The organism is Lutibacter sp. HS1-25 (genome assembly GCF_004121075.1).
GTDB lineage: Bacteria > Bacteroidota > Bacteroidia > Flavobacteriales > Flavobacteriaceae > Lutibacter.
The window spans coordinates 115343-171256 of the sequence record NZ_RHLN01000161.1 but is presented as its reverse complement, the minus strand read 5'-3'; the positions used below and the strand labels follow the sequence as shown (position 1 = coordinate 171256).

Below are 55914 nucleotides of genomic sequence, written 5' to 3'. Positions count from 1 at the left end.
TATTGAAGATTTAGCAGCTATAGGATTTAAAGATGCTGGTGCAACTTATTTGCCAAATGAAATTTTTGGTATAGAAAACATGTTAACTTTAAAAGGGTTTTTAATATTGTTAATAGCAGGTATTATGGTTGGTTTTGGTGCGCGTTGGGCAGGCGGTTGTACATCGGGTCACGCCATTGTTGGCTTAAGTAATTTAGAATTACCATCGTTAATAGCTGTTATCGGTTTTTTTATTGGAGGCTTGGTAATGACGTGGTTTATTTTACCTTTAATATTTTAAATGATGAAATTATTAAAGTTTTTTTTAGTAGGAATCCTCTTTGGAATAGTAATGAGTAAGGCTGAAATAATTTCGTGGTATAGAATCTATGAAATGTTTAAATTTCAAGCTTTTCATATGTACGGAATTATTGGTTCGGCAGTAATTTTAGGAATGATAATGATGACTTTTTTTAGAAGAAAAGTAATCAAAACTTTTGAAGGAAAAGATATTATTGTACCGCCTAAAAAACCAGGAATATACCGTAATTTATTTGGAGGTATCTTATTTGGCTTGGGTTGGGGCTTGGCAGGAGCTTGTCCTGGACCTATGTTTGTATTGTTAGGTCAGGGTGTGGTTGCTATACTGGTAGTTATTTTTGGAGCTACTTTTGGTGCTTTTTTATATGGTGTTTTTAAAGAAAAATTACCTCATTAAAAAAGAGATATTTTGAAATTGTAAATTATTTTAGACAGTGCATGCAGTTAACCGATAAATTTGGCAGAAAAATATCGTATTTACGATTGGCGGTTACAGATCGTTGTAATTTGCGTTGCCAATATTGTATGCCTGCTCACGGAATTGATATTGTTGATAGAAAAGAATTGCTATCGTATAAAGAAATGTACCGTATTACACGTGTACTTTCAGAGCTAGGTGTAAATAAAGTGCGCTTAACTGGTGGAGAGCCTTTTGTTCGCAGAGATTTTGTGAAGTTTTTAGAATCACTTTCATTTAATGATAAGTTAAAAGAAATTAATATTACCACCAATGGTGCTTTAATTTCCAATCATATTGAAAAGCTAGAAGAACTAAATATCAATGCGGTTAATTTAAGTATGGATACTTTGCAAAGAGAAAAATTTGCTCAAATTACACGAAGAGATGTTTTTGTAAATGTGTATGATACTTTTGAAAAACTGGTTGAAAGTAACTTAAAATTAAAGCTAAATATTGTAGTACAGTCTGGTTTTAATACCGATGAAATTATTGATTTTGTTGAACTTTCAAAAGATAAAAATATTGCCATTCGTTTTATTGAAGAAATGCCTTTTAACGGTAAAGGACAACGCAAAATTGATGAAGAGTGGAATTTCAATAAAATAATCAATCATATAAAAAATCAATATTCAGTAGTTGAGACACTTCAACAAAAAAAATCATCTACTTCAAAAAACTTTAAAATACCTGGTTATTTAGGTACTTTTGGTATCATCCCTGCGTTTACCCGTACTATTTGTGGCGATTGTAACAGAATTAGAATTACGGCAACTGGTATGTTTAAAAACTGTTTGTTTGATGGTGGAGTGTTTAATGTACGCGATTTTATAAGAAATGGAGCCAGCGACAACGATTTGAAAGCATTGTTTATTAAAACAGTGCATAAAAAACCCGAAAACGGATTTGTTGCTGAAGCTTCTAGAGACAATGATGTGTCTGAAAGTATGTCTACTATTGGAGGGCTAAGCTTATTTATTGATATGAAATTCGTAATTAAACATTAACAATTAATAGTGCATAATTTTAATGAAAAGTGAAAAAGTAAAAATGAATAATGTTGGTCTGGTCGCTGAGCGTAGCCGAAGCGATAATTAAAAACAGCTAAGCTTATTTATTGATATGAAATTCGTAATTAAACATTAACAATTAATAGTGCATAATTTTAATGAAAAGTGAAAAAGTAAAAATGAATAATGTTGGCTGTTATTTTAAACAACACTTTAAATTTTGGTGTTGAAGAAATAGATTTTATAAATGCTACTGGCAGAATTTTAAAGGAAACTATTGTTGCTGATCGCGATTTTCCACCGTTTGATCGTGTGAGTATGGATGGTATTGCAATTGCTGCTGCAGTTTTTAGCAATGGGCAACGAACTTTTAAAATTGAAGGTATTCAAGCCGCTGGAAGTGAGCAATTACAGCTTAAAAATTCAGAAAATTGTATTGAAGCTATGACGGGTGCAATACTGCCAAAAGGTTGTGATGTGGTGATTCCTTACGAGTTATTAACCATTGAAGATGGAAAAGCTCAGGTAAATTTAGATGAGATAAAGTATTTTCAAAATATTCATCCAAAAGGTTTTGATAAAAAAGTTGGCGATGTTTTAATTGCTGAAAACACAAAAATTTCTCCTGCCGAAATTGGTGTGTTGGCAACTGTTGGAAAATCTACCGTAAAAGTTGGTAAACAGCCAAAAGTAATGATTGTTTCTACGGGTAATGAATTGGTTGATGTTACTGAAACTCCTGCTGAACATCAAATTAGAAAAAGCAATGTTTATACCTTGGTATCGTTGTTAGATAAATTGCAAATTAAAGCCGATACTGCTCATATTTTAGATGATAAACAAGTTTTAAAATCAAAGATTGAAGCATTTTTAAACGATTATGATGTGCTGCTTTTTAGTGGAGCAGTTTCTAAAGGGAAATTTGATTTTATTCCAGAAGTTTTATCGGAATTGGGAGTTGAAAAATTATTTCATCAGGTAAAACAACGTCCGGGAAAACCATTTTGGTTTGGTGTTAAATCGCAGGTTACAGAGCCTAACCGAAATGATAATTCTGTAACTGCGTGTAATCAACAAAATAAAGTTGTATTTGCATTTCCAGGAAATCCGGTTTCAACTTTTGTAAATTGTTTGAAATATTTTCACCCTTGGTATTATAAATCAGCAGATTTAAATGTTGAAAATCAACAGGCTATTTTGGCTGAAGATTTTTATTTTAAGCCAAGTGTTACTTACTTTTTACAGGTAAAATTAACTCAAAAAGAAGGGGTTTTATTGGCTACACCAGTTTCAGGAAAAGGTTCGGGTGATTTGGCTAATTTAATAGCTGCGGATGCTTTTTTAGAATTGCCAGATGATAGAACCGATTTTAAAAAGGGGGAATGTTTTCCAATTCTTTTGTATCGATAAAATTAAAAGATTCATTTTGTAAGTGTACATTTGTTGCACTTAAAATTTAATATGAAAATTATTTTAAAATTTCTTATTTGCATTGTGTTTTTTAATACAATTGTTTTTAATGCGCAAACTACTGATATTCAAAAAGATACTTTAGAGTTGGCTTCAGCAGTAAAAATTAAAAAGCAACGAACTTTATTGCATAAAAGTATTGTACCTTTAAGTTTAATTGGAGTTGGTTTGGCGGCAAATAATAGTCAGTTTGAAAAAAACCTGAATAATGATTTGCGCGATGCTGTTGGCAATAACTTTCAAACTTCGGTAGATGATTATTTACTTTTTGTGCCAATTGTTCAAATGTATGCTGCTGATGCTTTTGGAATGAAAGCTAAAAATCATTGGTTCGATCAAACAAAATATTTATTTATTTCTAATGTAATTTCTACAGGAATTTCAGAATTGTTAAAAAGTACCATTACAAAAACCAGACCCGATACAAGTGATGGGAATTCTTTTCCTTCAGGACACACTACTATTGCTTTTACAAATGCAGCAGTTTTGCAAAACGAATTTCAGGAAACTTCACCAGTTTACGCATATAGCGGTTATGCCTTTGCCACAACTACAGGTGTTTTTAGAATGTTAAATAACAGACATTATGTGTCTGATGTGCTGGTAGGTGCAGGTATTGGTATTTTGGTTACGCAATTGGTGTATCATTTTGAACCGTTAAAAAAGTTCAATCCATTTAAAAAATCAAAAGACATTTCTTTTTTTCCACAGTATAAAGAAAACACCTATGGGTTTCATTTTAAATATGAATTGTAACTTAATTAGTCTTTAAAATTTAAAGATTGAATATTTAAACCAGAATTGTCTACAAATTCCCAATTTACCAAGGTTGTTATTTTGTAAATATTACCAAGTTCTTCAATCAGTTGAACTTTGGCTTTTTGCTTTAATTGCTCAATATTTGATGCCTCTTTTACCTTTTTTATAACAATATCATGAACTTTGTTTAGTTCTTCTTTGGTAAAAGTGTTAAACGTACTTTGTTCAAAATCGTAATACGAAATTTTAGGCGCAATAAAAATCTCAGGCTTTGGTATTTTGTGCAAAATCACTTTTTTATTTATGGTGTCTGTTTCAATTTCCAATTTGGTTAAATCGTATGAAATTTGAATTTGAGCATTTACAACTAAAATTACTTTTTTATCAAACGAAAATTGTTCAACTAAAAAGTATTTAGATTTTTCGTAATTGTACATTTGGGTATAAGAACTCTCTAAAACAATTAGTTTTCTTACATTTTTTACTTCATTTAAAATAATTTGAGTTTGCTCTTTTTCTTTGTATGAAATGTCTTTCTTTAAGTACAAATAAGTAGTAAAAACACCCGTTATGAAAATAAGGAAATAAATAATTGACTTTTTCATATTCATATAATTATTGCGTGAATTTAATCTTTTTAATTTAACTTTAGGCCTTCAAATTAACCATAAAAATAGTTTATAGTGAGCGAATTTTCTCATATTAATAAAAAAAATCAGCCAAAAATGGTAAATGTTGGTGATAAGCAAATTACCAAACGCAATGCAATAGCAAAAGCAACCATGTTTTTAGGCGAAGAGATTATCTCGCATTTTCAAAATAACGAATTAATTACCAAAAAAGGGCCTGTTTTTCAAACGGCTATTATTGCAGGAATTCAGGCAGTTAAAAAGACTTCAGATTTGATTCCTATGTGTCACCCTTTGCTAATTAATGGGGTAGATATTGATATTGATATTGTTGATAATGAGCATATTGAAATTTTTTGCACGGTTACTGTTGAAGGTAAAACTGGTGTAGAAATGGAAGCGTTAACTGGGGCAAATATTACAGCTTTAACGGTGTATGATATGTGTAAAGCTATTTCTCAAACAATGGTGATAAAAGAAGTGAAATTGATTGAAAAATCGGGAGGAAAAAGTGATATAAAAAATGGATAAACATCAAAAACACGCAAAACTAACACTAAGAGATAATGATAATTTCTCACCCAATGAAATTGCCATTGTTGGTACAAAATGCAATGTAATATCAAATTTAGTGCAACAGGTTTCAGACAAATTAAACGCTTATAAATTGGCTTATTTTGATGCTTCTCACAGCGATAATACAGCATCTTTAAACTTAGAAACGTTTACATTTCACCATAAAGGAAGTGCGCAAATTACTGTAAATTCTGCAGTAAATAAGTTCAATCAGCGTTTGCAGTTTTCGCAATACGATTTTGTTTTCATCAATGGAAATCATTACGAAGGAGCAAAACAAATTTTAATTTTAGACAACGAAAAGGAAGCTTCTGTTAAAAAAAGATTAGATCAGTTAAATAATATACAGTTTGTTGTAAAATTAACAGAAGACTCAAAATATTTTGATTTTTTAGTCGAAAAAAATCCTCAGATTAAAAACTTACTTTGTTATGAAATTAATGAAATAGATCAAATTTCAAAACACATAGAAAATTTAATCAAACAAAAAATGGCGCCAATTCAAGGGTTGGTGTTGGCTGGCGGAAAAAGTACCAGAATGGGAACCGACAAAGGAACATTGAATTTCTTTGGAAAAAATCAGCGCGATGTTGCCATAGATTTGTTAAAAAAACACCATTTAAAAACCTATTTATCGGTTCGCGAAGACCAAGATGTTTTAGTCGAAAATAAGATTACCGATAAATTTATTGGTTTGGGGCCGTTTGGAGCAATTTGTTCAGCTTTTCAAGAAAATCCAAATGTGGCTTGGTTGGTAATGGCAACCGATTTGCCTTTTGTTACTAGCGATGTTATAAATTTGTTGCTAAAACATAGAAATCCTTCAAAAGTTGCAACCACTATAAAAGGTAAAAACAAAGATTTTCCAGAGCCATTAATTACCATTTGGGAACCAAAAAGTTATCCATTGTTGTTGGCTTATATGGCGCAAGGTTACTCTTGTCCGCGCAAAGTATTGATCAATTCTAATGTTGAAATTGTTGAAATTAATGACGATTTAATTCGAAATATCAACACACCTGAAGAATTTAAAACTGCTCATAAAGAAATAAATGGCTAATATAATTCATATTGTAAATGGGGATGCCATTGTACCAATATTAGAAAAATCGGGTATTGGTGGTAAAATTGTTGTTTGGCGCGAAATGTTGTGCGAAGGTCCGTTGGATCAAGAAGTGGCAAGTGACGAATTTTGGAAAAAGAGATATCAGTTTTTTGAAGAAAATTTTGGAGTTTCAAAACTAGCGTACTTCGATAAAACCATTAAAGAATTATTAAAAGTTGAAGATCCACCTGTTGATGCTGAATTGGTTTTGTGGTTTGAGTTTGACTTGTTTTGTCAGATTAATTTAATGGCATTGTGCGCTTATTTATTACAAGATTACCGAAAAGATATTTTATACAGTTTGGTGTGTACGGGTAAAGTAAAAGGCAAGGATAAAATGCAAAGTTTAACCGATTTTTCTGCGGAAGATTTTCCGAAATTATACGAGAAAAAGTTGAAAATTACACGCGATAATTTTTTGTTTGCTGAAAAATGTTGGAAGGTTTTTGTTAAAAACAATCCAGATGAGTTGTGTAAGTTTAACTTCAACAAAAAATCAAAATTTCAATATTTTCAACTGGCCATAAATCAGCATTTAAAAAGATTTCCTGCTAAAAATGGATTGAATCAAATTCAGCAAAAAATACTTGAAATTGTAAATACAGACGCATTTACCAAATATGAAATTGTTCAAAAAATATTGATTTGGCAACAATCTGAAACTGTTTATGGTTTTGGTGATTTACAATATTTTTGGTACCTTGATAAGTTAAATTGCTATTGCAATATTATTGAAGAAAAATATTATTTAAATTCGTTAGGCAAAGAAATTATAGGTTAAAATGGAAATTACTAAATCTGAATATTTTAAGCGTCAAACTACCTTGGCAGAAATTGGAGAACAAGGGCAGGAAAAGTTGCAAAATGCGAAGGTTTTAATTATTGGTTGTGGCGGTTTGGGTAGCCCAATTGCTATTTATTTGGCAACCAGTGGTGTTGGTGCTTTGCATTTGGTTGACTTTGACAATGTGTCTGTTACAAATTTACACCGCCAAGTTTTTTTTAAAAAAGACGATGTTCAACGACTAAAAGTCAATGTGCTGGCCTCTGAAATTCAAAAAAGAACACCTTTTACAAAGGTTTCTGTTACAAGCGAGGCCATTGATAAAAACTCCATAATTTCATTGATTTCTCATTTTGATGTTGTGGTAGATGCAACCGACAATTTACAGGTAAAATATTTGATTAACGATGCTTGTGTAGTGGCTAAAAAACCGTTGGTTTACGGCTCGCTTTACAAGTTTGATGGTTATGTGGCAACTTTTAATATGTTGCAGAGTGATGGAACTTATACTTGTAATTTGCGCGATGCTTTTCCAACTATTGCAACTGAAATTCCAAATTGTGAAACAGCAGGAACAATGAATCCAATTGTTGGTTTGATAGCCATGTTACAAACCAATGAAGTGGTTAAATTAATTACCAATACGGGCAAATTAATTACCAATCAATTGTTAATTTACAATGTTTTGACCAACACGCAGTTTAAAATGAAGTTGAAAAAAAATGAATCAATAAATGTTGAAGAAATTTTTAGAAATTCAATTTATGAGGATAAAGTTTGCGAAACTCAAGATAAATCTATTTTAATTACCGCATCAGAATTAAGTAAAAAACTAGATGATCCTAGTTTTAAAATTGTGAGTGTTATCAATAATTTAGAAGCTAATATTCCATTTAATGTGCATAGTAAAATTCCGTATAAAGAATTTGACATTAATAAGTTTGAGCCAAATTTTGAAAAAAACTATGTAATTGTTTGTGCAAAAGGAATTTCAAGTTACGATGTAACCCTAAAAATTAAAACCAAATTTCCAAATCTACACGTTTATAGTTTGGCTGAAGGAATTGAAAACTATTAAATGAAACAACAACCGTCGGTATTTTACCATGAGCAATTAGACTTATTTGAAAAAGAAGCATCAAAATTAAAAAAACAATTGGCCATTTCAAGTTTGGCGCGTTTGTTCACTTTTTTACTTACAATTTTTGGCGTTTATCTGGTTTTTGGTCATGCAACACAAATGTTATTGGTTGTTGGTGTTGGTTTGGCACTTTTCATTTATTTTTTATTTAAACACAGCGATTTACAATACAAATTCGACTTAAATAAAGCCTTGGTAAATATCAATAAAATAGAGATAAAGGTTTTAGAAAGGGATTATTTTACGTTAGATGAAGGTCGTGAGTTTATAAACCCAAAACACCCATATAGTTACGATATTGATTTGTTTGGGCGTGGTTCTTTTTTTCAATATTGCAATAGAACCGCTACTGTTGAAGGTAAAAATGAATTGTTTAAAAAGTTGACTTCAAATTCAATTTCAGATATTCAAGAAAATCAAGATAGTATTGAAGATTTAAGTGAAAAAGCCATTTGGAGACAACATTTTTCGGCAATAGCCAGTTTGGTTAAAGTAGAACATTCGGCTAAAGAAATTGTAAGTTGGATACACAATTATAAGGTTGTTTTTCCTGTTTTTTTAAAGTATTTGGCTAGTATATTTTCTTTGCTTTCAGTAGCATTTATTGTGCTTGTTGCTATGCGTTTGATACCTGATGTTATTTTGTTGTTATGGTTTGTTATTGGTGTTGTAATTTCTGGCTTGTATTTAAAAAAAGTAAATGAATTGTACAAAAAATCAAGTGATGCCAAAGAAACGGTTAAACAATATCATAAATTGTTAAATGAAATTGAAATCACATCTTTTTCTTCTGAAATTTTAAAGAAGAAACAGCAGGAAATTAAAACAGAAGGCGAAAAGGCATCGCTCATTTTTAAGGAATATTCTAAAATGTTAGATGCTTTTGATCAACGCAATAATTTAATTGTTGGTGTTATTGGCAACGGATTTTTTTTAATGGATTTATCGCGTGTTTGTAAAATTGAAAAATGGATTGAAACCTATAAAAACAAAGTCGAAAATTGGTTTGAAGTTATTGCTTTTTTTGATGCGCAAAACGCATTGGCAAATTTTAAATTCAACCACCCAAACTATGTTTTTCCAAAAATTAATAGTGATATTTCTGTAATCAAAGCCAAAAATTTGGGACATACATTGTTGAAGGAAAAGCAACGAGTTGACAATGATTTTACCATAAATAATCATCAGTTTTATATTATTACAGGAGCAAATATGGCAGGTAAAAGCACCTTTTTACGTACCGTGTCATTGTCTATTGTAATGGCAAATATGGGTTTGCCTGTTTGTGCAGAAAGTTTTGAATACAATCCCATAAAACTAATTACAAGTATGCGAACTACAGATTCATTAGCGGATGATGAATCCTACTTTTTTTCGGAGTTAAAAAGGCTTAAATACATTGTTGATGAAATTAAAGCAGCTAAGTATTTTATAATTTTAGATGAAATTTTAAAAGGGACGAACAGTACCGATAAAGCCATAGGTTCACGAAAGTTTGTTCAAAAATTAGTCGCTTCAAATGCTACGGGCATTATTGCCACGCACGATTTAAGTTTGTGCGAAATTGAAAAAGAATTAAATGAAGTTGAAAATTACTATTTTGATGCTGAAATTGTAAATGACGAACTGCATTTTGATTACCAGTTAAAAGATGGTATTTGCAAAAATATGAATGCTTCTTTTTTGTTGAAAAAAATGGAAATTGTTTAAGTCTTAATATAAATCAATTCTCTCTTTTGGGTTAGGGGATCAAGGGTGTGCGTTTACCCAAACTTCGCCATCTTCAAAATGTTCTTTTTTCCAAATAGGAACGGTTTCTTTTAAGGTATCAATGGCATATTCACAAGCTTTAAAAGCGGCATTTCTATGTGCAGATGAAACTGCAATAATTACAGGAATGGCTCCAATTTTAAGTGGGCCAACAGCATGGTGAATGGCAATTTTATGAATGTCGAATTTAGCCAAAGCGGTATTTGCAATTTTTTGCATTTCTTTTACAGCCATAGGTTCGTAAGCCGTAAAATCTAACAATGTAACGGTTTTATTTTTTGTTGCATTTCGCACTGTTCCAACAAAAGTAACAATTCCTCCACAAGAATCGTCGGCCACAAAATCGTAACAATCTTGGTGGTTTAGAGCTACTGATGTTATTTTTACCGAAGTTTTTGTTTCCATATTTAATAAAACTTTCACAAAGTTAACAAATCAAACATGTACTTTTGTCAGTTCATTAATTAAATTGAATAAAAATGATAAAAGTATTTAGAATTGTGAGTTTTTTAGAAGGAGTTTCTTTTTTACTGTTACTTTTTATTGCAACTCCTATCAAATATTTTGTAGGCAATGAAATGTTTGTTAAAATGCTTGGAATGCCGCACGGTTTGTTGTTTTTACTGTATGTTGTTTTTGCATTTATGTTAAAAAGCGAACTAAACTGGAAACCCAAAACATTTATCATAGTTTTAGCTGCTTCAGTAATTCCTTTTGGAACTTTTTATGTTGATAAAAAATATTTAAGCAATGCAGGTTGAAATTTTAAAACCAGTTTTTTCTTTTAAAATAGTACAACATCATTAAAAATACAACAAACATAAAAATTAAAATAGCAAAGTAGCCCCATTCAAAGCCAAGTTCGGGCATATTTACAAAGTTCATTCCGTAAATTCCAGCAATAAAAGTAAGTGGAATAAAGATGGAGGAAACTACAGTCAGTGTTTTCATAACCTGATTCATTCTATGACCTTGAATAGAAAAGAATAAATTGATTAAACTTTCTAACCTGTTTTCAGTTTTTTCACAACTATCTAACAATGTTAAGCATAAATCTTTCAATTCAAAATAGTATTTTACGTGTTTTTGCTGAATTAATTGAAACTGTTCGCGTTCAATTTTTAGTAAAAAATCTTTTATGGGTAAAATCACTTTTTTAAGAGATTGTAACTGGGTTTTATAAAGCTCAATTTCGTTTAAAATGGCAGGAGAAGGATCTTGGTTGATGTCTAAAATATTAAATTTTTCGACTTTATCTTCAATGGTTTCAATGGTTTTAAAATAATTATCTAAAACAGCTTCTAATAACAAATACAATAAATAGTCTACACTGCGTTCATGTAAAATTCCTATTTTAGATCTTAAACGGTGCCTAACATGTTCAAAATAGTCGTTTTTTCTTTCCTGAAATGAAACCAGAAAATTTTCACCCAATACAAAACTTATTTGCTCAGTAGCAATGTCGTCTCCGTTTGAAGGCGACATAGATTTTATTGAAAAAAACCAATAATCTTCAAATTCTTGAAATTTAGGACGTTGGTTTACATCTAAAATATCTTGAATTGTTAATTGGTGAATTCCTATTTTTTCACAAAATGAGCTTACTTTTTCAACGTCGTGTATGCCGTGGATATTTAACCAATATTGCTTGGTTTTATCGGAAAAGTTATTGATTTCATTTTCTTTGATGTTAGAAAGTTCAAAATGACTTTCTTTATTGTAGGCAAATAATTGCGAACTTACTTCATTTGTATATTGAATACCTGTAAATACAAAGTTTGTAGGATTTTGCTTTTTTCTATTCAGTGATTTTTTGCGCATATACAATTTTTAAAGAGTTAATTTACAAAAAAAATGTTACCCACCGCTTACTGGTGGAATAATAGCTACAACATCATTATTGTTTAGGATAAAATCATTTTCAACATAATCTTCGTTAACAGCAATGGCAAAATCGTTTAAGTTTTTTAAGGCTGAAAACTGAGTAATAAGTGCTTTTTTAAGCTCTTTTACCGAAGCATTTTCAGTTAATTGAAATTGCAGTGTATTTTCTCCAACCAAATCGGTTGTAATTCCAAAAAATAATAATTGAATCTTCATTTTGAAAAGTGTGTAAGCAAAAATACAGTATTTGGTTTTAATACGTGTGTAAATTGGTTTACAGTTTTTAGTTTGTTGTAAATTTTTATGGTTTGATAAAATTGCGTTAGTGATTGCAGCGGCATCCTTTTTTACAATGCAACGCAGTGAAATTGTAAAAAAGATATAGCGAAAAGCACGACCGATAGGAACGCCCAAAAAATATGTATGAAAATTAAAAGTTTGAAGTTGGTTTTTTACTAAAACAGCTTTTTTATTTGATCAACCTTGCCTAAATGATAGCCAAATATAAGTTTGGATTTTGTGATGTCTAAAAATGCTTTATTGCCATAATCAAAGTCGGTTTTGTAAAATCGAGAAAAAAACGTAAAGTTGATGTAGTATTTTTTATGGTTGTAGCCCGCAGACACAAAAAAATCGGTTTTATAGATTATAGGGTTTGAAGGGTTATAGCTTTGATGAAGTGTAGTTACTTTTTTGTATTCTAAACCAATGCCTGGAGCAACAAATATAGACGCGAAAAAATTTGCTGGTAAAACAAAAAAGGAAGAAATTCCGACTTCGGCACCGCCGCCATAACTTTTAAATTTTGTGATTTGTGCCTGTTGATTAAAACCAGGTATTTGATGTGGTGCAATTAACGGAATATTGTCTGTATCTAATCTGTTAAAAGTAACAAACCCACCAGCGCCAAAGCCTACCGAAGTTTTTTCTTGGTTGGCAATGCCCGATTTCATTTCACGTACTGTAAACTCATTTTTACCCAAAAAGCGCAAATAACCAACGCCAATTGAAAATATAGAAACGTCGGGTCTAAATATTTCAACCTCATTTTTGCTGTCTTTTTCATTGTAGCCGTGAACATTTTCCCAAGTAAAATCTATAAAATTCTTTTTATAAATAGTTGCCCCTTCGGCAGCAAATTTATCTGTAGGATTTTCTTTATTTGTTTTAAGATTAAAAACAATGTCTAAAACTAAGCGTTGATTGGCAATTCCAAATCCAACACCAAAAGGGTTATTTGGCGTGTATTTTATAGACTCTTTGTTGTGTTTTAAGCTAAAACGTTGTTGTTTAAAATTGGAAACCAGCCTAAACGACCATGCTAAATCTTTGTTGGAAAGGTAGTGATCAATAAGTTTTGAAGTGTCTGATATGGTATCTAATTTTAAATTATTTGATGAAAACACAAAACTTCCCCAAAGTATAAATAGGATATGTAGACAGCTTTTTAGCATCATTTTTTATGAAAAAAATATAGGTAAAAGTATGAAAATTTAATTTCTACCCATTAAAAATTGTTATTAATTGGTTAAGTTTAATTAAGATTTAAATTTGATTTATTTGGGTGAAGTTTATAGTGTTATATTTGCTGTGGTTTTTGAATGGATTAATTAAAAATCGACAATTAAATGAGTCAGGAAATTGAACGCAAGTTTTTAGTAAAAGGAGATTTTAAAAATTTAGCCGTAAAAAGTTATCAAATTGCACAAGGATTTTTATCTACCGTACCTGAGCGAACGGTGCGTGTAAGAATTAAAGATCTGCAAGGATTTATAACTGTAAAAGGTATTGGAAATGCATCTGGAACTACTCGTTTTGAATGGGAAAAAGAGATTTCGGTTGCAGAGGCTGAAAGTTTATTGGCAATTTGCGAGCCAACAATTATAAAAAAAGTGAGGTATATTGTACCCGCTACCAATAATTTATTTTTTGAAGTTGATGTGTTTTTAGGTGCAAATTTAGGACTTGAAGTTGCTGAAATTGAGTTACCTACAGAAGATGCTATGTTTGAAAAACCCGACTGGTTAGGGGCTGAAGTTACTGGCCAATCACAATATTACAATGCTTCCTTGGCTAAAAATCCGTTTAGCAATTGGTAATTTTTAAGTATCTTCGAAATCTATTTATAAGTCTATGTTAGAATTAGCAGGAATAATTATATTGGGAATGGTTGCGCAATGGGTGGCCTGGAGGTTTAAGTTACCAGCAATTTTACCACTTATTTTAGCGGGTTTGTTGGTTGGACCTATATCAACATTAATTTCTCACGATGGTGCAAAATGGTTAGAGCCTGTATGGAACGGTACACAAGGTTTATTTCCGGGTGATTTGTTGTACAATTTTGTTTCGCTTGCCATTGGTATTATTCTTTTTGAAGGTAGTCTTACCTTAAAAAACAATGAAATTGCAAATGTTGGCCCATCTATTGTAAAATTAATAACAGTTGGTGCTGCCATTACTTTTTTTGGTGCTGGAGTTTCAGCGCATTATATATTTGGTTTAACTTGGGAGATTTCGTTTTTATTTTCGGCACTTATTATTGTTACAGGACCTACGGTAATTGCACCGATTTTAAGAAATATTCCACTTAAAAAAAATGTATCGGCAGTATTAAAATGGGAAAGTATTTTAATAGATCCAATTGGCGCCTTGGTTGCCGTATTGGTTTTTGAATTTGTAAGCATAGAAACAGGATACGATTTTACAAAAGAAACACTTGCCGAGTTTTTTAAAATTGTTTTTACCGGAATAATCATTGGTTTTATGGGTGCTTATTCTTTATATTTTTCAATAAAAAGAAACAATATTCCGCACTATTTGTTAAATGTTATAACGCTTGCAGCTGTATTGGGTGTATTTGTTTTATCCGATTTTTTAGCGCACGAATCAGGCTTATTATCGGTTGTAGTTATGGGTATGGTGTTAGGAAATAAAAGAGTAAAACAACTAAAAGAAATTCTATATTTTAAAGAGTCAATAAGCATTTTATTAATTTCTATTTTGTTTATTTTATTGGCGGCACATATTAATTTAAATGATATGATGTTGCTGTTTAAGTGGAAAACATTGGCATTGTTTTTAGTTATTATTTTAATTATAAGACCTTTGGCTGTATTTTTAAGTACATCAAATTCTGGATTAAGTTTTAACGAAAAATTATTTATAAGCTGGGTTGGACCACGCGGAATTGTAGCAGCAGGTATCGCTTCTTTATTTGGATTGAAGTTAGTAATGAAAGGTATTACTGATGCAGAATATATTACTCCTTTGGTTTTTATGGTGGTAATGGGTACCGTATTGTTAAATGCAACTACTGCCAGATTGTTTGCCAAAATAGCTGGAGTTTTCTTAAAAAGATCTGATGGGATTTTAATTGTTGGAGCTTCTCATTTTTCTCGTTTAATAGCAACTTATTTAAAAAACAACAACCGTAGGGTTGTATTGATTGATAGCAACTCAAAAAGTATAGAGAAATCTGAAGCAATGGGTTTTGAGGCTATTGATGGTAATATTTATTCAGAAGAGTTGATAGAGGATATTGAGCTAAACGATGTTGGTTTTTTACTGGCGCTTACTGCCAGTGCAACTATTAATAAATTTGCTATTGATAAATATGGACCAATTTTTGGTGAACGCGGTTCTTTTAGATTAATTTCAACCGAAGAATTATTAAACAAAACACCAGTTGATAACGAGCATTTATTTACCGATAGAGACGATTATATTAATTTGAGTGAAATAGTTAGAGATTTTCCTTATATAAATGAAGTAACTATCGATTCTGCCAAACATTATAAAGATACGCTTAAAAAAATCAACGAAGAATTGCATGCGGTTCCTATGTTTTTAAAAGATGAAGTTGGTTTTATTCATATAATTTCTTCATTGGGTAAAAATTTCAAAATTGAAAAAGGCAATGTCTTGATGTATATTGGAAAAAAAATTGTTTAAATTACCAATAAACAAATTTCAGTATCATGGATCTATTCAACGTTAATGCTGATCAAAATAAATTGCCTTTTGATGGTGAAGTTTTAAATTACGGTTTTGTTTTAAATCCGTCTCAGTGCAACTATTATTTCAATACTTTTTTTATTGCTGATTTTTGGGCATTTGACAAGCTTGTCATGTTTGGAAAACAAATAGAAACCAAACGAAAAGTGGCTTGGTTTGGCAATGATGCGTTTGATTACATTTACGCGGGTACTCAAAAAAAAGCGTTAAAATGGACTCCAGAATTACTTCAGCTAAAAGAAATTGTTGAACAAAAAACAGGTTTAAGTTTTAATTCTTGTTTGTTAAATTTATATCACAACGGAAATGAAGGAATGGGATGGCATCAAGACAATGAAAAAGAATTGGGTGTAAATCCCGCCATTGCATCATTAAGTTTAGGCGCTACCCGAAAATTCTCGTTCAAACACATTCAAACAAAACAAAAAGTAGATTTATTTTTAGAAGCAGGAACCTTGTTGTTAATGAAAGGTGCAACCCAAGAAAAGTGGATGCATAGTTTACCAAAAACAAAAAATGTACAAAAACCTCGCATTAATTTAACTTTTAGGTGCTTTTCTAACTAGTTTTTAATGCATTTATTAACCAACTTATAATATTTTCAAAACTTTTAAATAACAACAGTTTTTTTAATTGCCTACTATTAACAATTTAATTTATAGCTGTGGCAGTTCAAAAAAAGAAACGAAAATTAGATGTTGTTGTAATTTCTGATGTTCATTTAGGTACCTATGGTTGTCATGCCAAAGAATTACTTTCATATTTAAAAAGTATCAATCCTTCTATCGTTATTTTAAACGGTGATATTTTTGATATTTGGCAATTTAGCAAACGCTATTGGCCAAAATCGCATATGAAAATTATCAAATATATTATTGGATGGATTTCTGAAGGGAAAGAAGTTTATTATATCACAGGAAATCACGATGAACTATTGCGAAAGTTTGTCGATTTTAAAATGAACAACTTTACCATAAAAAATAAGTTGGTTTTAAATCTGGATGGAAAAAAAGCTTGGTTTTTTCATGGCGATGTATTTGATGTAACTATGAAACATTCTAAATGGCTTGCAAAATTGGGCGCAGTAGGTTACGATACCCTTATTTTAATTAATAAAGCAGTTAATACAATGATGCATTTTTTTGGAAAAGGCAAAATATCCTTGTCTAAAAAAATCAAAGACAGCGTTAAATCTGCGGTTAAATTTGCCAATAATTTTGAAGATACGGTTGCCAATATTGCCATAGAAAATAAGTACGATTTTGTAGTATGCGGACACATTCACCAACCAATTATTAAAGAAATGGAAACCAATAAAGGGACAGTTTTTTATTTAAATTCGGGCGATTGGGTTGAAAATTTAACAGCGTTAGAATATAAAAATAAACAATGGACTTTGTTTAAATATGTGGCTGAAGATTTTAAAGATGAAGAAAATGAAATTGTTGGTAAAGCCGATATTATGGATCAAACTACCAAAGAAATTTTTGGCGCGCTAGTGGCCGATTTTAATTTTAATTTAATTACAAATAAGTGAAAATACTTTACGCAATTCAAGGAACAGGAAATGGACATTTAAGTAGGGCTAAAGAAATTTTACCAGCATTGTTAAATAGAGCTGCACAAGTAGATATTTTAGTAAGTGGCACACAGGCTGAAGTGGTTTTGCCTTACCATATAAATTACAAATACAAAGGTCTTGGTTTTTATTTTGGAAAAAATGGAGGTGTTGATATTTTTAAAACCTTAAAAAACAACAACCTGTTTCGTGTTTTTAAAGAAATATACAATTGTCCGGTTTCAGAGTACGATTTGGTAATTAATGATTTTGAACCAATTACAGCTTGGGCTTGTTCTTTAAAAGGCGTAAAATGTATTTCGTTAAGTCATCAAGGTGCGTTGTATATGAAAAATGTGCCTAAACCAGCTCACTTTGATATTATTGGCCGTTTTTTTATTAAAAACTACGCCAGTAGTAAGTTAAAATATGGTTTTCATTTTAAAAAATACAACGAAAATATTTATACACCCATTATAAGAAGCGATATTCGTGCTATAAAAAGATCAGAAAAAGACCATTATACGGTTTATTTACCATCATATTCTGATGAAAAGTTGATAGACGTACTTTCAAAAATAAAAGACGTAAAATGGAAAGTTTTTTCAAAGCAAGCCAAAAAGTATTATCAAAAAAAGAATGTTTATATAAGACCTATTGATAGTAAAAAGTTTGAAAAAAGCTTGGCTTCGTGTAAAGGTATTTTATGTGGTGCAGGTTTTGAAACGCCTGCTGAAGCCATCTATTTAAAGAAAAAGTTAATGGTAATTCCAATGAAAAATCAATATGAACAACATTTTAATGCAAAGGCATTGGAAGAAATTGGGGTACCAGTGCTTAAATCGTTAAAGAAAAAACACATTTCTATTATCCAAAATTGGATTGCAAATGGTGAAAAAGTTTTGTTAGATTTTCCTGATGAAACGCAACAAATAATAGATCAGATCTTATACGATTTCATTGTTGAAGAAGTTTTTATACTGAATTAGGTTTTTTTTATAAATAAATTTTAACTTCGAATCTTTATTAAATACTTGATTGTTGGGCTAAATCAAGACCATAATTATAAAATTTAACAACAGATTTAAAATTAGAAGCAATGCAAAAAGAAGGTAAAAAATCAAAAGTAATTCGTTGGGGAATTATAGGTTGTGGTGATGTTACAGAAGTTAAAAGCGGACCGCCATATTATACAATTGATGGTTTTGAGCTAAGTGCCGTAATGCGAAGAGATGAAGCTAAAGCAAAAGATTTTGCAGACAGACATGATGTTAAAAAATATTACACCAATGCAGATGATTTGATAAATGACAATGAGGTAGATGCCATTTATATAGCAACACCACCTGATAGTCATAAATATTACGGATTAAAAGTCGCTTTGGCAGGTAAACCTAGTTGTATAGAAAAACCTTTAGCGCCAAATTACAAAGATAGTTTAGAGATTTTTAAAGCTTTTGAGACTGCAAAAACGCCTTTGTTTGTTGCGTATTATCGCAGGTCATTGCCAAGATTTGATCAAGTAAAAAAATGGATTGATGAAGGTCTTATTGGAGAAGTTCGTCATATCAACTGGCATTTAAGCAAACCAGCAAGTGAGCAAGATTTATCTAAAACTTATAATTGGAGAACTGATAAAAATGTTGCCGTAGGTGGTTATTTTGATGATTTAGCCAGTCACGGAATGGATTTGTTTATTTATTATTTAGGAAATATTACAGAAGTAAATGGTATAAGTTTAAATCAGCAAGGTTTGTACACAGCAAAAGATGCAATAACTGCTTGTTGGATTCATGAAAATGGTGTAACTGGTACGGGATGTTGGAATTTTGGCTGTAGTTTAAGTGAAGATAAAGTAACTATTTATGGTAGTTTAGGAACCATAGAATTTGCTGTTTTTAATGAAAAGCCTGTTGTTTTAAATTCGGTTTCAGTAAAAGAAAGTTTGACAATTGAGCATCCTAAAAATGTACAATATTTTCATATTGAAAAAATGAAAGACTTTCTTTTTGAAGGAAAATCACATCCTTCAACAGGAAAAACAGCATTGCACACGGGTTGGGTTCTCGATAAAATTTTAGGAATTAGTTAGCGTAATTCCAATAATGTGGATTGGTATCTTCAGAAACTTGATTCCAATAATCTTGGGTTACTTTGTGACCATCAAATGTTATTAATTTACGTTGAAATACCCATATGGTTGGATTAAAAACCATATCGGTTACTGCTACCGTGTATAATTGTGGATCTTCTTCGTTTTTACGTTTTTCTTCTTCAATAATAACTTCAAAATTGTTATGTTCCAATAATTTTTTTAAAAAGTCTTTGCGACTTTCAGTCGTGTTTTTTTCAACAAAAGTAACGCGAGTTTCACCAATACTTCCAAATGAATGTTTTCCGTCTAATCCCATAATTTCTTAATTTAAAACATTGCTTAATTCATAAATATAATCGTACAATGGGCTATACAATCCCAATACCAAAATGCCAATTACTGTTATTAACAAACCTAAACGCATATACAATTTGTTGTTAAAAGCAGGGATAGGATTGTTGTTGGTTCTAATAAACATAGCTCTTACAACCAATAAATAATAGTATAAAGATATGGTTACGTTGGCAACAGCTAAAAATACCAACAAGTAATATCCTTTGCTAGCGGCAGCTGTAAATAAGAAAAATTTACCAAAAAAACCTGCAACTGGCGGAATTCCAGCCAAAGAAAATAAAGCCAACATCATAACCAAACTTAACATTGGATTGGTGCGGTATAAACCATTATAATCGTCCATATTTTCTTTGCCAGTTTTTAATGAAATAGCCTGAACTACCCCAAAAGCGGCTAAATTTGAGAAAATGTAAATTAGAACAAAATAAACAATAGTTGCAACTCCTAATTGTGTTCCTGTAATTAAACCCAACAAAATAAAACCAGCTTGTGCAATTGATGAAAATGCTAAAAATCGTTTCATATTTTGTTGTCGTAGCGCAAACAAGTTACCAATAAACATAGTTGCCAATGCAATTACATAAACCATGTTTTCCCAAACGTGCATTAAAGGTTTAAAAATGGAGAACATTAAAATCATTAAAACAAAAACGGCAGCTCCTTTTGAAATAACAGATAAATAAGAAGCGATGCTAATTGGAGCACCTTCATAAACATCGGCAGTCCAAAAATGAAATGGAACCAATGAAATTTTAAAAGACAAGCCTGCAAAGAACAAAATAAACCCTAAAATAGTTAAGTTATTTGAAGTAATGTTATCAATAATATCTTGAAAAAATATGGAGCCAGATGTTGCGTATAATAACGAAATACCAAATAACGATACACCTGAAGCCAATGCCGCAGAAAGAATTAATTTGATGCCAGATTCGCTTGAAATGCGTTTGTTTACTTCATAGGCAGCCAATGCTGCAACAGGTAAAGTAGATAATTCTAAACCAATGTAAAACATTAAGAAATCTCCTGCCGAGATCATAAAATACATACCCAATAATGAAGAGAATAGTAAAATAAAGAATTCAGTTCCTCTGTTTTCACCAACTATTTTTTCTTGAATCCAGTCTGCCGATTGCAATAACAAAATAAATACACCAATATTTAAGATGTTTTTAAAGAAATGGATTAAATTATTGGTTTGAAATGATCCTCCAAAAATACTTGATTCTTCAGTAGGTAAAAAGCCTACAGCAGTATGAATTCCAAATAAAAATATAGCCAAATGTACCAAGCTATTTTTTTTGGATTTACTGATGAAAATTTCTCCAATTAGCAATAGCAATGTTATTACTAAAAGTAAAATTTCTTGTCTCATTAATAAAAAACTACTTAAATTCATTTTTATATATATTTAATAATTAACTGTAAAAGTTACAATTTTAAACTTTTAACTTGTTTATAAAACACCTTGTATAAAAGGTTGTAAACTTTCAAAAATCATATTACTTAACCAAAGTGGGGCAACTCCCATTGCTATAATTGGAATTAATAACAAAAATATGCCTGTTTTTTCGTACCAAGTTGCGTCTTCCAATTCTAAATATTCGTTGTTTTTAATTGGTCCCATAAGCATAATTCCAACCACACGTAAAATGTAAACAGCAGTAACAACAATTGCAGAAACTGAAATAATGGTTGCAACCCTGTAGAACAATCCTGGATTTTCAAAAGCACCAACAAAAATGTTCATTTCAGCAACAAATCCGCTGAATCCTGGTAAGCCTAATGAAGCCAAACCAGCAATTACATAAATTACAGATATAAAAGGAATCACCTTTAGTAAACCACCTAATTTGGTAATATCTCTTGTATGTGTTCTGCCATAAATCATTCCAATTAAGGCGAAGAATAAGGCAGTCATAAATCCGTGAGAAAGTGATTGCATAATGGCGCCATTCCAAGCAGTTTTATTCAACATTAACAAAGCAAATAATACCATTCCTAAATGACTTACAGATGAATATGCGTTTATGTATTTTAAATCGGTTTGTTTTAAAGCGCCAAAAGCGCCGTAAATTACACCAGTTGCGGCTAAAATAATAAAGAACCAATCCCAATGCATTGCGCCCAAAGGCAATAAAAACATAGCAACTCTAAATACCCCATAACCTCCTAATTTCATTAAAACGCCAGCGTGTAACATTGAAACAGCTGTTGGAGCAGAAGCGTGACCATCAGGTGACCAAGTATGAAATGGGAACAAAGCACCTAATACGGCAAAGCCAATAAATGTTAAAGGAAAAAATAATTTTTGTGCTTCAAAAGGAATATTTACCTGAGCAATTTCTAAAATATTGAAAGTTAAAGCGCCACCATCTGCATTTGAGTTGAAATAAATTCCCAAAACACCAACCAATAAAACTGCAGAAGCTCCCATTAACATTAAAGTCAATTTCATGGCTGAATATTCTTTTGGCCCAGATCCCCAAATACCTATTAACAAGTACATTGGAATTACAGCTATTTCGTAAAAAACGAACATTGTAAACAAATCTATTGAAATAAAGAATCCGTAAACCCCAGTTGAAAGTACCAATAATGAGATGAAAAATTCTTTAGGTAAGTCGCTTATTTTCCAAGAAATAAAAACGCCTGCCAAAACAACAATTGCTGTTAGCAATAAAAGTGCAACTGAAATTCCGTCTACACCAATAGCATAATGAATGTTGAAGTTTTTAAACCAAACAACATCTTTGGTAAAAACCATAATATTGGTATTAACAGCCCTTTCTTTAAAATAAGCAAAAACTAAATTAATTGCCATTCCTAGTTGAATAATACTACCAACCATAGAAACTATACGTGCCTGTTTTAAATCTTTGGTAAAAACCAAGGCCAATATAGTTAAGACAGGTACAACGACAAAAAGTGATAAAATATCCATAATAATTTAATATAAATTAAATTTAAATTCCAAAATTCAAATTCCAAAAAACAATCATTTTGATTTTTCAATAATTGCTGAAAAAATCTTTTTTAATTCTATTGATTCTTGAATTAATTTTTCAGCTTTATCGGTTTTTTGAAACTTATTTGTTTCATTTATTAATCGAAGCCAGTAAATACTTTCTTTGGCTTCTTTTCTACTCAATTTCACTCTGTATACAAAGTCTTTTTTACTTAATGACTCGTTTGCTTCAATATAGTTAGCGCCAATAGAACCTGAAGAGCGTACAACTTGTTTTGCATCTTCAAAGTTTGCGATTGTTTTATCTAATTCTTTTATAAATACCCTAACTTCTTTTGCAAATTGAAATGTTCTTTCTTCTAAATCATATATTGAATTTTTTTTCATTGAGATTTATTTGATATTTGTTTATTGGGTTTTGTTATTTCGGAAATTAATTAGTCCACAAATAAATAAATACCATTGCTAAAACCACTACACCAGCAATAAATCCAAAGGCATAATCTTGTACTTTACCAGATTGTATTCCTTTGATTTTATTGGCGATTATAACCGTTTTATTACCAATTCCTTCCATCGTTCCATCAACATATTTCTTATCAAATAAGGCAATTGGCCAGGCAATTCGTTTGAAAATTATTTTTTTGGTAACAAACATGTAAATTTCATCAAAGTAAAATTTGTTATTTGCCCATATATAAATAGGTCCAAATGCATTTGCAAATCTGTCAGCCAAATTGTTTTCTTTTTTGTAGAAAATGTAAGCCAAACCAATTCCTGTTAATCCAACAACTGTTGCTATAATAGCTAAAGGAATATTTAGATGTGCTTCAAAGCCGGCTTTATCTGGAGTAATGTATTCACTAAAATGAATAAACCCTGAAAAAATGCTTATAAAAGCCAAAACTAGCAATGGAAATGTCATAGAAATTGGTGATTCATGTGGTGTGTGTTTGTATTGTGTATCTTTTCCCCAGAAAATTCCAAAATACAATCTAAACATATAAAAGGCAGTTAAACCGGCAACAAATACACCAACGCCATAAATTAATTTATTGTGTTCAAAAGCAGCAACTAAAATCTCATCTTTACTCCAAAATCCTGATAAAGGAAAAACTCCAGAAATGGCCAAAGCTGCAATTAAAAAAGTAATGTTTGTTATTGGCATATACTTGCGCAAACCACCCATATCTTGTAAATAATTACTGTGAACTGCGTGAATTACAGAGCCTGCTCCTAAGAACAATAAGGCTTTAAACATAGCATGTGTAAACAAATGAAACATAGAAGCCATATAACCAACACCTTCGTGACCATTGTATCCAGAAACACCTAAAGCCAGCATCATATATCCCAATTGTGACATAGTTGAGAATGCTAAAACTCGTTTTATATCGGTTTGAGTAATTGCAATAATAGCGGCAAACAGTGATGAAAAAGCGCCAACATAAGCAACAATATTTAAGGCAAAACCATCTTCAACAAAATAATACATTGGAAAAAGGCGTGCTACCAAATAAACACCTGCAACAACCATAGTTGCAGCGTGAATTAATGCTGAAACTGGTGTTGGGCCTTCCATGGCATCGGGTAACCAAATATGTAAAGGAAACATAGCCGATTTTCCTGCACCTCCCATAAAAATTAAAATCAATGCCCAAGTAAGTACAGATAAGCCCATAAATGATGTTGATGCCCAACTTAAAATGGCATTTCCTTCAGGATTGTTTAATGTTTCAAAATCGTAGGTGCCAGTATAATAGCCAATTATTAAGATTCCGATTAAAAAACCTAAATCGGCAAAACGCGTAACTATAAATGCTTTTTTTGCAGCAGCTACTGCTGAATTTTTTGTGTAGTAATAGCCAATTAATAAATAAGACGAAACACCAACCAATTCCCAAAAAATATAAATCTGAAATAAATTTGTTGCCAATACCAGTCCAAACATTGAAAAAGAGAAAAGTCCTAAATAGGCAAAAAACTTGGTGTAACCAGGGTCTCCTTTCATATAGCCTCGACTGTAAATATGCACCATTAAAGAGATTGTTGAAACTACAAGTAACATCATTACTGAAATTGGATCAATAAAAATACCCATATCAATTGCAAGGGTATCAGTAAAATTCATCCAGGTAGTTTTTTCAACAAATGTTTGGTAAACGCCATCAACTTTTCCTGCTACAAAAAAGTATTGATAGGCAGTATAAAATGATAAAGCTGCAGAGGCCGATAAACCTGCAACACCAATATACCCAGAAACTGCTGGTTTGATTTTTCGATTAAAAATTCCAAGCAATAAAAATACTGCTAGCGGAATTAAGGGGATTAATAAAACATAGTTAATGTTCATAGTATTGGTTTTAATTTTTTACCACAAAGTTCACAAAGTTAAACACAGAGTTTACAGAGTGCCATTTATAATTCTTTTTATGCCTTGTTTTAATAAGATTACGTTGAAATTAATCAACAAACCCAATTTATAATTACCTAATTTCATATATGTTAGTGTTTGAGCCATATGAACATCATTCAATGAATCAACACTTTTTAATTCAATAACAACTTTATTTTCAACAAGTAAGTCTATTCTGTAGCCACATTCTAATTTTACATTTTCATAAATAATTGGCATTGGTTTTTCTTTTTCAACCCTTAAACCTTCTTTTTTAAGTTTATAATAAAGACACTCTTGGTATGCACTTTCTAATAAGCCAGCACCTAAATTCTTATGAACATCAATGGCGCAACCAATAATTTTTGTTGCAATATCATTTTCTATCATGCTCAGTGTTCTTTGTGTAATCTTCGTGTTTTCTGTGGTTAATAAATGCTAACTATTGTTCTTTAAATTTTCCCCAACTTTAATTATTTCAAAATTAATACTTCATAATTTCAGTGTCCTTAACTTCTACTGAAGCAATTTGTCGATATAAATTAATTATTATTGAAACCGCCAATGCAGTTTCTGCAGCAGCCACAGCAATAATAAAAATTGAGAAGAAAACACCCTGTAACATTTCTGGATATAAATATTTATTTATAACAACAAAGTTTACAACTGATGCATTCAAAATCAATTCAATAGACATTAAAATTGAAATCAAGTTTTTTCGTGTAATAAAACCGTAAACACCAATAAAAAACAGGATAGAGGTAACGGTTAAAATTTCGTATATGCTAATTCCGGCTATCATTTTTCTGAAGTTTTAAGTTTTGAGTTTGAAGTTGCAAGTTCATGTTTTTTCATACTCGGAATTAATTTTTTAAATTACTATTGTCTTTTGCCTTGTTGCCAAAATTTGTTTTTCCACCTTTTGCAATCACAATAGCCCCAATCATAGAAGCTAATAGTAAAATACTTATTACTTCAAAAGGTAAAATAAATCCGCCAGTTTCGTAACTCAACAACCCAAATCCAATATCTTCAGTAGTTGTTGTAACTGAATTTTCAACAACATTAAAAGGATGTGAATAAATGGTAGTTAAAAACACAGCTAAACCTACTAAACAAGCCAAACCAACTAAAATTTGTTTCGATTTTTTTGCGACTTCTAGTTCCATTTCGATATGATGTATCAATACAACTGAGAATATAATTAATACAATAATTCCGCCTGCATATACCGTTAATTGTATTGCTGCTAAGAAATTATAATCTATTAAAAAGTAAATTCCTGCAATTCCACAAAGTGTAAATAACAGGTAAATAACAGATCGAAGCATTTTTTTGCTTGTTACTGATGCAATTGCAAAAACAATTATAATCAGTGCCAATATGTAAAATATATATCTTTCCATATTTTTAATCTTCTACACCAGGCATTAATTTAGAACCTGGTTGGTTTAAAACTTTAGTTAATGCAGATCTGTTATATACAGAGTTTTCATAGTTTTGAGCCCATAAAATTGCATCGGTAGGGCAGGCTTCAATACACAAACCACACATAGTACACATACCTAAATGGTAGATGTGCTTGTCAATCATTTTTTTCTTTTTCCCTGTTTCAGGGTCAACTTGTCGATCCCAAATAATTTCAATAGAACCATTTGGACAAGCCAATTCACATTTTTGACAACCTGTACAACGGTGTTCGTTAATTTCATTATGCGGCATTACTACTTCACCTCTAAAACGATCAAACATTTTTAAAGTGTCTCTGTTGTCTGGATATTGTTGTGTAATAGCTCCTTTGTGCGAGGTCATAAAATACTTTCCGGTAACACTCATACCGGTTAGTAATGTTTTTATTCCTTTAAATATATCTCCAAAATAACTCATAATTTCTAAAATTGTATTGTTAGGTTTAACCAAACAATTAGCGCCATTAATATGATATTTAATAAGTTTAGTGGAAGTAAATATTTCCATTCTAAAGTTAAAAGCTGATCAACTCTTAATCTTGGAAATGTCCATCTAAACCACATCATTAAAAATACCAAGGTCATTGTTTTTGCTAAAAACCAAAAAACACCCAACCACGGAATGCTGTCTGTTATGCCAAAAGGCGATAGCCAACCGCCAAAAAATACGGTGGCTGCAATTGCGGCAATAATAAACATGTTGATAAATTCAGCCAAAAAGAAATATGCGAACTTCATACCCGAATATTCTGTATGAAAACCAGCTCCCAATTCACTTTCGGCTTCAACCATATCAAAAGGTGCGCGGTTTGTTTCAGCGGTTCCGGCAATCATATAAATCATAAACGCAAAAATTGCAGGGATATGTCCCTGAACAATTAACCAGCCATTTTTTTGAACTTCAACTATTTCAGATAATTGTAAAGAACCAGTAATTAAAACCATAGTTAACAACGAAAGACCAACAGATATTTCATAACTAATGGTTTGTACACCGCTTCGCATTGCACCAATCAAAGCAAATTTGTTATTACTTGCCCAACCACCTAGTAAAATTCCAATTACACCTATTGATGAAATAGCAATTAAAAAGAAAAGTCCGATATTAATGTCAAATGCTTGAAAATTTTGTGTGAATGGAAAAACGGAAAGTGCCATTAATGAAGAAACGATGACGAAATATGGTGCTAAATTGTATAAAAATTTATCAGCTTTTACGGTACCTGTTAATTCTTTTGAAACCAGTTTTAAAGCATCGGCCATGGTTTGTAATAAACCCCAAGGTCCAACTCGATTTGGTCCAAGTCTTAATTGAAACCAAGCAGCTACTTTTCGTTCTATCAAAACCAAAAACAAACCAGCTACAGAAAAAATGGCTAAATAGATTAAGGCAATTATTACCATTGCTCCAATATTGGCAGTGCTTTCTGGTAAAAATCCTGAAAGCAATTCAGTAAAGGTTTTTGTGATATTTAATGATATGTTCATTTATTTTTGTTTGATGTCTGTTGATTGCTATTGATTAAAAAAATAGACATTTTTCATGATTAACGCTTCAGTATTCATTACCCATTATCTGTCTATATCTGGAATTACAAGGTCTAAGGTTGCCATTGTTGCTACCAAATCTCCAATTTTACCTCCAACAGCTATATGATTTAGCAGGGATAAATTTGAAAAACCTGGTGAGCGAAATTTTAAGCGATAAGGATTTTTAGTTCCTGTGCTTACAATGTACACACCTAATTCGCCACGAGCCGTTTCAACTTTTTGATAAAATTCTCCTTTTGGTAATTTTATCACAGCATTTGTTGCGGTTTGATAATCACCTTCAGGAATATTATCAATTAGTTGCTCAATAATTGCCATAGATTCCCACATTTCCTGAATTCGAACTTGATAACGTGCAAAACTATCACCGTCGGTTTTTAAAGATTCATTGAATGTTACTTTATCTAAAGCACTATACGGATGGTATTTTCTAACATCACAAGAATAGCCAGAACCACGTCCAACAGGTCCAGAAGCGCCATAAGAAATGGCATCTTCTTTTGTTAAAATTCCGACACCTTTCATACGTTTTTGAAAAATGATATTGCCAGTTAGCAAAGTGTCATATTCTGATAATTTTGTTTTGAAATGTGCTATAAAATCTTTGGTACGCTTTACAAAATTAGGGTGAATATCGAACATCAAACCTCCAGGAAGATTGTAGTTCATAGTTAGTCGAGCACCACAAGTTTCTTCAAAAATATCGTTGATCATTTCGCGGTCTCTAAAACCGTAAAAATAAGTTGTTAATGCGCCTACATCCATTCCCATTACACCCCACCATAAACAATGTGAAGCAATTCTGGTCAATTCGCCAATAATGGTTCTAATTACTTTTACACGTTCAGGGACTTCTATTTGAAGGGCATTTTCAACAGTTAAACAAACTGCTTCATTGTTAATATGAGACGACAAATAATCCATTCGATCTGTTAAATGAACAATTTGTTGATAGCTGTCTCGTTCACACATTTTTTCGATAGAACGATGAATATAGCCTAAATCAGGTTCAACTTTTTTAATAATTTCACCATCAATGGTTAACAACAAACGTAAAACACCATGTGTTGCAGGGTGTTGAGGTCCCATATTAATGAAATACTCTTCTGATTTTAGATTGCTATTTTTAATAGTTGTATCCATAATTACTTAATAACCATATTAATTTCATCTACATAATCTTTTCTTAGTGGAAATCCTACCCACTCATCAGTTAGAAATAGGCGTTTTAAATTAGGGTGATTATTGAATTTTATTCCGAAGAAATCAAACACTTCGCGTTCATGAAATTCTGCAGTTTTCCAAATATCGCAAACAGAATCAAATGTTGGATTTTCTCGATCTTCAGTTTCGACTTTTACAACTAAAATATGTCTGTGCGTTGTAGATTCTAAATGATAAACAACTCCAAGAGATTTTTCATAATCTACACCACTTAAACAAAATAAATAATCGAATTGAGTTTCGATATTGCTTTTTAGTTGAGACAATAATTGGTGTAATTGTTGCGGTTTTACGGTAATATTTAAGAACTGCGAACCTTCTTCAGTAAATTCCAATTCGGGAATCCAGCTACTTATTAAGTTTTGTAATGCTTCGTTGGTCATAAATTTGGTTATTTACCTTCATCAAATCCATCAATAGGATTGACTTTGTGTTTCATGTTTTCGGTTCTAATTTTATCTTGAAGCATTAACATACCTTCTAGTAAGGCTTCCGGACGTGGTGGGCAACCAGGTACATAAACATCTACCGGAATTACATGGTCTGCACCTTTTACAACTGAATATGTATTATAAAAAAAAGGTCCTCCAGAAATAGCGCAAGCTCCCATAGCTATTACATATTTTGGTTCTGCCATTTGGTCGTATAAACGACGTAAAACGGGTGCCATTTTATTTACAATGGTTCCGGCAATAATAATTAAATCGGCTTGTCTTGGCGAAGGTCTTGCAACCTCAAAACCAAATCTTGAATAATCGTGGCGTGCCGCCCCAGTTTGCATCATTTCAATAGCACAGCAACTGGTACCAAAATAAAGTGACCAAAGTGAGTTTGATCGACCCCAATTGATAATTTGATCTAATGATGTTACAATTACGTTGGCGCCATTTCCTGCTGGGATTACTTTTCCCGGAAAATCGGCTGGTACTTCAGGAACTTTAAAATTAGGTTCCAGTTCAGTTATAAATCGTTTTTTATCTACTCCCATTTTAATGCTCCTTTTTTCCAAGCGTATAACAAACCTAATCCTAGAATTACTAAAAAGATGATAATTTCAACCAGTGCAACGCTTCCAACATCCTTAAAAACAACTGCCCAAGGAATTAAAAATGCAACTTCAACATCAAAAATTAAAAATAAAATGGCAAATAAATAATACCCAACTTTAAATTGAACCCAAGTTGGGCCAATAGTTGTCATACCACTTTCATAAGGTTCTCTTTTTTGTGAGTTGTCTGATTTTGGTGAAATTAAGTTTGATAAAAAATTGGCACCTGCCACTAAAACAATACCGGCAAGTAGAAATACAATGATGGCTTCTGAACCCATTTTATACGCTTTTTTTATTAGTCTACAAAAATAGTAGATTAATTGAATTATTTAGAATAAAAATGATTTTTGTCATTCTTTAATCAAAATTAACGTTTTTTTTTGATTAAATATTTCTGAAAATCAGTGTTTTTCTGTAATTATTGTTACTTAACTGTATAAGTTTCTCCTGAGAAAAATAAATCGTCGGCTTTTTTAAATTTTGAATTTGCTTTTACTTGTTTTGTAAGAGCGTCTTCTCGTTCTTCTAAAGTAACATCTTCAAAACTTCGTATAATTCCAGTAGCAACAGGGTATTGCAATCTCACTAACATTTGATGTAAAGTTGGATCTTTTTCTTTGGCATCATGAACCAATAAATCTTCTTGCGTTATACCGTTTTCACCAATGGTAACAACTTCTAATTTCAATTTATTAAGTACCAGTCCTTTGTCTCTGTTTTTTCCAAAAATCATTGGTTTTCCGTGCTCTAAAAATATTTGTTTGTCTTCTTTTACATTTTTATCTGTAATATCATTAAAACAACCATCATTAAAAATAACGCAGTTTTGTAAAACTTCAATAAGTGATGTGCCTTTAAATTTATGAGCATCAATCATCATTTGTGTAATGTCTTTTGGAACGTTTCCTGCAATTCTGCCAAAAAAACGTGCGCCAGCTCCAAGAGCTAGTTCACCAGGTGAAAAAGGAGGTTGTGTATTTCCGTAAGGAGATGATTTTGTTTTTTGACCAACCAATGAGGTTGGGGAGAATTGCCCTTTGGTTAATCCGTATATTTCATTATTAAAAAGTACAATGTTTAGATCAATATTTCTTCGCAATACATGGATAAAATGATTACCACCAATAGCCATAGCATCTCCATCACCGGTCATAACCCAAACACTTAAATTTGGATTTGCCAATTTTACACCCGAAGCAATTCCTGGAGCTCTACCATGAATGGTATGCATACCATAAGTATTCATATAATATGGAAAGCGAGAAGAGCATCCAATTCCTGAAATAAATACCACATCTTCTTTTTTTACGCCCATTTCTGGGAGTGCTTTTTGCATAGAACGTAAAATTACGTAATCATCACAACCAGGGCACCAACGCACTTCTTGATCGCTTGCAAAATCTTTAAAGGTATATTTTTGTTCTGTAGTTGCTTCCATAATTTAGTCTACTAGTTTTTTAAATTCTTCTATAAGTTCGTTGTTTCCAAAAGGCAATCCCTGAATCTTATTTTTTTGTAAAAATTGATAGCCTTCAAAATTAATTCTTAGAATTTTAGCAAATTGTCCGTCGTTTAATTCGCAGACAATAATTTTTTTGAATTTTTTTAATATATCTTCTGTATTTTTTGGAAGTGGATTGATGTAGTTGAAATGTGCAAACCCAATATTTTTATAACCTTCGTCATTAATTTGTTTTACTGCTGAATGTAAAGAGCCATAAGTTCCTCCCCAGCCAATTACCAATAAATCGCCACTTTGGGCAAATTCTGTTTTAATACTCGGAATGTTATTTTGAACTCGTTTAATTTTCTCAGCTCTAATTCTAGTCATTTTTTCATGATTTTCGGGAGCTTGAGAAACTTCACCAGTAATGCTATCTTTTTCTAAACCGCCAATTCTATGTTCAAAACCAGCCATACCAGGAATAGCCCAATTGCGAGCTAAAGTTTCTTCATTTCGTGTATATGGATACCAATTTTCAATAGGATTTTTAATAAGTTTGGTTTTTATTTCAGGTAAATCGTTTACGCTTTTTATTTTCCAAGGTGCAGATCCGTTTGCAATATAACCATCGGTTAATAAAATAACAGGTGTCATATGTTCTAATGCCAACCTTGAAGCTTCAAAAGCAAAATTAAAGCAGTTTGCAGGTGTGCTTGCAGCAATAACGATTACTGGACTTTCACCATTTCGACCATACATTGCCTGTAACAAATCAGATTGTTCAGTTTTTGTTGGTAAACCTGTTGATGGACCACCACGTTGCACATTTACAACAACCAACGGTAATTCCATAATCATAGCCAAACCTAAAGCTTCGCCTTTTAAAGCCAATCCTGGGCCTGAAGTTGTGGTAATTGCCAAATCTCCAGCAAATGAAGCTCCAATAGCAGAAGCAATTCCGGCAATTTCATCTTCGGCCTGAAAAGCTTTTACGCCAAAATGTTTGTGTTTTACCAATTCATGTAAAATATCAGTAGCCGGAGTAATAGGGTAGGAACCTAAAAATAATTCCAAACCAGCTTTTTCTGCTGCAGCTAAAAATCCCCAAGCTGTTGCTGTATTTCCCATAATAATTCTATAGGTTCCTGATTCCATTTTTGCAGGAGAAATTGTATAAGCATTGGGAATTAATTCTAAAGTTTCTGCAAAGAAATAACCGGCATTTAATACTTTGGTATTTGCTTCAATTACAGATGGTTTATTTTTGAATTTTTTATTGAAAAAATCAATAGTATAATCTTTAGAGCGACCATACATCCAATAAACCATTCCTAAAGCAAACATATTTTTACTTCTGGCAATGGATTTATTATCCAAACCTTCAACATCTTTTAACGCTTCTTTGGTTAAAGAAGTCATATCTACCTGAATAATTCTATAGTTTTCTAAACTACCATCTTCAAGCGGGTTTGAAGTGTATTGTGCCTTTTCTAAATTTTTTTTTGAAAAAGCATCTGTATCAACAATAATTGTATGACCTGGTTTTACAGCATATAAGTTTGTTTTTAAACCAGCAGGATTCATTGCAACTAATAAATCTAAATTATCACCAGGTGTGCTTACTTCAATGCTACCAATATGAACCTGAAATCCAGAAACACCATATAAGCTTCCTTGTGGTGCCCTAATTTCGGAAGGGTAATTTGGGAATGTTGCAATATCATTTCCAAACATTGCAGAAGTATCAGAAAATTGCGTTCCTGTAAGCTGCATACCGTCTCCAGAGTCTCCAACAAACCGAATTACGACGGCTTCAAGAACTTCTGGCTGTAATTTTAATTTATCTGAAATCATAATGAATTTTAGTTAAAAATTTTATTTAAATTTATGTAAATTTTTTTATCTATTGAATATTTAATTAAAATTAAAGGTTTTTTTTAGGGTATAGTTGACTTTTGTCACATTTGATAAGATAAAAATTTATAAATTTGTGGTGATTATTAAAAATAAAAAATATAAATATGGCTATTAAAATAACAGATGAGTGTATTAATTGTGATGCATGTATTTCAGAATGTCCAAATAATGCAATTTACGAACCAGATAGTGAGTGGGCGTATGCAGATGGAACTGCTTTAAGCGGAGATATTTCTTTACCAAGCGGTGGAACTGCTGATGCTGATGAAATGAACGAAGCTAAATCAGACGAGTTTTATTTTATCGTAACAGATAAATGTACAGAATGTAAAGGTTTCCATGATGAGCCACAATGTGCTTCTGTTTGTCCAGTTGATTGTTGTGTTCCTGATGAAGATCACGTAGAAACTGAAGAGCAGTTGTTAGCGAAAAAAGATTGGATGCACGCAGAATAATGTTGTGTATTATCATAAAAAAAGCACCGAAATTCGGTGCTTTTTTTATGAAATATAGTTGTTATTTTTGGTAATGTGGACAAAAATAGTTGGTGTTTTTGTAAAAAATATTTTATAAATTATCAACATTAATCTGAAAAGGACATAAGCTCTGCTGAGGAGCAACTTATTAGCGATAAGATTAACCTTATACAGTAATATAAAAGGACTTGATTTAAAGTCCTTTTTTTGTTACTGGTAAGTTTTATAGCTTTAAAAACCTAAGTCTTATTTTTAAAATACAAATACCACATTAAATACTGTTTTCGATGGCTATAGGATAATCCTCTATGAATATTTAAATGCCCTTTTAGGTGCCCGAAAAAAGATTCAATAGAGTTGGATGATTTGGGTATTTTAGGGTTATCTAAATAATGAAACATGTTAGGTAGCGCTCTTTTGATTGTCATAAAAGATCTCCTTACCATTTTATGCTTATACCAATATCTTTTTGTTTGAATATTGTAACTTTTTTCATTGATATAATTCTGATATTTTTGATACCAATTATGGAGTTCTAAAAGCCAAAAACTTAACTCATAATGCGTATTTATTTTATGTATTTTAATGGCAATTTGTCTTAATTCAAAACCAGCAGAACTTTGAGGGTTTTGAGTTAACCATATTTTACAGTCCCTTTGAATATGGACTAAGCAACGTTGAAGTAACGAATTAGGAAGTGTTTCTCTTGTGGCTTTTATAATAGATTTATGCCCATCACAAGTCACACTTTCTATTTGAACTCCTAGATTTATTAGGTTAAGTAAATCTTCTTTAATTTCGGTGTAATATTCTCCGTTTGAAAATCTGTATAATTGTGTAAACTTAATCGTATTATCCCGGTATAAAACCAAACAAATTCCATTACTAAAATAAGTACCATCAATTATAAGATTAACTTTTTCTGAAGGGTAGACAGATAAGGTTGGTGGCTTAGATAAATAAGAACTAAAATATCTTCTAATTGTTTTTGTTGAATAACCACTTTCTAGGGTTACTTGTTCTATGGTTCTTCTTCCAATCACCCATTTTTCAAACCAGATAAAACGATTTAATTTACTTACTGATTTGTTCTCAGACGTAAATAAAATATCACAATTTTTACATTTAAATCTTTGTTTATTTTGTTGCTTTCCCCATTTAATCGTGTCTAGACTACCGCAAGCCCAACAACGCTTTTTTTTGATGTTTTCATAGTACAAAAAAAGTTTATTGAAACGGATTTCAATAAACTTTTATCTAGCCCTTTGCCAAAAAGGCATACAAAGGTTTTTACCAACTATTTTTGACCATTAAACCTTATTTTTAATCATTTAATTTTAATACAGCCATAAATGCTTCTTGCGGAATTTCTACATTTCCAACCTGGCGCATACGTTTTTTACCTTTCTTTTGTTTCTCTAATAATTTACGTTTACGAGAAATATCTCCACCATAACATTTTGCAGTTACATCTTTACGAAGTGCTTTTACAGTTTCTCTTGAAATAATTTTTGCACCAATAGCTGCCTGAATAGGAATATCAAATTGTTGACGCGGAATTAATTGGCGTAGTTTTTCACACATTTTTTTACCAATATTGTAAGCATTATCTGCGTGAATTAAAGCAGAAAGTGCATCAACAGAAGTTCCGTTTAATAAAATATCAACTTTAACCAATTTGGAAGCTTTCATTCCAATTGGGTGATAATCGAAAGAAGCATAACCTTTTGATACAGTTTTTAAACGATCATAAAAATCAAATACAATTTCGGCTAAAGGCATATCAAAAGTCAATTCAACGCGCTCAGGTGTTAAATAAGTTTGATTGGTTACAGTTCCTCTTTTTTCAATACACAAACTCATAACAGGACCTACAAAATCTGATTTTGTAATGATAGTTGCCTTGATAAAAGGCTCTTCAACACGATTTAATTTTGAAGGTTCAGGTAAATCTGAAGGGTTGTTTACTAAAAGTATGGTGTTAGGTTCTTTATTTGTAAATGCGTGGTAAGATACGTTTGGAACTGTAGTAATTACAGTCATATCAAACTCGCGCTCTAAACGTTCTTGAATAATTTCTAAATGCAGCATACCTAAAAATCCACATCTAAAACCAAAACCTAAAGCTGCAGAACTTTCAGGTACAAATACCAGAGATGCATCATTTAGTTGTAATTTTTCCATTGAAGAACGTAACTCTTCATAATCTTCCGTATCAACCGGATAAATACCAGCAAATACCATTGGTTTTACGTTTTCAAAACCGTCAATTCTGTCTTTGGTTGGGTTTTCAAGTGTTGTAATTGTGTCTCCAACTTTAATTTCGCTGGCCGTTTTTACACCAGTAATTAAATAACCAACATCACCAGCTTTTATACTTTGTTTAGCAACCTGCGTTAATTTTAAAGTACCAACTTCGTCAGCATTGTACTCTTTGTTGGTTGCCATAAATTTAATACGTTGTCCTTTTTTAATTTCGCCATTAAAAACTCTAAAATAGGTTTCTACACCACGGTAAGAATTATAAACAGAATCAAAAATTAATGCCTGTAAAGGTGCATTTACATCACCTTTTGGAGCAGGAACTCTTTCAATTATAGCTTTTAAAATATTTTCAACACCCAAACCAGTTTTTCCACTTGCGTGAATAATTTCTTCAGGTTTACAACCTAACAAACCAACAATATCATCAGTAACTTCTTCAGGATTTGCACTTGGTAAATCAACTTTATTTAACACAGGAATAATTTCTAAATCGTGTTCTAAAGCCAGATATAAATTGGATATAGTTTGTGCTTGGATACTTTGAGCAGCATCAACAATTAGCAATGCTCCTTCACAAGCAGCGATTGATCTTGATACCTCGTACGAAAAATCTACGTGACCAGGAGTGTCAATTAAGTTTAAAACATATTTTTCGCCTTCAAAAACATAATCCATTTGAATGGCGTGACTTTTAATGGTAATACCACGTTCGCGCTCCAAATCCATATTATCAAGTAACTGGGCTTGTTCTTCACGTGCGGTTGTAGTTCCTGTAAAACTCAATAGTCTATCGGCCAAAGTACTTTTGCCGTGGTCGATATGTGCAATAATGCAAAAATTTCTAATGTTTTTCATACTTCGTATTCCTGTCTACTTAATTTGCGGCAAAGATAACCAAATATTTGTTGTGAAAATGAAAATTAAAATTAGTCGTGATTTGGATAAGTAATACCTGCATCTTTTCTAACATTATCTAAAATTTGCATTAAATCTAAACTTAACGAATGTGTTAAAATAGGACTTTCAATTAAGTTTTTATCTAAACATTCCATCACATGACTGGCTTCAAAATGATAGCCCATATGTGGGCCATTTTCAAATAAGATTTCAGTAGTTTTTTTATTTTTGATAAGTGTAATTGGGTCAGCAGAAAAGCGCTCATATTTAATAATGCCATACTCAAAACACAGCTCAGATTCGTTTTTATATTCCGAATCAAAACTTGAAGTCAATACCGCAGTTGCTCCATTTTTGTAGCCAAACAGCATAGAGATACTTTCTTCAGAGCCTGTTGGGCTGAAATGTGGTAATGTTTTTATTTCATCAGGAATTCCTAGAAAAATTAATGCAGTAAAAATGGAGTAAATTCCAATATCTAATAATGATCCACCGCCTAAATCTAAATTGTACAACCTGTTTTTTGGGTTGTATTCACCATTGAACATAAAATCTGACTTTACAAATTTTAGTTTTCCTAAATTTTCTGAGGCAATAATTTCTCTAACTTTAGCTAATTTTGGTCTAAAGAGTACCCAAAAAGCTTCCATTAAAAAAGTGTTGTTTTTTATTGAAGCTTCAATCATTTGCTGCGCTTCTTTTGTGTTTATAGCAAATGCTTTTTCGCATAAAACAGCTTTTTTATGATTCAAACACAGTAATGTATGTTCTAAATGAAAGTTGTGAGGTGTTGCAATATAAACCACATCTACATTTGGGTCTTCAACCATTTCTTGATAAGAGCCATAGGCTTTTTCAAAGCCAAATTTATTTGCAAAATTTTCAGCATTTTCTATATTTCTAGATGCAGCTGCGTATAGTTTTGCATTTGGTAAATCGGTTAATTCTGTAGTAAATTTTTGGGCAATATTACCGCAACCTAAAATAGCCCAATTGTACGTTTTTAACATTTTTTATTTTTTTTTAAAAATACAATTAATATTAAAATTAAAAGTTTTTCTAAATGTTTTTTTGATAATATTAAGTGTAGGTAAATTGTTAAACCGTTGTTTTTAGAGCGTTTAAGTTGTGTTAAGTGTTTGAAAATAGGTTTTTATTAATTTTGAATAATTGATGTTTTTAGCAAACATATATTATGTTAATGAATTGTTAATTAATTTTGTTAAATTTGCGAATTGATTAAGTGAATTGACATATTATTTATAAGTTAACATCCTTACAAATACTTAAAGAAAGTGGGTATATTTTATATTTTTAATTTAGATATTTTTTCAGCTTAATTTATTGATTTCTTATGCCTCAAAGTAAATCTAAAATCTATACAGCAGTTTCTTTTTCGGGAGATTTAATATTGTTATCAATTTCTTTTTTCATTGCTAGTATTGTCAAATTTGGAACGTTTACTCCTCATGATAATTTTTATTACACCTTATTTTTTGGTTGGGAAATTTTATGGATTTTATTGGTTTTGAAATTTAATTTGTATGAAATACCTAAAATTTTATACATAGATAAAATTCTTTCTAAAAATTTAAAAGCATTGATTTATTTTGTGTTTTTAAGTGCAGCATTGATTTTTTTTATTACAGATTACAAATTCTCCAGAGTTTTTTTTGTTACAACAGTGTTTATATTTTCATTTAATGTAATTGTTTGGAGGTCATTGTTGTTGTTTTATGCTAAACGAAGAAGGTATAAGGATAGAAGTGATTTTACGGAGTTGGTTTTAATTGGTGTAAACAATCATATTACTAGGTTTGTTAGGGGAGTTTATACAGATCCAAAATACGGTTATAGAATAGTTGGTATTTTTACGGATGCAACTATTTTGGGTAGACTAAAAAAGTTTAAAAGAGGAAGTTTAAAAGAATCTATTGCGTTTTTAGAGCAAAATAAGTCGGTTAAAGAAATTGTGATATCACTACCACATTCTCAGTCAGTTTTTATAAATGAATTATTGGAGTATGCTGATAACAATTTAATACGTGTGACGGTTATTCCAGAATTTTCAGAGTATTTGTCACAGTTATTTTCAATTGAATATGTTGAAAATATCCCTTTAATGAAATTTAGAAGGGAACCATTACAAAGTTTATCCAATCGTATTTTGAAAAGAGGAATGGATGTTGTGTTTTCTATTTTTATCATTGTTTTTGTTTTCACTTGGCTATTTCCATTGCTAGCAATTTTAATTAAATTAACAAGTAAAGGCCCAGTGTTTTTTGCTCAGGAGCGTTCAGGAAAAGACGACAGGCCTTTTAAGTGTTATAAATTTAGAAGTATGACTGTAAACTCAGAGTCAGATAAGTTACAGGCAACTAAAAATGATGCAAGAGTTACTAAAATTGGTGCTATTTTAAGAAGAACCAGTATGGATGAATTGCCACAAATTTTTAATGTGCTTTTTAATGATATGTCTCTAGTAGGTCCAAGACCTCATATGCTTAAACATACCGAACAATACAGGGTGTTGGTTGATAAATATATGGTGCGACATTTTGCCAAGCCAGGCGTTACAGGTTGGGCGCAAATACTTGGTTTTAGAGGTGAAACAAAAACAGTAAAAGATATGGAAAAAAGGGCACACGCCGATATTTGGTATATCGAAAACTGGAATTTAATGCTAGATATTAAAATTATGTTTAGAACCGTTTTTATTGTGTTTTTCAAAAAAGAAGATAACGCATATTAAGTTTTATTTTTCATTTTTATACGCTTCAATAGCTTCTTTAATTTTTTCAATTCTATTTTCAGGATCTGGGTGTGTACTCATTCTTTCAGGTGTTTTATTGGGACCTGATGCTGCTTTTAAAATTTCCATCACACCAATTAAAGCTGTTGGGTCGTAACCTGCATCTGCCATTATTTTTACACCTAAATAGTCGCTTTCCAATTCATCATCTCTGCCATAACTCAAGTTTATCACATTGGCAATTGCAGAGGCACCTTCAGCAGTGCTTGGGTCAAATCCAACAGATACGCCACTCAATATTCCTTGCGTTAAATCTTGTTTTGAAATTCGTTCGGCACTATGCCTTCCTATTACGTGGCCAATTTCATGACCTAAAACACCCGCTAATTGATCTTCGTTTTCCAATCTTGAAAACAAAGCATAGGTAATAAAAACTTGTCCGCCTGGTAAAGCAAAAGCATTGATGGTTTCAGGATCTTTTAATAAATGAAAATCAAAATGATAAGGAGTTTGAATTGCAATGCTATTTCTAACTAATTTTTCGCCAACATCATCTACAAACTGTTGGTATTTTTGATCGGGATATAAACCGCCGTGTTGTTGAGTTATTTGTGGAGCACTTTGCAATCCTATAGCAATTTCTTGTTCAGAAGTTAATGTAATGTGTTGCTTTTTTCCTGTATATTCATTTGCTTCGCTTCTAGCGTAATATTTAAATACAGAAAATAAAATAATAGCAGCTCCAATTAGTAATTTAACTTTTCTATTTCCTGTTCTCATTTTACAATTTTTTAAGTTAGTAGTTACACAAAATTATATTTTTAAAGCATAGAAATCAAAATTAATGGTCTATAATAATGGCTGGTAAATATTCATTTTTCAAAACTATTAGTAACTACTGTTACTAAAATTTGCTTTTAATGCTATATATTTGCCAAAATTTTAAACATAAAGATATGAGTTTTTTCGGTTTATTTGGAGGTGATAATAATGCAGAACCTATTGAGCAATATTTGAAAGAGGGAGCAGTTGTTATTGATGTTAGAACTGCTGAAGAATTTGCAGGAGGGCATGTTAAAGGTGCTAAAAATATTGTTTTAAATAGCATTCCTACAAAAGTTGGTGAAATAAAAAAAATGAATAAAAAAGTGATCGCTGTTTGTAGAAGTGGCGCAAGAAGCGGACAAGCAACTTCATTTTTAAAACAACAAGGTATTGACGTAATTAACGGAGGTCCTTGGGAAAATGTAGCAAAATTTGTAAATTAATTTTACTGCAATCTAAAATACAACGAAGACTAAAACTTTGCCATTATTTTGTTTGGTGAACGTGAAAAGTCTTCGTTTTATTTTTTTTAAATCTTAAAATCAATGGCATATTGGTTTTTAAGAGCTATCATTTTTAGATTTATTTTTTCAATAAAAAGCTGATGCTGTTCAGAATTTGAGTTGAATGGTTTATGAGCCAAACCTCGTTGAATTGCTTCAACTTCATTCATTATTTTAGCAGTGCTTTCTGCAATCCAAACGGTTTTAAATTGCTCCCAAATATAATTGATAGCTGTTTCATTTGGATGTAACATATCGTTTGCATAAAAACGATAATCACGCAAGTCATCCATCATAATTTCAAATGAAGGGAAATAATAAAGCTGGTTTTTAGCATTTATAATTTCGTTGATAGCAGTTAATAAATGTGCTTTACTTTGCATATTTTCAACAAAACCATCTTTTAAATGACGTACCGGACTTACCGTAAAAATAATGTTTGCAGCCGGATTTATATCCTTAATTAATGCGGAAATATTTTCTAATGAAGCTGAAATTTCTTCAACAGAAAGCAATTCTTTTAAAAATTTTTTTTGAGGAATTTTATGGCAATTTCCAACGATGGTATCGGTTTCAATAAATCGATAAACCCAAGCTGTACCAAGGGTAATTATAATGTGAGTTGCGTTAATTAGTTGTTTGTTTGCCTGTTTTATGGTTGTATTTAGGTTTTTAACCAATTGGTTTTTATCACTGGCACTTAAATCGGAGTGGGCATCAAAACAATGCCAACGTTCATTTAAATTAAAAATGTCTTTTTCTGTGTATTCTTTTTCGTTGATAGCATTGGTAATACAGGTTTCAATAGCAATAGGATTGAATAAAATTCCAAATGGATTGCTGTAAGTTTGAAATTTGTAATAAGCTAATTTTTTGCTGATATTTTCTGAAAAACAAGAACCAATTAAAAACAATTTAGAACTATAATCTATTTGGTTACGTTCAGGTTTTAATTGTATGTTGGTTCTAAAATTCATGTTATAATTGTTTAATTGTCGATTTATTTAATTGTAAAAGGGTTTAATTATTTTAGCAATTAAACCCTTTTACAATTTTACATTAATTAAGCAATGTAGTTTTTTCCTTTTGTCAAGGCTTCGGCAATTCCTTCAGGGTTTTTGCCTCCTGCTGTTGCAAAAAACGGTTGTCCGCCACCGCCACCGTTAATTAATTTACCCAATTCACGAACTACCAATCCTGCATTTAGATTTTTTTCTTCAACTAAATTTTTAGAGATATAGCAAGTTAAAAAGGCTTTGTCTTCACTTTCTGTAGCGATTAATAAAAATAAATTTTCAACTTTATTGCCTAAATCAAAACACAAATCTTTGATGGTATTTTGGTCTAAATCTAATTTTTTAGCTAAAAAGTTAACACCATTAATAACTTCAACTTGGTTTACTAAATCACCAACCACATTTTTAGCTTTGTCTTTTAATAAAATCTCAAGTTGTTTTTTTAGCGCAACGTTTTCTTCAACCAAATCAATCACCGATTTTTTTAGATCTTTCGGATTCTTAAGTAAATCTTTAATTTCAAACAATGCTTTGTTGTTTTCTAAATACAAATCTTTGGTAGCATCACCAGTAATGGCTTCTATACGTCTTACTCCGGCAGCAATAGCACTTTCGCTTTGAATTCTAAAACTCCAAATATCACTTGTGTTTTGTACGTGCGTACCACCACACAATTCAACAGATTGTCCGTATTGAATAGCACGAACAGTATCGCCATATTTTTCGCCAAACAAAGCCATAGCGCCTTTTTCCATTGCTGTAGCAATTGGAATATTTCTAAATTCTTGTAATGGTAATTTATTTTCGATACGAGCATTTACAAAATCTTCAACCTCAGATAGCTGATCTACGGTTAATTTGGCAAAATGAGAAAAGTCAAAACGCAAATGTTTTGAATGTACCGCAGAGCCTTTTTGTTCAACATGGGTACCTAAAACTTCGCGCAAAGCTTGGTGTAATAAGTGTGTAGCTGTATGATTACAAGCTGTTCTAAAGCGTTGTTTTTCATCAACAACTACATTAAATGTTTCAGTTGGATTTTTTGGTAAACTTTTAGCTAAATGAATAATTAGATTGTTTTCCTTTTTTGTGTCTACTATATAAATAGTACTTCCGTTGCTGGTTTCCAAATAACCTTTATCACCAACCTGTCCACCACCTTCAGGATAAAAAGGTGTCATATTAAATACCAATTGGTACAAATCACCATCTTTTTTTGAAGATACCTTGCGGTAACGTGTAATTTTTATTTTTGCTGTAAGGGTGTCGTATCCAATAAATTCATCAATATCATCATCATATAAAATCACCCAGTCATCTGTTTCAACAACTGCAGCTGCTCTTGATCTTGTTTTTTGTTTTTCTAATTCTGTTGCAAAATCTGTTTCATTTAAAGTCATTCCTTTTTCAGAAAGAATCAAAGCTGTTAAATCTATTGGAAAACCATAGGTGTCAAACAGTTCAAAAGCTTTTTTACCCGAAACTTCAGTGCCTTGGGTATTTTTGATAATGCCATCTAACAAGACCAAACCTTGCTCTAAAGTACGTAAAAACGAATTTTCTTCTTCTTTAATTACGTTGGTCATTAGTTGTTTTTGAGTTTTTAATTCAGGGAAATATTCACCCATTTGTTTACTCAAAGTATTTACCAATTTATAAATAAAAGGTTCTTTAGTATTTAAAAAAGTAAATCCATAGCGGATTGCACGGCGTAAAATACGTCTAATAACGTAACCAGCACCTGTGTTAGAAGGTAATTGTCCGTCGGCAATTGCAAAAGCAACAGCTCTAACGTGATCTGCAATTACACGAATTGCAATATCAGTTTCTTCAACTTTACCGTAGGTATTGTTTGTAATATTTTCAACTTCTCTAATAAGTGGTGTAAAAACATCGGTATCGTAATTAGACTGTACGTTTTGTAAAACCATACACAAACGTTCAAATCCCATACCTGTATCTACGTGTTGTGCAGGTAGTTTTTCTAAAGATCCATCAGCTTTTCTGTTGAATTCCATAAAAACCAAATTCCAAATTTCAATGACTTGAGGATGGTCTTTATTTACCAAATCTTTTCCTGAAATTTTTGCTTTTTCTTCAGCAGAACGAATGTCAACATGGATTTCAGAACAAGGTCCACAAGGTCCTTGAGCACCCATTTCCCAAAAATTATCTTTTTTATTTCCATTGATAATTCGGTCTTCACTAATGTGTTTTTTCCAAAAATCAAAAGCTTCTTGGTCGTAGCCCAAACCATCATCTTCAGAGCCTTCAAAAACAGTGATATACAAACTGTTTTTGTCTATTTTATAAACATCAACCAACAATTCCCAAGCCCAGTCGATTGCTTCCTTTTTAAAATAATCACCAAAACTCCAGTTGCCCAACATTTCGAACATAGTGTGGTGATAGGTGTCTTTACCAACTTCTTCCAAATCGTTGTGCTTACCAGAAACACGTAAACATTTTTGAGTATCAGCAACACGTTTGTCGATTGCATTTTTTTGACCTAAAAAATATTCTTTAAAAGGCACCATTCCCGCATTGGTAAACATCAAAGTTGGATCGTTTTTTAAAACCATTGGAGATGAAGGAACGATTGCATGTTTTTTTGAAGCAAAAAAATCTAAAAATTGTTGACGTATTAGTTGTGATTTCATTTGTTACTAATTATTATTAATGGATAACCATTTTAATTTTTTTGTTTAAAATATTTTATTGGTAAATTCTTTCGTTAATTATATGCTAAATAAATTAACGCTTATTTACTTTTGTAAAACATTTTGTAAATTTGTTAATTGTCAAATGCGCTATTATCAAATTAAAGTGCATATGATTGTACAAAAATAAGATAATTTATATAGATGGCGAAAGTAAAATATTATTACGATTCAGAAACACTTTCTTATAAAAAGATAAAGACTAAAATGAGAAATACGCTGAAGAAGATTTCTTTGGCAATGGTATCTGCTTTTATGTTTATGGTGTTGGGTTTTGTAGTGTTTACACAGGTTTTTGAATCGCCTAAAGAAAAGGAGTTGAAGCGCGAATTGGAATTTGTGAAATTAAATGAAGAATTACACAGTAAAAAAATTGAACAGTTAAGTGAAGTTTTAAGTGAAATACAAGAAAGGGATAACAATATTTACCGTTTGTATTTTGAAGTAAATCCTATTCCTTTAGAGCAACGTCAGGCAGGTTTTGGGGGTGTTAACAGGTATAAAGCATTGGAAGGTTTTGACAATTCGGAAATGATTACCGATGTGACAAAAAACATGGATATTTTGTCAAAGCAATTGTACATTCAGTCTAAGTCTTTGGATGAAATAGTTAAATTAGCAGAAAATAAGGAAGAATTGTTAGCAGCAATACCTGCAATTCAACCTGTAAAAAATGAAGATCTTACGCGCATGGCTTCTGGTTATGGTTGGCGAAATGACCCGTTTACCAAAGCTAGAAAAAGACATTTTGGAATGGATTTTACTGCTCCAAAAGGAACGCCAATTTATGCAACAGGTGATGGTGTTGTGGTAAGAGCCGATCAAACTGCTGCAGGTTATGGTAAGCATATTAGAATTCATCATGGGTTTGGATATGTAACCTTGTATGCGCATTTAAGTGATTACAATGTTAGAAAAAATCAACGTGTAAAAAGAGGAGATTTAATTGGATTTGTAGGTAATACAGGTCGATCTGAAGCCCCTCATTTACATTACGAGGTTATTAAAAATGGGGAACAAATAAACCCTATAAATTTTTATTACGGAAACTTATCTCCTGAAGAGTTTGCTGCCATGCAAAGAGCAGCTGAAATTGAAGGACAATCTCTTGATTAATGTATATAGATCTACCAGAAAAAAGATATTACAAAATTGGCGAAGTAGCCAAGGCATTTGGTGTAAATACCTCTCATATTCGCTTTTGGGAAAATGAATTTGATATTTTAAAACCAAAAAAAAATAACAAAGGCAACCGATTATTTACTCAGGAAGACCTTCAAAATTTAAAGTTAATTTACCACTTAGTTAAAGAAAAAGGGTTTACTTTAGAAGGTGCAAAAAGCAAATTAAAAGAAAAGCCAAAAAAAATTAAAGATAATTTTGAAATTATAACGCGCTTAGAAGCTATTAAGCAAGAACTGATTACAATTAAAAATAATTTATCTTAAAAACAGTAACAAATCAATTAAAATAACAACTAATCTTAATAACAATTAAAAAATAATTAAAATGAAAAAATGGTTAATACCTGTAATAATTATAGCTGTAATAGCATTTGCTGGTTATAGTTGGGTAAAAGGATTTTACAATACAACAGTTCAATTAAATGAAAACGTAAAAGAAAGTTGGGGAAATGTGCAAACTGCTTACCAACGTAGAAGTGATTTAATTGGAAACTTAGTAAATACAGTTCAAGGTGCTGCAGATTACGAAAAAGAAACACTTACAGCCGTTATTGAAGCACGTGCAAAAGCAACTTCTGTTTCTATTGATCCAGCAAACATTACACCAGAACAATTGGCGCAATTTAACCAAGCTCAAGGTGGTTTAAGTGGCGCTTTAAAAAGTTTATTGGTTACGGTTGAACGTTACCCTGATTTAAAAGCAAATCAAAACTTTTTGAAATTACAAGATGAATTAACAAGTACTGAAAATCAGATTTTGACGGCACGTACACGTTATAATGAAGCAATTAAACCTTATAATAATCACGTAAAAACATTTCCAAATAACATATTGGCAGGTTTCTTTAATTTTCAGGAAAAACCTTATTTTGAAGCTGAAGCTGGAGCAGAAAAAGCACCAGATGTTAAATTTGATTTTGGAAAAAAAGAATAATGTCTAAAGAAGTAAATTTTATAACAGCAGCAGAAGAGCAAGTTTTAGTTGAAGCAATTCAAATTGCTGAAAAAAATACTTCGGGTGAAATACGTGTTCACATTGAGAATAGTACAGAATTACCTCCAATGGAAAGGGCATTGGAGGTTTTTCATTTTTTAAAAATGGATGCTACTCAATTGCGTAATGGTGTGCTAATTTTTATTGCTGTTGAAAGTAAGAAATTTGCCATTTTAGGTGATGAAGGTATTAATAAACTAGTGCCCAAAAATTTTTGGGAATCTGAAAAAGAGTTGGTTTTTTCTCATTTTAAAAAAGGCGAATTTTGTAAAGGTTTAGAGTTGGCAATTATAGAAGTTGGTAACAAATTAAAAGAATTCTTTCCGTATCAGTCTGATGATACCAATGAATTATCGAATGAAATTTCAAGAGGATAAATGGTAAATTTTCATAAATTATATAAAAAATCATTTTTTGTTTTAATCGCATTTTTGTTTGTGGAAGTTGCTTTTGGGCAGTTTACGATACCCGAAAAACCAAAACTTCAAACAAGTGTTTACGATTATGCTAAATTGTTATCGCCTTCTGAAAAATCAACGTTAGAAAATAAATTAATTCAATATTCCGATTCAACATCTACGCAAATTGTAGTGGCAACTGTTGAAACAATTAATGGTGAAGATATTGGTATTTTAACGCCAAAATGGGCGCATCAGTGGGGAATTGGACAAGCCAAAGAAGACAACGGTGTTTTTGTGCTGTTGGCTGTAAAAGAGCGCAAAATTTGGATTGCTCCTGGTTATGGTGTTGAGCATTTATTAACTGCTGGTACAACAGGTAGCATTGTTAGAGATGTGATTATACCTCAGTTTAAAAATGGCAATTATTATGCAGGTTTAGATAACGGAACCTATGCTATTTTTGAAGTTTTAAATGGTTCTTATAAAAACAATCAGCCCGCAAAAAGTAACAAGCAGCCAAGTGTTCCAAAAGGTCCGCTTATTATATTGATTTTACTGATTTTATGGTTTGTTTTTTCTAAAAAAGACAAAGGTGGTGGTCGTAATAATAGAGGAGGTAGAAACGATGCAACTGATATTTTAACTGCAATTTTATTGAGTAGAGCTGGTCGAGGTGGATTTGGCGGTGGCTTTGGTGGCGGTTCTAGCGGCGGAAGCTTTGGTGGAGGCGGTTTTGGTGGTGGCTTTGGAGGCGGAGGCTTTTCTGGAGGTGGTGCCGGTGGAAGCTGGTAGTTTTTGAGTCGAAAGTCTTAAAGTCAGAAGTCAAAAGTCAGAAGTCAAAAGTCAAAAGTTTTTTAAATACATAAGCGGAATACCTATTTAAGGGAATTCCGCTTTTTTGTTTTGTAATAACTATCTTTGAAACTATATCAAATAATTATGAGTTTTTATCAGCAAATTGCACCTTATTATCACCATATTTTTAAAATTAATGTAAGTCAGGTTGATTTTATTAGGTTAAAAATACCCGAAAATAATGGTGAGGTTTTAGATGTAGGGTGCGGAATTGGAACGCTTTCTTTGGAACTTGGCAATTATTATAAGCGTATTTATGGTATTGATATGGATGCTGAAATGATACGAGTAGCTTTAAAACAAAAAGGAGATCAGTTAAAATCCATTGAGTTTAAACAAATAAGTATGCTTAAATTAGCTGCTACTTTTGATAAAAGCGCTTTGGATGGTATTGTTTGTTTTGGAAATACTTTGGTGCATTTGAATTCTTTAGATGAAATTGCTGATTTTTTACAACAAGCAAAACACGTAGTTAAACCAGCTGGAAAATTGTTGCTGCAAATAGTTAATTACGATAAAATTATTGAGCAAAATATAAAGGAATTACCATTGGTTGCAAATGATGAAATTACGTTTGAACGAAATTATATTTATCATAAATCTGAAAATAAGATGGATTTTAATACGCGTTTAACGGTGAAATCAACTGATGAAATAATTGAAAACAGCATTGAATTGTTACCTGTATTAAAAAAGGAACTAGCACTTTTATTAAAAACGGCTGGATTTAATAATTGTAATTACTATGGTAATTTTAATCAAGAATTGTATACGGTTGATAGTATGGCTTTAATTGTAGAGGCTTGGTAGGTGGTTATTGAAAAACTTACTTTTTTTGGTAAAACCGCGTTAAGGATTGCAGCGGCATCCTTTTTTACAATGCAACGCAGTGAAATTGTAAAAAAGATATAGCGGAAAGCCTGACCCCTTGCGGGTAACGCCCTAGATACAATTCACAATTACGAGTTATCAATTTTTTAAAAACAATAAAAAAAGCTCTTCGTTTTAGTCTTTGCTAACAACCAGCAACTAAATGCCAACAACCATTTTTAATGATGATCGTGTTTTTCGGTTAATTTTCCTTTGTAGACTCTGTGTACAAAAGTGACGTAAATTACAATGAGTATAAAAGCGATTATCCACCAAACAATGCCAGTTTCTAAAGCGTACTTTTCGGAAGCGGTGTTGTAAATTGTTAAAGAATCTACTACCGAATTTGTGCTTGGAATTACCACAGGAAACAGGCTTGCTACTGCTGTGCAAATACCTGCAATTATAAATATTGTTGACGATGTAAAACCTATCCAATGCTTGCTGCTGTTACGGGCAAGTAGCATACCAATTAAACCCGAAAGCGCTATAAATGGCAATAAATATATTGATGGATGTTGGTTGAATATTTGGTTTTGAAAAGATTTCATTGTAACAAAAGCGATGAGAGAAATTACAATAAAAACAACCAAAGCAATCCACAATGGCAGGATTTTGCTTTGTAGTTTTTTAACAAAATCACCTTCGGTTTTTAATATAATCCAATATGCTCCGTGGATGGTTAGTGTAAAAACAGCGACCAAGCCAATGGTTATTGTAAACCAATCTATTACGCCGGGTCTTTGAGCAAAAGGAGAAAAACTACCATCCCATAAGGGTGTAAAAAACGAATAACTATTTGTGAATTTTGCAATACCATCTTCAACACCACCAAGGTTTACACCTCTAATAACGTTTCCAAAAGCGACACCAAAAAACAATGCCAATAACAAACTTGAAATACCGAATGCTTTTTGCCAAGGTTTGATCCACAATTCGTGGTTTATTAAATGGGTAAATTCAATTCCCAATGCCCTAAAAATAAAGAGCCATAAAATTAAAATTAAAGGCAAATAAAAGCCGCTAAAAGCTGATGCGTAAAGGGTAGGAAAAGCTGCAAATAAAACGCCACCAAAGGCAATTAGCCAAACCTCGTTTCCGTCCCAAAAAGGACCAATGGCACGCATTACTTGTTTTTTTTCTTCATCAGTTTTTGCAAAAAAGAAATGAATGATTCCTGCACCAAAATCAAAACCATCTAAAACAATATACATAATTAGCATAAAGCATAAAATCAGATACCAAGTCAATTCCATAATTTTAGTTTTTTACAATTAATTTTGGTCCTTTATGAATGATTTTTCCAACTAAAATAAGCATAATAAAACCCAGTACCAGATACAAACCAACAAAACCCAATAAGGTAAATAGTGTATTTCCTGCGGATACGCTTTCTGAAATACCATCGGCAGTTTTAAATAAGCCATATACAAGGTATGGTTGTCGGCCTAACTCGGCAGTATACCAACCGGCGGTATTTGCAATGTATGGAAATGGTGCTGCAAACATTAAAACCCACAAAAACCAACGTTGAACTTCTAATTTTTTCTTCCATAAAAACCAAACACCTAAAAACATAATTCCTATAAAAATGGTGCCTAATCCAACCATAATATGGTATGCATAGTACAATCCAGGAATATTTGTAGGCCATTCTTCTTTAGGAAAATCGTTTAAGCCTTTTATTTCTGCATCCCAACGTTTGTAAGTTAAAAAACTAAGCACATTAGGAACTTCAATTTTATTGTCTAAGCGTTGTTCTTTCATATTTGGCTGTCCAATTAATACTATTGGCGCGCCGTTTTCAGTATTAAATAAACCTTCCATAGCGGCTAAAGTTACAGGTTGCTTTAGTGCAACTTGTTTGGCTAATAAATCGCCTGTAGGAACCGCTACAAATAAGGAAGAAATAAGCCCGGTAATCAATGCTGTTTTTAAAAATAAATGCGCATAAGGCTTGTGTTTGTTGATTAACAGATAAAATGCACCAACGCAAGCAACAACAAATGAAGTTGTTACCAATGACGCCATTTGGTTGTGGAAAAATGAAGGTAATAACCAAGGATTTCCAAATAATTCGGAAAAGTTTTTAAGTGCAAATTTTCCGTTGGCTAAAATTTCATAACCAACAGGATGTTGCATCCAAGAGTGTGTTGCAATAATTAAATAACCACTAGCCCAGGTGCCAATAAATATCAATAAAGCAACTAAAAAATGGAGTTTTTTGCCTAGAATTTTTTCGCCAAATAAAAACAATCCTAAAAAGGAGGATTCTAAAAAGAAGGAAAACATACCTTCCATAGCCAGCGTTTGGCCAATTATATTGCCTGTTTTTTCAGAAAATTGCGCCCAATTTGTCCCAAACTGAAATTCCATTGGAATCCCAGTAACAACGCCCATTCCAAAGTTTATGGCAAATATTTTAGCCCAAAATTTAGCCGATTCGTTAAAAATTATATTGCTGGTTTTTAAATAAAAACCTTTATAAAGTACAATTATTAAAGCCAAACCCATAGTGAGTTGTGGAAATAAATAATGGTAGGTTATAGTAAAAGCAAACTGTAATCTGCCGTAAAGTAAAGCATCATCCATTCATAAGAAATTTTAAGAATGCCCAAAATTACGAATTATCTAGAGAATGTAGGTAATGTAACTTACATTAAAAGATGATTAAAACAGCTTATTTTTGTCTAAAATAGATTACAATTGGTACGCCTGAAAAATCATAAATTTCACGGAGTTTGTTTTCTACATAACGTTTGTAAGGCTCTTTTACATATTGTGGTAAATTACAGAAAAACACAAACTGAGGTGTAGGTGTTGGCAACTGCATACAATATTTAATTTTTACAAACTTACCTTTAATTGCAGGTGGTCCGTTGTGTTTTACAATGTCTAACATTGTTTCGTTTAACTTGCTGGTTGGAATGCGTTTTTTTCTATTTTCAAAAACTTCAACAGCAGTTTCAATGGCTTTAAAAATACGTTGTTTTGTTAAAACACTAGTAAAAATAATTGGCACATCAGTAAAAGGTGCAATTTCTCGTCTAACTTGTGCTTCAAAATCACGCATGGTATTGGTTTCTTTTTCAACCAAATCCCATTTGTTTACTAAAATAACAACTCCTTTTTTGTTTTTTTCGGCCAACCAAAAAATATTTTCATCCTGACCTTCAAAACCGCGGGTGGCATCCAATACTAAAATAGCTACATCACAACTTTCAATAGCTCTTACAGCACGCATTACAGAGTAAAACTCTAAATCTTCTTTAACTTTCGATTTTTTTCTAATTCCGGCAGTATCAACCAAATTAAATTCAAATCCAAAACGGTTGTATTTTGTATCAATCGTATCGCGAGTTGTTCCAGCAATATCGGTTACAATATTTCTGTCTTCACCAATTAAAGCATTGATAAATGAAGATTTTCCTGCGTTTGGTCGTCCTACAACAGCAAAGCGAGGTAATTCACTTTCTTCAACAACATCATCTTCCATTTTTTCAACAACAGCATCTAATAATTCACCTGTACCGCTACCGTTGATTGATGAAATTGTATAATACTCACCCAATCCTAGGTTGTAAAATTCAACAGCATTGGCGTCGCGCATAGCGTTGTCAACTTTATTTACAGCAATAAAAATAGGTTTCTTTATTTTTCGTAAAAATTTAGCAACTTCAGCATCTAAAGGCGTAATACCTTCTTCAACATCAACAACAAAAATGATGATATCAGCTTCATCAACAGCTAATTGAACCTGCTTTCTTATTTCTTCTTCAAAAATATCATCAGATCCAATAACATAACCTCCAGTATCAATTACCGAGAAATTTTTGCCATTCCAATCACTTTTTCCGTAGTGTCTGTCACGAGTAACTCCACTCACAGAATCAACAATTGCTTGTCGGTGTTTAATTAAACGATTAAATAAAGTTGATTTTCCAACATTAGGTCTTCCAACTATGGCTACGATATTACTCATTTGATACTTTTTAATTTTTTGCAAAAATACATTTTTTTATTTTGGAAATGAAGGTATTAGGATTGCTAAGTTTTTATTTCATAAAAAATAGTATATTTCAACAACTAAAAAAATCATTTTCAATGGAAATAGAAAAAAACAGTGATATCCATTTAAGGCCACGGTTTAAGATGGATTTTAATGAAAGTCAGCAAAATTTGATTTCAAAATTTGAAGCTAATTTAAAGGATGGAAATTGTAAATATTGCAGTAAAATTGTTGATGGACATATAGTTATTGATGTGCCTGTTGAAGAAAATAAGTTTTGGTCACCACAGTTAAATATTGAAATTGAACAGGTTGAAGAAGGTAAAACTATTGTAAAAGGTTTGTTTGGACCCAAACCGCAAGTGTGGACATTATTTATGTTTTTTCATTTTGCTGTAGCAGTTGCTTTTATTGGTTTTTCAGTAATGGCTTATGTACAATGGACTTTAAAATCTGATTATTTATTTGCTTTGGAAGTGGTAATTGCTTTGCCTATTTTGTGGATTTTAATGTATTTTTTTGGAAGATGGGGTAAAAGTACGGGTAATAAGCAAATGGACGAATTGTATAAATTTATGATGAAAACTTTGGAGAGAAATTAAGTAATAAAGTATAAAGTTTTCAGTTAAAGTATGCTGTAATTTTTAGAGTTTGAAAGATACAAAGGTACGAAGTATTAGTTTTTATTAAAGCTCTTACAAACAACCAACAACCGATTTTACTCATTATTATAACCAAATCTGCGTAATTGTCGTTTATCGCTTCTCCAGTTTTTATTCACTTTTACATATAATTCTAAATGAATTTTTTTGTCGAAAAATTTTTCCAAATCTTTTCTTGCTTCGGTTCCAACACGTTTTAAAGGCGCACCTTTATGACCTATGATAATTCCTTTTTGGGTTTCGCGTTCGACCATAATTACAGAACGAATTCTAATCATCGTGTCACTTTCAAAAAACTCTTCAGTTTCAATTTCAACAGAATAAGGAATTTCCTTTTTGTAGTGCAATAGTATTTTTTCTCGAATGGCTTCGTTGATAAAAAAACGCTCAGGCTTGTCTGTTAATTGATCTTTCGGGTAATAGGGTGGAGATTCAGGTAACAATTCTAAAATTTTGTCGAAAACACCTTGAACATTGAAATTTTCTAAAGCTGAAATTACGGTAACTTCCGCATTTGGCACTTTTTCTTTCCAGTACAATAATTTTTCTTCAACTTCTTCTTGTGAAGAGGTGTATATTTTATTGATTAATAATAAAACGGGCACTTTAGAATGTTGAATTTTATTAAAAAACTGCTCATCTTTTAATTCCTTTTCGCCAATTTCAACCATATAAATAAGCACATCATCATCTTCAAAAGCCGTTTTCACAAAATTCATCATAGAGGCTTGTAATTCGTATGCGGGATAGAGCAGTAGGTAGCTCGTCGGGCTCATAACCCGAAGGTCACAGGTTCGAGTCCTGTTCCCGCTACTAGTAAAAACGGTTTAGATTAGTCTAAACCGTTTTTTTATTATGTTCAATTTAAATGAAAGTTTTACCTTTTGAGTACCAAAATGAACACGATTTGCAAGTGAAGAAGAATTTTTCAACCCCAAAAATTTACAATGCTAATGGCGATTTAGACAAGCGTTGGTATGTTAATTTGCTTATCAAACTTTAGGCTTGAGTTTTTAGTGGATGAAAAATATTTTTTACAATTTAATATTTCCTCAGCATTTTTTAAGCTCGCCTTTTTAAGTAATGTTGTTTTAAATTTTTTTCCATTTTTTAACAGGTGAGTATTGTCTTCTATTGCATTTAATTAGATTTGTTTTATACTGCGAGTATGTTGCGGGTATGTTGCGGGTATCTATGGGGTATGTTGCGGAAATGACTAGTCCTGACTCGTCCTAAAATAACTATACAGGTTATGATGCTGCAGATAGTGTTATTTAATTTTTATAAAAGAGGGTTACTTTGAACGCGAATCGGTTAAAATTAAAATAATACGAAAGAGAGTGATCAAAAGTTATGAATCTTTTTTAAATTCTTTTAAGTAATCACTCGGAGTTTGATTAAATTGTTTTCTAAAGCAAGTTCTAAAGTATTTTGGATCAGAAAATCCAACCATAAATATTATCTCAGTAATGGAATATTTACCTGATTTCATAAGTTTTGCAGCTTTTTTAAGACGAATAGACCTAATAAATTGTGAAGTTGATTGACCGGTAATGGATTTAA

General features: G+C 31.6%; 59 protein-coding genes and 1 tRNA gene (1 of these 60 running past the window's edge). 28 read left to right on the top strand and 32 right to left on the bottom strand.

Annotation, left to right across the window (positions count from 1 at the left end; translation table 11 throughout):
• From EC396_RS17595 to EC396_RS17575, 5 genes are all read left to right on the top strand, one after another.
• Window positions 1-280: YeeE/YedE family protein (locus EC396_RS17595; protein WP_164975345.1), on the top strand; the 280-nt coding region annotated here is incomplete at its 5' end.
• Between the two features lie 3 nt (window positions 281-283).
• Complete coding sequence (locus EC396_RS17590; protein ID WP_129367936.1) at window positions 284-697, top strand: DUF6691 family protein; 414 nt, start codon at window positions 284-286, stop codon at window positions 695-697.
• Window positions 698-738: 41 nt separating this feature from the next.
• Window positions 739-1764: a GTP 3',8-cyclase MoaA gene (moaA, locus tag EC396_RS17585; protein WP_129368164.1), complete on the top strand. Its 1026-nt coding sequence runs from the start codon at window positions 739-741 to the stop codon at window positions 1762-1764.
• 189 nt (window positions 1765-1953) lie between these two features.
• The gene (locus EC396_RS17580; protein ID WP_129368163.1) at window positions 1954-3177 is read left to right on the top strand and encodes a molybdopterin molybdotransferase MoeA; all 1224 of its coding nucleotides are present in this window, start codon (window positions 1954-1956) and stop codon (window positions 3175-3177) included.
• Between the two features lie 51 nt (window positions 3178-3228).
• A complete protein-coding gene (locus EC396_RS17575) occupies window positions 3229-3993 on the top strand; it encodes a phosphatase PAP2 family protein (RefSeq protein WP_129368162.1) in 765 nt (254 codons plus the stop codon).
• Between the two features lie 5 nt (window positions 3994-3998).
• Here EC396_RS17575 and EC396_RS17570 read toward each other — a convergent pair whose 3' ends face one another.
• Entirely contained in the window at window positions 3999-4601 is a 603-nt protein-coding gene (locus EC396_RS17570) for a DUF4230 domain-containing protein (protein ID WP_164975344.1), read from the bottom strand.
• Between the two features lie 78 nt (window positions 4602-4679).
• Between EC396_RS17570 and moaC the strand changes: the two genes are divergently transcribed.
• Genes moaC through EC396_RS17545 form a run of 5 tightly spaced genes read left to right on the top strand, consistent with a single transcriptional unit; the run spans window position 4680 to window position 9941 of the window.
• Window positions 4680-5156 carry a cyclic pyranopterin monophosphate synthase MoaC gene (gene moaC / locus EC396_RS17565; RefSeq protein ID WP_129368160.1) on the top strand — a complete coding sequence of 159 codons (477 nt, stop codon included), beginning with the start codon at window positions 4680-4682 and terminating at the stop codon, window positions 5154-5156.
• Window positions 5149-6261, top strand: a complete 1113-nt coding sequence (locus EC396_RS17560; RefSeq protein ID WP_129368159.1) for an NTP transferase domain-containing protein — start codon at window positions 5149-5151, stop codon at window positions 6259-6261. Before moaC ends, EC396_RS17560 begins: the two co-directional genes overlap by 8 nt.
• The gene (locus tag EC396_RS17555; RefSeq protein WP_129368158.1) at window positions 6254-7087 is read left to right on the top strand and encodes a DUF1835 domain-containing protein; all 834 of its coding nucleotides are present in this window, start codon (window positions 6254-6256) and stop codon (window positions 7085-7087) included. Before EC396_RS17560 ends, EC396_RS17555 begins: the two co-directional genes overlap by 8 nt.
• Window position 7088: 1 nt before the next feature.
• Window positions 7089-8168 carry a HesA/MoeB/ThiF family protein gene (locus tag EC396_RS17550; RefSeq protein ID WP_129368157.1) on the top strand — a complete coding sequence of 360 codons (1080 nt, stop codon included), beginning with the start codon at window positions 7089-7091 and terminating at the stop codon, window positions 8166-8168.
• A complete protein-coding gene (locus EC396_RS17545; protein WP_129368156.1) occupies window positions 8169-9941 on the top strand; it encodes a DNA mismatch repair protein MutS in 1773 nt (590 codons plus the stop codon).
• A gap of 39 nt (window positions 9942-9980) precedes the next feature.
• Here the strand turns inward: EC396_RS17545 and EC396_RS17540 are convergent, their stop codons facing one another.
• Window positions 9981-10406: a molybdenum cofactor biosynthesis protein MoaE gene (locus EC396_RS17540; RefSeq protein ID WP_129368155.1), complete on the bottom strand. Its 426-nt coding sequence runs from the start codon at window positions 10404-10406 to the stop codon at window positions 9981-9983.
• 74 nt (window positions 10407-10480) lie between these two features.
• Here EC396_RS17540 and EC396_RS17535 point away from each other — a divergent pair, with 74 nt between their 5' ends.
• The gene (locus tag EC396_RS17535) at window positions 10481-10762 is read left to right on the top strand and encodes a DUF3817 domain-containing protein (protein ID WP_129368154.1); all 282 of its coding nucleotides are present in this window, start codon (window positions 10481-10483) and stop codon (window positions 10760-10762) included.
• Window positions 10763-10766: 4 nt separating this feature from the next.
• Here the strand turns inward: EC396_RS17535 and corA are convergent, their stop codons facing one another.
• The 3 genes from corA to EC396_RS17520 all read right to left on the bottom strand — a co-directional run bounded on the left by corA (window position 10767) and on the right by EC396_RS17520 (window position 13342).
• Window positions 10767-11822, bottom strand: a complete 1056-nt coding sequence (corA, locus tag EC396_RS17530) for a magnesium/cobalt transporter CorA (RefSeq protein WP_129368153.1) — start codon at window positions 11820-11822, stop codon at window positions 10767-10769.
• 36 nt (window positions 11823-11858) lie between these two features.
• Window positions 11859-12101, bottom strand: coding sequence for a MoaD/ThiS family protein (locus EC396_RS17525; protein ID WP_129368152.1), 243 nt, complete (start codon window positions 12099-12101; stop codon window positions 11859-11861).
• A 239-nt stretch (window positions 12102-12340) separates the two neighbouring features.
• Entirely contained in the window at window positions 12341-13342 is a 1002-nt protein-coding gene (locus EC396_RS17520; protein WP_129368151.1) for a DUF4421 family protein, read from the bottom strand.
• A gap of 171 nt (window positions 13343-13513) precedes the next feature.
• On the opposite strand from EC396_RS17520, the gene EC396_RS17515 reads away from it, so the two are divergent.
• From EC396_RS17515 to EC396_RS17490, 6 genes are all read left to right on the top strand, one after another.
• Entirely contained in the window at window positions 13514-13984 is a 471-nt protein-coding gene (locus EC396_RS17515) for a CYTH domain-containing protein (protein ID WP_129368150.1), read from the top strand.
• Window positions 13985-14018: 34 nt separating this feature from the next.
• Window positions 14019-15836 carry a sodium:proton antiporter gene (locus EC396_RS17510; RefSeq protein WP_129368149.1) on the top strand — a complete coding sequence of 606 codons (1818 nt, stop codon included), beginning with the start codon at window positions 14019-14021 and terminating at the stop codon, window positions 15834-15836.
• A gap of 26 nt (window positions 15837-15862) precedes the next feature.
• Window positions 15863-16465 carry an alpha-ketoglutarate-dependent dioxygenase AlkB gene (locus tag EC396_RS17505; protein WP_129368148.1) on the top strand — a complete coding sequence of 201 codons (603 nt, stop codon included), beginning with the start codon at window positions 15863-15865 and terminating at the stop codon, window positions 16463-16465.
• Window positions 16466-16563: 98 nt separating this feature from the next.
• A complete protein-coding gene (locus EC396_RS17500; protein ID WP_370276547.1) occupies window positions 16564-17436 on the top strand; it encodes a UDP-2,3-diacylglucosamine diphosphatase in 873 nt (290 codons plus the stop codon).
• Entirely contained in the window at window positions 17433-18446 is a 1014-nt protein-coding gene (locus tag EC396_RS17495; protein WP_129368146.1) for a glycosyltransferase family protein, read from the top strand. The genes EC396_RS17500 and EC396_RS17495 overlap by 4 nt, the downstream gene beginning before the upstream one ends.
• Before the next feature lie 110 nt (window positions 18447-18556).
• The gene (locus tag EC396_RS17490; protein ID WP_129368145.1) at window positions 18557-19549 is read left to right on the top strand and encodes a Gfo/Idh/MocA family protein; all 993 of its coding nucleotides are present in this window, start codon (window positions 18557-18559) and stop codon (window positions 19547-19549) included.
• Here EC396_RS17490 and EC396_RS17485 read toward each other — a convergent pair.
• The 16 genes from EC396_RS17485 to EC396_RS17410 form a co-directional block, all read right to left on the bottom strand.
• Window positions 19542-19868, bottom strand: a complete 327-nt coding sequence (locus EC396_RS17485; RefSeq protein WP_129368144.1) for a hypothetical protein — start codon at window positions 19866-19868, stop codon at window positions 19542-19544. The genes EC396_RS17490 and EC396_RS17485 overlap by 8 nt on opposite strands.
• A gap of 6 nt (window positions 19869-19874) precedes the next feature.
• A complete protein-coding gene (locus tag EC396_RS17480) occupies window positions 19875-21302 on the bottom strand; it encodes an NADH-quinone oxidoreductase subunit N (protein WP_129368143.1) in 1428 nt (475 codons plus the stop codon).
• A 57-nt stretch (window positions 21303-21359) separates the two neighbouring features.
• The gene (locus EC396_RS17475) at window positions 21360-22847 is read right to left on the bottom strand and encodes a NuoM family protein (protein WP_129368142.1); all 1488 of its coding nucleotides are present in this window, start codon (window positions 22845-22847) and stop codon (window positions 21360-21362) included.
• Window positions 22848-22901: 54 nt separating this feature from the next.
• Window positions 22902-23258: a four helix bundle protein gene (locus tag EC396_RS17470; RefSeq protein ID WP_129368141.1), complete on the bottom strand. Its 357-nt coding sequence runs from the start codon at window positions 23256-23258 to the stop codon at window positions 22902-22904.
• Between the two features lie 46 nt (window positions 23259-23304).
• The gene (nuoL, locus tag EC396_RS17465; protein WP_129368140.1) at window positions 23305-25224 is read right to left on the bottom strand and encodes an NADH-quinone oxidoreductase subunit L; all 1920 of its coding nucleotides are present in this window, start codon (window positions 25222-25224) and stop codon (window positions 23305-23307) included.
• A 51-nt stretch (window positions 25225-25275) separates the two neighbouring features.
• Window positions 25276-25656 (bottom strand): GxxExxY protein, encoded by a 381-nt coding sequence (locus EC396_RS17460; RefSeq protein ID WP_129368139.1) that lies wholly within the window; start codon window positions 25654-25656, stop codon window positions 25276-25278.
• A 94-nt stretch (window positions 25657-25750) separates the two neighbouring features.
• Window positions 25751-26068: an NADH-quinone oxidoreductase subunit NuoK gene (gene nuoK / locus EC396_RS17455; RefSeq protein ID WP_129368138.1), complete on the bottom strand. Its 318-nt coding sequence runs from the start codon at window positions 26066-26068 to the stop codon at window positions 25751-25753.
• A 61-nt stretch (window positions 26069-26129) separates the two neighbouring features.
• The gene (locus EC396_RS17450; RefSeq protein WP_129368137.1) at window positions 26130-26672 is read right to left on the bottom strand and encodes an NADH-quinone oxidoreductase subunit J; all 543 of its coding nucleotides are present in this window, start codon (window positions 26670-26672) and stop codon (window positions 26130-26132) included.
• A 4-nt stretch (window positions 26673-26676) separates the two neighbouring features.
• A complete protein-coding gene (locus tag EC396_RS17445) occupies window positions 26677-27153 on the bottom strand; it encodes a 4Fe-4S binding protein (RefSeq protein ID WP_129368136.1) in 477 nt (158 codons plus the stop codon).
• Window positions 27154-27158: 5 nt separating this feature from the next.
• Entirely contained in the window at window positions 27159-28223 is a 1065-nt protein-coding gene (gene nuoH, locus EC396_RS17440; protein ID WP_129368135.1) for an NADH-quinone oxidoreductase subunit NuoH, read from the bottom strand.
• Window positions 28224-28307: 84 nt separating this feature from the next.
• Window positions 28308-29429, bottom strand: a complete 1122-nt coding sequence (locus EC396_RS17435) for an NADH-quinone oxidoreductase subunit D (RefSeq protein WP_129368134.1) — start codon at window positions 29427-29429, stop codon at window positions 28308-28310.
• Window positions 29430-29431: 2 nt separating this feature from the next.
• Window positions 29432-29893 carry an NADH-quinone oxidoreductase subunit C gene (locus EC396_RS17430; protein WP_129368133.1) on the bottom strand — a complete coding sequence of 154 codons (462 nt, stop codon included), beginning with the start codon at window positions 29891-29893 and terminating at the stop codon, window positions 29432-29434.
• Between the two features lie 8 nt (window positions 29894-29901).
• Entirely contained in the window at window positions 29902-30498 is a 597-nt protein-coding gene (locus EC396_RS17425) for an NADH-quinone oxidoreductase subunit B (RefSeq protein WP_240665777.1), read from the bottom strand.
• Complete coding sequence (locus tag EC396_RS17420) at window positions 30489-30839, bottom strand: NADH-quinone oxidoreductase subunit A (protein ID WP_129368132.1); 351 nt, start codon at window positions 30837-30839, stop codon at window positions 30489-30491. The genes EC396_RS17425 and EC396_RS17420 overlap by 10 nt, the downstream gene beginning before the upstream one ends.
• Before the next feature lie 146 nt (window positions 30840-30985).
• Window positions 30986-31999, bottom strand: coding sequence for a 2-oxoacid:ferredoxin oxidoreductase subunit beta (locus EC396_RS17415; protein WP_129368131.1), 1014 nt, complete (start codon window positions 31997-31999; stop codon window positions 30986-30988).
• A gap of 3 nt (window positions 32000-32002) precedes the next feature.
• Window positions 32003-33859 carry a 2-oxoacid:acceptor oxidoreductase subunit alpha gene (locus EC396_RS17410; protein WP_129368130.1) on the bottom strand — a complete coding sequence of 619 codons (1857 nt, stop codon included), beginning with the start codon at window positions 33857-33859 and terminating at the stop codon, window positions 32003-32005.
• A gap of 167 nt (window positions 33860-34026) precedes the next feature.
• On the opposite strand from EC396_RS17410, the gene EC396_RS17405 reads away from it, so the two are divergent.
• Complete coding sequence (locus EC396_RS17405; RefSeq protein ID WP_129368129.1) at window positions 34027-34377, top strand: 4Fe-4S dicluster domain-containing protein; 351 nt, start codon at window positions 34027-34029, stop codon at window positions 34375-34377.
• A gap of 260 nt (window positions 34378-34637) precedes the next feature.
• Here the strand turns inward: EC396_RS17405 and EC396_RS17400 are convergent, their stop codons facing one another.
• The 3 genes from EC396_RS17400 to EC396_RS17390 form a co-directional block, all read right to left on the bottom strand.
• A complete protein-coding gene (locus tag EC396_RS17400; protein ID WP_240665775.1) occupies window positions 34638-35618 on the bottom strand; it encodes a transposase in 981 nt (326 codons plus the stop codon).
• A 103-nt stretch (window positions 35619-35721) separates the two neighbouring features.
• The gene (lepA, locus tag EC396_RS17395) at window positions 35722-37518 is read right to left on the bottom strand and encodes a translation elongation factor 4 (protein WP_129368128.1); all 1797 of its coding nucleotides are present in this window, start codon (window positions 37516-37518) and stop codon (window positions 35722-35724) included.
• A gap of 71 nt (window positions 37519-37589) precedes the next feature.
• Window positions 37590-38570: a Gfo/Idh/MocA family protein gene (locus EC396_RS17390; RefSeq protein WP_129368127.1), complete on the bottom strand. Its 981-nt coding sequence runs from the start codon at window positions 38568-38570 to the stop codon at window positions 37590-37592.
• Window positions 38571-38914: 344 nt separating this feature from the next.
• Here EC396_RS17390 and EC396_RS17385 point away from each other — a divergent pair, with 344 nt between their 5' ends.
• Entirely contained in the window at window positions 38915-40312 is a 1398-nt protein-coding gene (locus EC396_RS17385; protein WP_129368126.1) for an undecaprenyl-phosphate glucose phosphotransferase, read from the top strand.
• Between the two features lie 3 nt (window positions 40313-40315).
• Here EC396_RS17385 and EC396_RS17380 read toward each other — a convergent pair whose 3' ends face one another.
• Window positions 40316-41092, bottom strand: coding sequence for a M48 family metallopeptidase (locus EC396_RS17380; protein ID WP_129368125.1), 777 nt, complete (start codon window positions 41090-41092; stop codon window positions 40316-40318).
• A 176-nt stretch (window positions 41093-41268) separates the two neighbouring features.
• Between EC396_RS17380 and EC396_RS17375 the strand changes: the two genes are divergently transcribed.
• Entirely contained in the window at window positions 41269-41580 is a 312-nt protein-coding gene (locus tag EC396_RS17375) for a rhodanese-like domain-containing protein (RefSeq protein ID WP_129368124.1), read from the top strand.
• Window positions 41581-41666: 86 nt separating this feature from the next.
• Here EC396_RS17375 and EC396_RS17370 read toward each other — a convergent pair whose 3' ends face one another.
• Window positions 41667-42617 carry a GSCFA domain-containing protein gene (locus EC396_RS17370; protein ID WP_129368123.1) on the bottom strand — a complete coding sequence of 317 codons (951 nt, stop codon included), beginning with the start codon at window positions 42615-42617 and terminating at the stop codon, window positions 41667-41669.
• Between the two features lie 86 nt (window positions 42618-42703).
• Window positions 42704-45316 carry an alanine--tRNA ligase gene (alaS, locus tag EC396_RS17365; protein ID WP_129368122.1) on the bottom strand — a complete coding sequence of 871 codons (2613 nt, stop codon included), beginning with the start codon at window positions 45314-45316 and terminating at the stop codon, window positions 42704-42706.
• Window positions 45317-45520: 204 nt separating this feature from the next.
• On the opposite strand from alaS, the gene EC396_RS17360 reads away from it, so the two are divergent.
• From EC396_RS17360 to EC396_RS17335, 6 genes are all read left to right on the top strand, one after another.
• Window positions 45521-46492 carry a M23 family metallopeptidase gene (locus EC396_RS17360; protein WP_129368121.1) on the top strand — a complete coding sequence of 324 codons (972 nt, stop codon included), beginning with the start codon at window positions 45521-45523 and terminating at the stop codon, window positions 46490-46492.
• Complete coding sequence (locus EC396_RS17355) at window positions 46492-46824, top strand: MerR family transcriptional regulator (RefSeq protein WP_129368120.1); 333 nt, start codon at window positions 46492-46494, stop codon at window positions 46822-46824. The genes EC396_RS17360 and EC396_RS17355 overlap by 1 nt, the downstream gene beginning before the upstream one ends.
• A gap of 61 nt (window positions 46825-46885) precedes the next feature.
• The gene (locus EC396_RS17350; RefSeq protein WP_129368119.1) at window positions 46886-47494 is read left to right on the top strand and encodes a LemA family protein; all 609 of its coding nucleotides are present in this window, start codon (window positions 46886-46888) and stop codon (window positions 47492-47494) included.
• Window positions 47494-47931: a TPM domain-containing protein gene (locus EC396_RS17345; protein WP_129368118.1), complete on the top strand. Its 438-nt coding sequence runs from the start codon at window positions 47494-47496 to the stop codon at window positions 47929-47931. Before EC396_RS17350 ends, EC396_RS17345 begins: the two co-directional genes overlap by 1 nt.
• Window positions 47932-48747 (top strand): YgcG family protein, encoded by an 816-nt coding sequence (locus EC396_RS17340; RefSeq protein WP_129368117.1) that lies wholly within the window; start codon window positions 47932-47934, stop codon window positions 48745-48747. It begins immediately after the preceding gene.
• 147 nt (window positions 48748-48894) lie between these two features.
• A complete protein-coding gene (locus EC396_RS17335) occupies window positions 48895-49620 on the top strand; it encodes a bifunctional 2-polyprenyl-6-hydroxyphenol methylase/3-demethylubiquinol 3-O-methyltransferase UbiG (protein ID WP_129368116.1) in 726 nt (241 codons plus the stop codon).
• Between the two features lie 239 nt (window positions 49621-49859).
• On the opposite strand, the gene cydB is transcribed toward EC396_RS17335, so the two are convergent.
• The 3 genes from cydB to der all read right to left on the bottom strand — a co-directional run bounded on the left by cydB (window position 49860) and on the right by der (window position 53662).
• On the bottom strand, window positions 49860-50936 hold the full coding sequence (gene cydB / locus EC396_RS17330) for a cytochrome d ubiquinol oxidase subunit II (RefSeq protein WP_129368115.1): 1077 nt from the start codon (window positions 50934-50936) through the stop codon (window positions 49860-49862).
• Between the two features lie 4 nt (window positions 50937-50940).
• Window positions 50941-52272 (bottom strand): cytochrome ubiquinol oxidase subunit I, encoded by a 1332-nt coding sequence (locus tag EC396_RS17325; RefSeq protein WP_129368114.1) that lies wholly within the window; start codon window positions 52270-52272, stop codon window positions 50941-50943.
• A gap of 88 nt (window positions 52273-52360) precedes the next feature.
• Window positions 52361-53662 (bottom strand): ribosome biogenesis GTPase Der, encoded by a 1302-nt coding sequence (gene der / locus EC396_RS17320; RefSeq protein ID WP_129368113.1) that lies wholly within the window; start codon window positions 53660-53662, stop codon window positions 52361-52363.
• A gap of 122 nt (window positions 53663-53784) precedes the next feature.
• Here der and EC396_RS17315 point away from each other — a divergent pair, with 122 nt between their 5' ends.
• The gene (locus EC396_RS17315; RefSeq protein WP_129368112.1) at window positions 53785-54291 is read left to right on the top strand and encodes a GTP-binding protein; all 507 of its coding nucleotides are present in this window, start codon (window positions 53785-53787) and stop codon (window positions 54289-54291) included.
• A gap of 116 nt (window positions 54292-54407) precedes the next feature.
• On the opposite strand, the gene era is transcribed toward EC396_RS17315, so the two are convergent.
• Complete coding sequence (gene era / locus EC396_RS17310) at window positions 54408-55073, bottom strand: GTPase Era (RefSeq protein ID WP_164975343.1); 666 nt, start codon at window positions 55071-55073, stop codon at window positions 54408-54410.
• 18 nt (window positions 55074-55091) lie between these two features.
• Between era and EC396_RS17305 the strand changes: the two genes are divergently transcribed.
• Window positions 55092-55164 (top strand) — tRNA-Met (locus EC396_RS17305).
• Window positions 55165-55702: 538 nt separating this feature from the next.
• Here the strand turns inward: EC396_RS17305 and EC396_RS17300 are convergent.
• A protein-coding gene (locus tag EC396_RS17300; protein ID WP_129368110.1) for a two-component regulator propeller domain-containing protein crosses the window boundary here: on the bottom strand, window positions 55703-55914 show its final stretch. 4054 nt of this gene lie beyond the right edge of the window; 212 of the gene's 4266 nt are visible here — the last part of the coding sequence; its start codon lies beyond the right edge, outside the window; its stop codon occupies window positions 55703-55705.

Bases quoted from the DNA above. Each gene is read 5' to 3' on its own strand.
- EC396_RS17590 (WP_129367936.1), top strand. From the start codon at position 284: ATGAAATTATTAAAGTTTTTTTTAGTAGGAATCCTCTTTGGAATAGTA.
- moaA (WP_129368164.1), top strand. From the start codon at position 739: ATGCAGTTAACCGATAAATTTGGCAGAAAAATATCGTATTTACGATTG.
- EC396_RS17580 (WP_129368163.1), top strand. From the start codon at position 1,954: ATGTTGGCTGTTATTTTAAACAACACTTTAAATTTTGGTGTTGAAGAA.
- EC396_RS17575 (WP_129368162.1), top strand. From the start codon at position 3,229: ATGAAAATTATTTTAAAATTTCTTATTTGCATTGTGTTTTTTAATACA.
- EC396_RS17570 (WP_164975344.1), bottom strand. From the start codon at position 4,601: ATGAAAAAGTCAATTATTTATTTCCTTATTTTCATAACGGGTGTTTTT.
- EC396_RS17560 (WP_129368159.1), top strand. From the start codon at position 5,149: ATGGATAAACATCAAAAACACGCAAAACTAACACTAAGAGATAATGAT.
- EC396_RS17555 (WP_129368158.1), top strand. From the start codon at position 6,254: ATGGCTAATATAATTCATATTGTAAATGGGGATGCCATTGTACCAATA.
- EC396_RS17550 (WP_129368157.1), top strand. From the start codon at position 7,089: ATGGAAATTACTAAATCTGAATATTTTAAGCGTCAAACTACCTTGGCA.
- EC396_RS17545 (WP_129368156.1), top strand. From the start codon at position 8,169: ATGAAACAACAACCGTCGGTATTTTACCATGAGCAATTAGACTTATTT.
- EC396_RS17540 (WP_129368155.1), bottom strand. From the start codon at position 10,406: ATGGAAACAAAAACTTCGGTAAAAATAACATCAGTAGCTCTAAACCAC.
- EC396_RS17535 (WP_129368154.1), top strand. From the start codon at position 10,481: ATGATAAAAGTATTTAGAATTGTGAGTTTTTTAGAAGGAGTTTCTTTT.
- corA (WP_129368153.1), bottom strand. From the start codon at position 11,822: ATGCGCAAAAAATCACTGAATAGAAAAAAGCAAAATCCTACAAACTTT.
- EC396_RS17525 (WP_129368152.1), bottom strand. From the start codon at position 12,101: ATGAAGATTCAATTATTATTTTTTGGAATTACAACCGATTTGGTTGGA.
- EC396_RS17520 (WP_129368151.1), bottom strand. From the start codon at position 13,342: ATGATGCTAAAAAGCTGTCTACATATCCTATTTATACTTTGGGGAAGT.
- EC396_RS17515 (WP_129368150.1), top strand. From the start codon at position 13,514: ATGAGTCAGGAAATTGAACGCAAGTTTTTAGTAAAAGGAGATTTTAAA.
- EC396_RS17510 (WP_129368149.1), top strand. From the start codon at position 14,019: ATGTTAGAATTAGCAGGAATAATTATATTGGGAATGGTTGCGCAATGG.
- EC396_RS17505 (WP_129368148.1), top strand. From the start codon at position 15,863: ATGGATCTATTCAACGTTAATGCTGATCAAAATAAATTGCCTTTTGAT.
- EC396_RS17490 (WP_129368145.1), top strand. From the start codon at position 18,557: ATGCAAAAAGAAGGTAAAAAATCAAAAGTAATTCGTTGGGGAATTATA.
- EC396_RS17485 (WP_129368144.1), bottom strand. From the start codon at position 19,868: ATGGGATTAGACGGAAAACATTCATTTGGAAGTATTGGTGAAACTCGC.
- EC396_RS17480 (WP_129368143.1), bottom strand. From the start codon at position 21,302: ATGAATTTAAGTAGTTTTTTATTAATGAGACAAGAAATTTTACTTTTA.
- EC396_RS17475 (WP_129368142.1), bottom strand. From the start codon at position 22,847: ATGGATATTTTATCACTTTTTGTCGTTGTACCTGTCTTAACTATATTG.
- EC396_RS17470 (WP_129368141.1), bottom strand. From the start codon at position 23,258: ATGAAAAAAAATTCAATATATGATTTAGAAGAAAGAACATTTCAATTT.
- nuoL (WP_129368140.1), bottom strand. From the start codon at position 25,224: ATGAACATTAACTATGTTTTATTAATCCCCTTAATTCCGCTAGCAGTA.
- EC396_RS17460 (WP_129368139.1), bottom strand. From the start codon at position 25,656: ATGATAGAAAATGATATTGCAACAAAAATTATTGGTTGCGCCATTGAT.
- nuoK (WP_129368138.1), bottom strand. From the start codon at position 26,068: ATGATAGCCGGAATTAGCATATACGAAATTTTAACCGTTACCTCTATC.
- EC396_RS17450 (WP_129368137.1), bottom strand. From the start codon at position 26,672: ATGGAAAGATATATATTTTACATATTGGCACTGATTATAATTGTTTTT.
- EC396_RS17445 (WP_129368136.1), bottom strand. From the start codon at position 27,153: ATGAGTTATTTTGGAGATATATTTAAAGGAATAAAAACATTACTAACC.
- nuoH (WP_129368135.1), bottom strand. From the start codon at position 28,223: ATGAACATATCATTAAATATCACAAAAACCTTTACTGAATTGCTTTCA.
- EC396_RS17435 (WP_129368134.1), bottom strand. From the start codon at position 29,429: ATGGATACAACTATTAAAAATAGCAATCTAAAATCAGAAGAGTATTTC.
- EC396_RS17430 (WP_129368133.1), bottom strand. From the start codon at position 29,893: ATGACCAACGAAGCATTACAAAACTTAATAAGTAGCTGGATTCCCGAA.
- EC396_RS17425 (WP_240665777.1), bottom strand. From the start codon at position 30,498: ATGGGAGTAGATAAAAAACGATTTATAACTGAACTGGAACCTAATTTT.
- EC396_RS17420 (WP_129368132.1), bottom strand. From the start codon at position 30,839: ATGGGTTCAGAAGCCATCATTGTATTTCTACTTGCCGGTATTGTTTTA.
- EC396_RS17415 (WP_129368131.1), bottom strand. From the start codon at position 31,999: ATGGAAGCAACTACAGAACAAAAATATACCTTTAAAGATTTTGCAAGC.
- EC396_RS17410 (WP_129368130.1), bottom strand. From the start codon at position 33,859: ATGATTTCAGATAAATTAAAATTACAGCCAGAAGTTCTTGAAGCCGTC.
- EC396_RS17405 (WP_129368129.1), top strand. From the start codon at position 34,027: ATGGCTATTAAAATAACAGATGAGTGTATTAATTGTGATGCATGTATT.
- lepA (WP_129368128.1), bottom strand. From the start codon at position 37,518: ATGAAAAACATTAGAAATTTTTGCATTATTGCACATATCGACCACGGC.
- EC396_RS17390 (WP_129368127.1), bottom strand. From the start codon at position 38,570: ATGTTAAAAACGTACAATTGGGCTATTTTAGGTTGCGGTAATATTGCC.
- EC396_RS17385 (WP_129368126.1), top strand. From the start codon at position 38,915: ATGCCTCAAAGTAAATCTAAAATCTATACAGCAGTTTCTTTTTCGGGA.
- EC396_RS17380 (WP_129368125.1), bottom strand. From the start codon at position 41,092: ATGAGAACAGGAAATAGAAAAGTTAAATTACTAATTGGAGCTGCTATT.
- EC396_RS17375 (WP_129368124.1), top strand. From the start codon at position 41,269: ATGAGTTTTTTCGGTTTATTTGGAGGTGATAATAATGCAGAACCTATT.
- EC396_RS17370 (WP_129368123.1), bottom strand. From the start codon at position 42,617: ATGAATTTTAGAACCAACATACAATTAAAACCTGAACGTAACCAAATA.
- alaS (WP_129368122.1), bottom strand. From the start codon at position 45,316: ATGAAATCACAACTAATACGTCAACAATTTTTAGATTTTTTTGCTTCA.
- EC396_RS17360 (WP_129368121.1), top strand. From the start codon at position 45,521: ATGGCGAAAGTAAAATATTATTACGATTCAGAAACACTTTCTTATAAA.
- EC396_RS17355 (WP_129368120.1), top strand. From the start codon at position 46,492: ATGTATATAGATCTACCAGAAAAAAGATATTACAAAATTGGCGAAGTA.
- EC396_RS17350 (WP_129368119.1), top strand. From the start codon at position 46,886: ATGAAAAAATGGTTAATACCTGTAATAATTATAGCTGTAATAGCATTT.
- EC396_RS17345 (WP_129368118.1), top strand. From the start codon at position 47,494: ATGTCTAAAGAAGTAAATTTTATAACAGCAGCAGAAGAGCAAGTTTTA.
- EC396_RS17340 (WP_129368117.1), top strand. From the start codon at position 47,932: ATGGTAAATTTTCATAAATTATATAAAAAATCATTTTTTGTTTTAATC.
- EC396_RS17335 (WP_129368116.1), top strand. From the start codon at position 48,895: ATGAGTTTTTATCAGCAAATTGCACCTTATTATCACCATATTTTTAAA.
- cydB (WP_129368115.1), bottom strand. From the start codon at position 50,936: ATGGAATTGACTTGGTATCTGATTTTATGCTTTATGCTAATTATGTAT.
- EC396_RS17325 (WP_129368114.1), bottom strand. From the start codon at position 52,272: ATGGATGATGCTTTACTTTACGGCAGATTACAGTTTGCTTTTACTATA.
- der (WP_129368113.1), bottom strand. From the start codon at position 53,662: ATGAGTAATATCGTAGCCATAGTTGGAAGACCTAATGTTGGAAAATCA.
- EC396_RS17315 (WP_129368112.1), top strand. From the start codon at position 53,785: ATGGAAATAGAAAAAAACAGTGATATCCATTTAAGGCCACGGTTTAAG.
- era (WP_164975343.1), bottom strand. From the start codon at position 55,073: ATGATGAATTTTGTGAAAACGGCTTTTGAAGATGATGATGTGCTTATT.